This window comes from Sphingorhabdus sp. (genome assembly GCF_046292425.1).
Taxonomy (GTDB): Bacteria; Pseudomonadota; Alphaproteobacteria; order Sphingomonadales; family Sphingomonadaceae; genus Sphingorhabdus_B.
This window is the reverse complement of record NZ_JBKBQV010000005.1, coordinates 1-57413: the sequence shown is the minus strand read 5'-3', so window position 1 is coordinate 57413 and position 57413 is coordinate 1. Positions and strand designations below refer to the sequence as shown.

The window sequence follows — 57413 nt, the reverse complement described above, 5'->3', positions numbered from 1 at the left end:
ATTCCCGCCAGCGCGGGAAAGACGACGTCCGGGAAAGCGGATGCGTTATGCGGATAGGCATTTGCGCACCATCCACTCCCTTCACACGGGACGACGCAGCGCGGGTTACTGGGCTCGCCGCGACTGCGCACCCGGCAGCCGATCTCTTCTTTCACGACCAATGCTTCGTCGAAGCAGGACATTTTGCAGGACCCGACCATGCCCGCTGCGACGCTTTTGTCGACCTCGCCAATGACCCCGGCTTTGACGCCGTCTGGTTTGTGCGCGGCGGCTATGGCGCGTGTCGCATTGCCGAAGACGCTGTTGCTGCGCTGAAATCGGCAGCAGGGGACAAGATCTATATGGGATATAGCGACGCGGGTAACCTGCTTGGCGCCCTGTACGCAGCAAAAGTTGGCCGCGCATGCCACGGACCGATGCCGGCAGATATAAGACGGTGTGGCGGTGAGGCTGCCGTGCTGCGCGCGCTCGATTGGATGCTGAACGCATCGCCCCATGCACTTGAACCGCATGTGCAGGCGGGCGAAAAGCACGCCGCGTTCAACCTTATGACCTTGGCGATGATGGCAGGCACGCCATTAATGCCAGACCTGAAAGACCATGTGCTGATGGTCGAGGAGGTGAGCGAATATCTCTATGGCTATGACCGCGCGTTTTTTCATGTCACCAGCCATTTAAAGTCGGCAGGGCTCGCCGGGTTGCGTCTGGGCCGCGTAAGTGATGTGCCCGACAATGACCGGCCATTTGGCGAAGGTGCCGAGGAAATCGCGCGGCGCTGGTGCACCAAAATCGGCATAAACTATCTCGGTCGCGCGGACATCGGCCATGATGCAGATAACCGCATCGTTCCGTTCGGGCTTGCAACATCCAGCGCCGCGCCATAGGCGATTTTGCACAATCACGGACCGACAGGAGCAAACATGCGCGCATTTATCTTTCCAGGGCAAGGCAGCCAGGCCGTTGGCATGGGCAAAGCGCTTGCCGAAGCCAGCCCTACAGCCCGCGCGGTGTTTGAAGAGATCGACGAAGCCCTTGGCCAGCATCTTTTCCGCCTGATGTGCGAGGGCCCGGAAAGCGAGCTTACCCTCACCGAAAATGCACAACCTGCGATCATGGCCAATGCCATCGCCACCTTGCGCGTGCTGGAAACCGAAGGCGGCGTGCGTTTGTCCGAAAAATGCAATTTTGTCGCTGGCCATTCGCTGGGTGAATATACTGCATTGTGCGCTGCTGGCGCATTACCGCTGTCGGTTACCGCCGCGCTGCTTAAGCTGCGTGGTCGCGCGATGCAGGCGGCCGTCCCGGTCGGCATTGGCGCCATGGCAGCATTGCTCGGCGCGGACATAGAGAAAGCCGAAGCCCTGGCCGCTGCTGCTGCGGAAGGGGAAACCTGCACCGTTGCCAATGACAATGACCCGTCACAGGTGGTTATCTCAGGGCATAAGGCAGCGATTGACCGCGCGATTGCGATGGCCAAGGACCATGGCATCAAGCGCGGTATCCTGTTGCCAGTCTCTGCCCCGTTCCACTGCCCATTGATGCAACCCGCCGCCGATGACATGGCCAGCGCGCTTGCGACAACAACGATCCACGCGCCTCTGGTGCCTCTGTTCGCCAATGTCACGGCAGCGCCTGTGTCCGATCCCGCAACCATTGCTGCGCAATTGGTGCAGCAGGTCACTGGCCGTGTGCGCTGGCGCGAGTCAGCGATTGCCATGGCGGACGCGGGCGTGACTCATTTCGCAGAGTTCGGCGGAAAGGTGCTTTCGCCAATGGTAAAGCGCAGCGCTGGGGAGGACATTGCCACATCCAGCGTCATCAGCATGGATGACATCGAAGCCTTATTGAAAGCGATATAATGACTGACCAGATCCTCCAGACACGCGATGGCGGCATATTGACCATCACGCTGAATATGCCGGAAAAGCGCAACCCGATTTCCGATGTCGCGGTGGTTGATCAGATGTGCGATGCGTTCATGACTGCCGATCAGGATATCTCCGTTCGCTGCGTAATTTTGACAGGAGCCGGATCGGTATTTTCATCGGGCGGTGACCTGAAGCAGATGCGTCCCGACAGCGGCGGCCTGCGGGCAGGACTGCCTGCGGAAACACGGCGAAATTACAAATACGGCATCCAGCGGCTTCCCCTAATGTTTCAGGCGCTTGAAGTTCCGGTCATCGCTGCTGTCAACGGCGCTGCAATTGGCGCAGGGCTTGACCTGACGACAATGTGCGACATCCGCATTGCCGCATCCTCCGCCAAATTCGCAGAGAGCTTCGTGCGATTGGGGATCACACCGGGCGACGGCGGTGCGTGGCTGCTGCCCCGGATAGTCGGCTTTTCCAAAGCCACAGAGCTTGCCTTGACGGGTGAGACCATTGACGCTGCCGAAGCGTTGCGGATCGGGCTTGTTTCGCAAGTGGTGGATGACGCCGACTTGATGGCCGCCGCGCGCAAGGTTGCGGACAAGATCGCTGCGAACCCCACCCATGCCGTTCGTATGACCAAACGGCTTTTGCGGGAAGGCCAGACAGCGGACCTGAAAAATATCCTCGAAATGTCTGCGGCAATGCAAAGCCTGGCGCACGCCACGGCAGACAATGACGAAGCCATCACCGCGTTTCTGGAAAAGCGCGCACCTGAGTTCAAGGGAGAGTAATATGTTCGATCTTACAGGCATGACTGCGCTCGTCACTGGCGCATCGGGCGGGATTGGCAGTGCAATCTGTCAGGCGTTGGCAGCGCAAGGTGCGCGCCTTGCAGTATCGGGTTCCAACGTGCAAAAACTGGAGGCCTTCAGGGCATCTCTGGGCAGCGAACATGTGGCGGTTCCCTGCAACCTGAGCGACAAGGACAGCGTTGAGGCACTTGTTCCAGCCGCGCTCGAACAACTGGGCAAAATCGATATTCTCGTCAACAATGCCGGCGTCACGCGCGATAACCTGACGATGCGCATGAAGGATGAAGAGTGGGACGACGTCATCCGTATCAACCTTGAATCGACGTTCCGCCTGATACGCGCTGCCACTAAGCCAATGATGAAGGCGCGGTTTGGCCGGATCATCACCATCACCAGTGTCGTCGGCACCACCGGCAATCCTGGTCAGGCCAATTACGCAGCATCCAAAGGCGGCCTCACCGCAATGACCAAAGCCATCGCACAGGAACTCGCCAGCCGTAATGTTACGGCCAATTGCGTTGCACCCGGCTTTATCGCGACAGCCATGACCGAAAGCTTGCCCGATGCCCAGAAAGAGGCGCTGAATGCGCGCATCCCGATGGGCCGCATGGGCGAGGGTTCCGACATTGGCGCGGCAGTTGCCTATCTCGCCTCGAAAGAGGCTGGCTATATCACTGGCCAGACAATCCATGTGAACGGCGGGATGGCGATGCTTTGACGTATAAGCGTCGCTTGCCACTTGCCAGCGGGCAATCTGGACATTAGGGCGAGTCCTGAAATTCATCATCCCAACCAATAAGGGGCACAAAAATGAGCGATACCGCGGAACGGGTCAAAAAAATCGTAGTCGAACATCTCGGCGTTGAAGCTGACAAGGTCACCGAGGCGGCAAGCTTCATCGATGATCTAGGTGCAGACAGCCTTGACATCGTAGAGTTGGTTATGGCGTTTGAAGAAGAATTCAACGTCGAAATCCCTGATGATGCGGCTGAAAAGATCGCCACCGTCAAGGACGCGATCGATTTCATCAACAGCAACGGATAAGCCGTTAAGGGCGCTTTGCTGCGCGGTCAGATAGAAATTCAAACGGCTTTCCGGCCAGCGTCAACAGCGCTCCAGTCGGAAAGCCGTTTGCATATTGGCCCCTGTTCACAGTATTGGGCTGTACAGAATAAATTTTGGAGATAACGCAATGCGTCGTGTCGTGGTCACCGGATTAGGTCTGGTTACGCCCTTGGGTGGAAATGTAGAAACCACTTGGACCAACCTCATCGCCGGAAAGTCCGGCGCGGGCATGATCACACATTTTGACGCCAGTGATCAGAAATGCCTGATCGCCTGCGAGGTAAAGCCAAAGGATCATCCATGGGGCTTTGACCCTGACAAGCGCGTGGACCACAAGGTGCAGCGTCAAGTCGATCCATTCATCATTTATGGTATTGATGCTGCGGGCCAGGCGCTAGAAGATGCTGGTCTTTCCGAGTTGACCGAAGAACAAAAGGTTCGTGCGGGCTGCTCAATAGGGTCCGGCATTGGCGGTCTTCCAGGTATTGAAAGCGAAGCTTTGTTGCTCGCTGAAAAAGGACCAGGCCGCGTCAGCCCGCATTTCGTACATGGCCGGTTGATCAATCTCATTTCCGGTCAAGTAAGCATCAAATATGGTCTGAAAGGACCGAACCACGCGGTTGTAACCGCCTGTTCCACTGGCGCGCATTCTATCGGCGATGCCGCGCGTATGATCCGCGATGATGATGCCGACATCATGCTTGCAGGCGGCGCAGAAGGCACCGTTAACCCGCTTGGTATCGCCGGCTTTGCGCAGGCACGCGCGCTGAATATGAGCTATAATGACCGCCCCGAGGCCGCCAGCCGCCCTTATGACAAGGACCGCAACGGCTTTGTCATGGGCGAAGGCGCCGGTGTCGTCGTTCTGGAAGAATATGAACATGCCAAGGCGCGGGGCGCGAAGATTTATGCCGAAGTTGTTGGCTATGGCCTATCGGGCGATGCCTATCACGTAACTGCACCGCACCCGGAAGGTGACGGTGCTTTTCGTTCGATGCAAATGGCGTTGAAAAAGGCCGGAATGACGCCATCTGATATCGATTATATCAACGCCCATGGTACGTCGACCATGGCCGATACCATTGAACTGGGTGCCGTAAAGCGCCTCTTCGGTGATGCGATATCCACAGTCTCGATGAGCTCGACCAAATCCGCCATCGGCCATTTGCTCGGCGGCGCTGGAGCAGTTGAAAGCATTTTCTGCATCCTCGCCCTGCGTGACCAGATTGTGCCCCCAACGCTTAATCTCGACAATCCGGACGAAGGGACCGAAGGCGTTGACCTCGTCCCGCATGTTGCCAAGAAGCGCGAAGTGAAGGCAGTACTTAACAACAGCTTCGGCTTCGGCGGCACCAATGCCAGCCTGATCATGAAGGCGATCTGACATTATGCGCCGCATCGCCAAATGGGCGATCATTGCGGCGGCGCTGCTGCTTGCGGTAATCGCTGGAAATTTTATCTATGGCTGGACCTCGCCCGGCCAGCTGGAGCGCGAAACGACGGTTGTGATCAAACCGGGGTCAAGCATCACCTCAGCGGCCAGACAGCTTGAAAAAAGCGGTATCGTCAAATCGGCTGACGCTTTTGTAAGCCGGGCAAAGGTTTTTGGCGCAAGCAGCACGATTAAGGCTGGTGAATTTATTATTCCGGCAAAGGCTTCGAACTCGGACATTTTGTCGATCCTGACGGGCGGGAAAACCGTGCAGCGCATGGTCACCATCCCTGAGGGTATGCCGTCAATCATGGTCTACGAACGGCTCATGGCCAATGAACAGCTAACCGGCAGCATTTCCGTTCCTGCGGAAGGCTCGGTTCTGCCAGATAGCTATGCCTTTGACAAAAATGAGCCACGCGCCGCTGTGCTCAAGCGCATGCAGGATGCGATGAACAAGGCGATGGCCGAGTTATGGCCAAAGCGAAGCCCGAACGCAATGGTTAAAACTCAGATAGAGGCGCTCACGCTCGCGTCGATTGTCGAAAAAGAAACCGCGCTGAAATCCGAACTGCGGATCGTCGCGGGGGTTTATTCCAATCGCTTGCGCACCGGCATGATGTTGCAGGCGGACCCCACGATCATTTACCCGATCACAAAAGGCAAGCCACTTGGCCGTCGCATTCGGCAGTCCGAAATTGCCGATGTGAACGACTATAATACTTACGCCATGACCGGCCTGCCCAAAGGGCCAATCGCCAACCCGTCACGTGCCGCCATCGCTGCCGTGCTGAACCCGCAAAAGACCACTGCATATTATTTCGTGGCTGACGGTAAGGGGGGACATATTTTTGCAGACACCCTGCAAGAGCACAATGCCAACGTCCAAAAATGGTACGCCATCCGCCGCGAACGCGGGGAAATGTGACTCAGTTACCTTCTTGTAATTCCTGCCGCCACCTGAATGCGGCTACCGCGCAGCAATGGAGCGCGGACCAAAAGTATAAGAGGGATCAAGACCCGAATAAAGTTACTGTCGTTTCTCTTGCAATGTAGGATTTGGCCTGCCAATTTGGCTAGGCACATTGTTAACCGCCCAGAGGCTGCAAGGGCATGCAATCAGCTACTTAGCACGTGCCTTCGGAGTCGTTTTAGGTGAGACCCTAGTGTGACCTTTCGCGATCCCCTTGCTGCGATTGATGGCCACTTCCCTGTTTAGGGCACCGGTTACGGCTCCACAATGTTGAACGCACCCGGAATCGGATCAAGCGCAGCCTGAAGCTTTTCGATTGCCGCCCGGTCGCCCTCGATTTTCAATCCCGCCATCTGCAATTGCGCTGCTGGCATCTTGAGGAACAGCAAACCAAGAAACAACTGGCGCGGGCCTGTCACTGTCACAGCGGGTGCAGCATGCGCCTTGCCCATTTCGCTGAACATCACGGAATTACCGACAGTGATTTTTGCCGTTTCCTTTCGGTCCGAAATCACGAAATTTAATGCGAGCGCTGTGTCACCGATGATCATGGGATCCAACCGGGTGGACACGGAATCCAGTAGCAGGCCGGTCGGGATAGCCGAAATCATGTCAATGCTTTGGGCGTTAACCCCTGCCTTCAAGCCCTCCCGCAGGTCGCGCGCGCCCGACAGGAACATGTTGCGCCAAATGGCGGATTCGGCCTGATAGCCTTGCTGTTCATAGCTGTCCGCCAGTAATGCCCGCCCCTCCGCATGTTTGGGATCAGCAAATACGAGTTGGTTCAACAGGTCCGACGACCAACGATAGTCGCCCGCCTTCATCGCCCTCTTCGCCTCTGCCACCACCTTTTTTGCGCCTCCCATCGCCGCAACCAATTTGGCTGCGCGCACTTCTGGCGGATGCGGGTTGAGATTGGCAGGGACTGCATCATACCAGCCTAGATAATATTGATAAATCGCCTTCGAATTATGGCTATAGGTGCCATAATAGCCCTTGTTGAACCATTGATCGCCAATGGCAGGCGGCGCCTTCAATATCTCTGCAATCTCCGCCTGAGTCATGCCCTTGTTCATCATGCGGACTGTCTGGTCATGCAGATAGCGGTAGTTATCGCGCTGCCCGGATAGCCAACCCTTGACCTCCGACTGACCAAAGCGCGGCCAGCAATGGCTTGAAACGATGATGTCGCTTCGGTCGCCATATAGGTTGACGGCTTCGTTGAGAAACCCGGCCCAACCGAGTGTATCGCGAACCTTCGCACCGCGCGGCGTCAGGATATTGTGCAATGTGCAGGTCGCGATTTCTGCCGCCAGAAATGTCCGTGAAGCAGGCATATAGATGTTCATTTCGGCAGGCGCCTCGGACTGCGGCACCATCTGGAATTCAAGCGTGACACCGTCGACTTCGCGCAATTCGCCTGTCTTGCGGATGTCGATCGTTGGCGGGATGAGCGTGATGTCACCGCCACCGATCCCTTTGCCAATGCCGCTGCCCATTTGCCCCTGCGGGCCGGGCGTCAGGTTGCTGCCAAACTGAAATGTCGCGCGCCTGCCCATGGCTGGACCTGCCATGACATTTTCTGAGGCGGTTTCGGCGAGGAATTGCTCGGGCGCGATGATCGCAACCTTGCCTGCCTTAACGTCGGCTTCATTGACGATTCCCCGCACGCCGCCAAAATGGTCGCCATGGCTGTGGCTATAGATAACAGCCGTGACTGGCCGCGTGCCCAGCTTCTCATTGATCAGCCGTAGCGCCGCCGCAGCGGTATCGCGGCTCGTCAGCGGGTCGATGATAATCCACCCCGTCTGCCCCTGGATGATTGTCATGTTCGACACATCGAAACCGCGGACCTGCCAGACATTGTCAGTTACGGCAAAAAGGCCATGCTTGCGCAGCAACTCCATATGCCGCCAAAGACTCGGGTTGACGGTGTCCGGCGATACGCCATTGTTCATCCAGTCATATGCGCCCAGATTCCAGACAGGCTTGCCATCCTTGTTGGTGATGATGGGGTCAGACAGCGATCCCATAAAGCCGCGGTCGGCAAAATCGAGGTCGCGGCCATCTTCAACGGGAAGCTGCGCCATAACACTGTGCTGAGCTGCTTTTGTAGCGTCAGAGGCCGGCTTTTGGTCCTGTGCCCCTGCGCCCGTCGCTGACGCGGTGCTCAACAAAACCGCCCATAAAATTCTTTGCATCCTGCTTCCCCCAATTGTTTTGTGGGCACGATGCAACAGAATAAGCTGCAGGTAAATCCGCTATATAAGGGGCAAAGTCCAAGTCACAGGAAACTATAGGGGTCGACGTCAACGCCAACCCGAACACCGCGCGGAAAGTTCAAACCGCTGAGCCATTCGCGGATGATAGTCTGAACCTCGACCGAGCGTTGTGCATGGACCAACAGCCGCTGGCGATAACGGCCACGCAGCATGGCAAGCGGGGCTGGCGCCGGTCCATAGACATACATGCCCTCCACTTGCGGAGCAGCGCCCCCGACCGCGCGCGCTGCCTCAATAGCTTCGCGTTCATCCTCGGATGAAATGATGATAGCGGCAAATCGGCCAAAGGGCGGCGCGCCAGCGGATTTGCGTTGCTCGGTTTCGGCATCATAAAACGCGTCGCGGTCGCCAGCGACCAGCGCCGCGATAACCGGGTGGTTAGGATTGCGTGTCTGGATAAAGACCTCGCCCGGCTTTTCCCCACGCCCTGCCCTGCCTGCCGCCTGCGCGATTTGCTGGAACGTGCGCTCTGCCGCGCGCAAATCCCCGCCCTCAAGCCCCAGATCGGCATCGATCACGCCGACCAGTGTCAGTTCGGGAAAGTGATAGCCCTTCGTCACCAATTGCGTTCCGATAATGATGTCAACCGCCTTGTTCTCCACTCGCGACACGAATTCAGCCGCCTTTTCGGGCGACCATAATGTGTCCGACGTCGCCACAATGGTGCGCGCATTGGGCAAAAGCCGGTTAACCTCGTCGCAGATGCGCTCGACCCCGGGACCACAGGCAACCAGAGTGTCGCTTTCGCCGCATTCGGGACATTCCTCCGGCGGAGGCATGACGTGGCCGCAATGGTGGCACGCAAGCCTTCTGACGAGCCGATGTTCGACCATCCAGCTTGTGCAATTAGGACATTGGAACCGGTGACCACATGTGCGGCACAAGGTTAGTGGCGCATATCCGCGTCGGTTCAGGAACAACAGGCTTTGTTCGCCACGCTCGACGCGCTCTTCCAGCGCCTTTAACAATGTGGGCGCAATCCAGTGCTGTGACTCCGGCGCATCGAGTGTCAGGTCAATTGCCTTGATTTCAGGCATCTTGGCCGCGCCAAAGCGCGACGGGATCTCAAGCCCCTTATAGCGGCCAATTGCCACCATATGCCGCGATTCGAGCGCGGGCGTAGCCGAAGCCAGCACGACCGGGAATCCTTCAAAACGTCCGCGCATAACGGCAACGTCGCGGGCATGATACCGCACGCCGTCTTCCTGTTTAAAGCTTGTCTCATGCGCTTCATCAACAATGATCAGACGCAGATGGGCAAACGGCAGGAACAAAGCCGATCGCGCGCCGACAAGCACCTTTGCGCTGCCATCGGCGACTGCGCGCCATACACGGCGACGTTGCGTTGAACGCAGGTTGCTATGCCATACGGCTGGTTCGACGCCGAACCTGTCTTCAAATCGCGCAAGGAACGGAGCTGTGAGCGCGATTTCGGGAAGCAGGACCAAAACCTGCTTGCCCAGCCGTATCGCCTCGGCAATCGCTTCAAAATAGGTTTCGGTCTTCCCTGAACCAGTTACGCCGTCGAGTACGAAGGTATCAAAGCCGCCAGCGCGGACGGCTTCCACCATGCTGGTTGCCGCGACCGTCTGCGCTTCATTCAACGTCGGCACCGCAAAATCGGCGTCCGGCTCCGGCAACGGCGAATCGACGCTGATGGTTACGGGTTCAAAAGCGCCAGCTTTGATAAGCCCGCGAATGACACCGTCGCTCACGCCCGCCTCCGCAGCCAGTTCGCGCACCAGACCCTGCGCGCCCTCCAATGCATCCAGCGCAGCGGCGCGTTGCGGTGTCAGCCGCGCAGGTTCAGAACCCGTGCGTCGATATTCGGTAATGGTTCCGGTCGCTGTAAATGCCGCTGAAGACGACAATACCATCCGTAAAACTGCCGCATGACTGGTCAGGTAATAATCTGCTACCCAGTTAACAAGGCGACGAAGGCCCGGCCCGACCGGCGGGCACTCCACCAACTCCAGCACCGCGCGTAGCTTGCTCGCATCGACCGCTTCGTCACTGAAAACATCATCGTCCCAGATTACACCCGGCAATTTGCGCGGGCCAAGCGGCACCATCACCACACATCCGGGCCCCGCGTCCATTCCCGCCGGTAGCCTGTAATCCAGCGGACCAATCGCTTGCGTCAACAGGACGACACGAACGCGGTTGGTGGGCGGACTCATGACGGGGGTATAGGCAATGATATGGCGAACGTCACCATCTGGTTCCAATAAGCCTGTTATTTCAGCCCATATTTTGCCAAGGGATAATTGACCCGAATCTCCAATCAGGAAAACAACCCATGAAATTTTTTGCCGATACCGCTGACATTGCCGACATCAAGGATCTGGCGGCGACGGGCTTGCTGGACGGTGTCACCACCAACCCTTCATTGATTGCCAAATCGGGTCGGGATTTCATTGAAGTGACCCGCGAAATTTGCGCGCTGACCGATGGTCCTGTGTCCGCAGAAGTTGTTGCTCTCGATCATGCCACAATGATGAAAGAAGCCGAGATCCTGCGCAAGATTGCCGACAATGTCTGCATCAAGGTGCCTTTGACGATTGATGGCTTGAAGACTTGCAAGGCGCTGACATCGGAAGGCACTTTGGTCAACGTGACCCTTTGTTTCTCCGCTAATCAGGCGCTGTTGGCCGCAAAGGCCGGCGCGACATTCGTATCGCCATTCGTTGGTCGTCATGACGACAATGGTTTTGACGGCATGCAGCTAATTAGCGACATTCGTCTCATCTACGACAATTACGCTTTTGGCACTGAAATCCTCGTCGCCAGCGTGCGCCATGGCGTTCACGTACTTGAAGCTGCAAAGATTGGTGCTGACGTAATGACCGCGCCGCCATCGGTCATCAAGGGCCTGTTTAAGCATATCTTGACTGACAAGGGCATTGAGGGCTTTTTGGCCGACTGGGCGAAAACTGGTCAAGCGATTGGCTAGTCTGTTGTGACGGAAATCCATATGAATGATGGCAGAAATGCCATCACTTGTTGCGATGCGGCACCTATGGGCTATTGTCCGTATAGTTTTTAGAGGCGGGCCGACATATCTTTGGGCGTGAAAATGCGGACAGGTCGTCCGCCGGAGCCTAAAGATGAACAAGCCCGAAAAGGTGTTTCCTATCGCGCATATCCATTATCATGACGAAATTGGAGAGAACGGCAAGGTCGTTGTCCCTGACGAAGTCCAAGACGCAATTCGTACGTTAATCCGTTGGTCGGGGGACGATCCAGAGCGCGAAGGCCTTCTGGACACGCCAGCACGCGTGGGGCGCGCATGGCGCGAATATTGCGCTGGCTATGCTGAAAATCCTGCGACCCATTTGTCGCGGACTTTTCAAGAGGTCGGCGGCTATCACGAGCTGGTACTGTTGAAAGACATTCCGTTTCAATCGCATTGCGAACATCATATGGCGCCTATCATTGGCAAGGCGTCGATTGCCTATATGCCAACGGACAAGGTGGTCGGCATCTCAAAGCTAGCCCGCGTTCTGCACGGATTTGCGCAACGGCTTCAGGTGCAGGAGCGCCTGACTGCGGAAGTTGCAAACTGCATCTGGGAAAATTTGAAGCCCGAGGGCGTCGCAGTGGTTATCGAGGCGCAGCATGGCTGCATGACCGGACGCGGCGTGAAAGTACACGGCGTGGGCATGGTCACTTCAAAGCTTATTGGTTGCTTCCTTGACGATCAATCGAGCCGCAAGGAAGTCATGAGCCTGATGGGCTACTGACCTCGGTCAGGCCATATCTTTTGCGTTCGCCCTGTTTTCGGCAATTGCTGCGTTTAACGAACGGACCTATAATCGGGCGGGCTTGCCCGTTCCACAACAATGCCGGATAAAAAGTAATGGCCTTTCATATTCCCCAGTTTGATCTGGCCGCATTTGTTCAGGCCACATTATCCGAAGACCTTGGACCAACCGGTAGAGACGTAACTTCCGAAAGCGTCATTCCAGCAGATGTCCGTTTTGACGGCGTGATGGACAGCCGCGATGCCATAATTTTGGCTGGGCTACCGATTGCCGTTGCCTTTTTCCAAATGCTCGATCCTGTGATGGAAATCGAAATACTGGTAAGCGAGGGGCAACAGGTTCCTGCCGGAACTGATCTCATGCGGTTGAAGGGCAAGGCCCGCGCCTTGCTGACGGCGGAACGGTCGGCGCTGAATACGGTGCAGCATCTGTCGGGCATTGCGACAATGACGCGGCAATATGTCGACGCGATATCGGGAACTGGCTGTATTCTTCTCGACACCCGCAAAACGATCCCCGGACTTCGGCTGCTGGAGAAATATGCAACGCGCATGGGTGGCGCGACGAACCATCGCATGGGCCTTTGGGATGCAGCTATGATCAAGGACAATCATGTCGCGGTCGCAGGCGGTGTGGCAGAGGCCGTGTCCCGGGCCAGAAATGCTGGCGTGGAGCGGATCATCCTTGAGGTCGATAGCATAGCCCAGATTGAGCCCGGGCTTGCCGCGGGCGCAAGCCATTTATTGCTCGACAATATGGATGTCGACACGCTGCGCGCGGCCGTGGCGCTCGTGGCGGGCCGTGTACCGACCGAGGCATCAGGCGGAGTTACCTTGGAAACCATACGCGCGAAGGCTGAAACCGGTGTAACCTACATTTCAGTCGGTCGCCTCACCCAAAGCGCGCCTGCCGTTGATATCGGACTGGACTTTGCGCAGGCTTGAGCTCTTCGCATTATTGGGGTTATTTGCCTGTTCTCTGCCGGAGCCGTTGCTGGCGCAGGCCTGGCAATGCCAACCGCCGAAATTTCTGCCACGCCCTGCCCTAGAAATGCCGCCGGCAGGTCAGACACGCCGCACCGCCATAGATGGTTATGTTCTGGCACTGAATTGGAGCCCGGAATATTGCCGTCGACGAGAGCGCGAGCCGGCCGCGCGATTTCAATGTTCTGGCGAGATCGGCGATTTTGGTTTTATCCTGCACGGGCTATGGCCTGAGGCGAAAGGGCCGAATTATCCACAATATTGCCGCGCAGTCGGCGTTTTGCCCCGTCGGACAGTTTCGGACAATATCTGCCTTGGCCCCTCGCCCCAATTGCTACAGCATCAGTGGGCGAAACATGGCAGTTGTATGGCGCAAAAACCTGAGGCCTATTTCGCGGCGGCCCGTCTGCTGTTCAACGCAATTGAATTTCCAGACATGGCGCGACTTTCACGCGAACCCGAACGCGGTACGCCGCTGACCGCCCAAATGCTTGCAGAAAGCTTTGCCGATCTGAATGAAGGTCTGCCAATCGATGCCATCACTGTAAAGACCAACGCCAAGGGCTGGCTTCAAGAAGTACGGGTCTGTCTTGGTCGGAATTTCAAGCCTCGGTCGTGCCCGGCCTTCACCCGCATGGCACCGCCCAAAACGCAGATAAAAATCTGGCGCGGGCGCTAACCCTCAATAACCCGCGTACCCGGGTGATGCTTGTCGAGATGTTTCTTGATAATACGCAAATTCTTGCTGTTGGAGCGCCAGACAAGGTCAAACGCGTCGCCAACAAACGGAATGGCACCGATGGCCGTATCGACACCGACATTCGCCGTCATTCGGATGAGTTGCCATTTAGACATGCCCAGATTACGCGCCTCCCACACAATATAGGCCCCCATGGCAGCTGTCACGAGGTCTCCAATTACGGGAACGAGGCCAATAACGCTATCAAGCCCGAACGGGATTTTCGTTCCCGGAATAACAAAGGCGCGCTCCAGCATCTTTTCCAGGGCCTCTACACGTGCGCGCACTGCGTGGGGATCGCTGCCCATACCCGGCAAATCCTTGGCAATCTGCGCAAATTGTTCCGGCGAAATAGGCACTGACGTTCTCCTTTACCCCTATGTTGGATCACGCCCGAGATATTGCAACAGGTGCCACCCCCGGCCATTGGCAAAATGCCCCAGAAGTCCGGGTCTTACGACCGACCAGCGCAAGGGATTTGCTATGGGGATAAAAGCAACCGTGGCTTGTAATTCGGCTTCTGCTTGCCCCAATAATATCGCGCGCATCGCCATGTCGTTCGTCAACCGCGCTTCGGCAACAATCTCGTCCGCCCGCGTGCTGCATATCGTGGCAAATTTGCATGACAATTGATCCAGATACCAAGCAGGGCTGGACTGTTCGGCCGTTCGGTCAACGAGCAGCAGGTCATGCGGGCGGTCCATCGTTACTCGCTCAATATCAATACCAATGGTTGCCAGATCGGCCCTGAGGCGCGCAAAGAATATTCGGCTGCCATAGCCACGCGGTAAAGCGACGCGTAGGGGCCGGATAGCGCCATTGCTGCTTTTCCAGTTTGCAACGGTCCTTGCTGCCATCGATCTGCGTTCGTCCATGGCTGGGGCTGCCCAAGAAGGGCGGGCAATATCGGTGCGATTGGGCAGACTTTCGGGTACCAAAGTGACCGTTTCCCGCCATGCGACGATATCGAACGCTGTCAGCAATTTCGGTCGATCAATGGCCATGGCAATCGCCGCGCGATTGGCCGTGTCGGATAGAAACGGGCCATCCTCGATCACCTGCAAACCAAATAACCCCGGAACTGCATCAAACTGGATTTCGCCTGGCCTGATCTTTGCCGCCTCCAACAAGGGGAAACTTTCAAATCTGCCGCCCTCGACAAGATCACTCATCCCAAGCGCGTAACGGGCAAGAACAAGTGATGCATCGCCCCGGCGCAATGTTACAATGGCGTTGCCCAAGATTTGCGCGCCTTCGGCGTCGGTTTCGTTGCGTCGCAATTGCATTGCCTGCCCGAATTTTCTTGCTTGCATTGGGCCTGACCCAGCCCCTTTACTCAACAGCCCGAATTCGGGCAAGGCTAGCAATTCCAACAGATAGGGCATAGGTGCCTTCAGCCTGATTTCCACCACCTTACCGGTCATCGCGACGACACGGTCGATGACGCCGAGTTCGGGGCCCAGGCGCCCCTTACCCAATTCCTTAATGCGCGCGGTTAAAAGGCGCGCGACGTCTTGCGACCCGATTTCGCGTCCATCATTCCACCGGGCTTTATTCAGCCGGAAAATGTAACTCATGCCGTCTTCGGTTATGATCCAACGGTTGGCCAGTCCCGGTGCCACGCGACCCTTTTCGTCGAACGTGACCAGCCCCTGGGCCGTTGCGGCACGCAAATAGGCTGATGCAAGGGGCAAAGGTGTAGCGGAAACATTAAACGGCCGGGGACTTTCTTCGATAACGTCGACCCGCACTCGTTCATTATCGACACCTTCAGCGCATCCGGCAAGGGTTGCCGACAGCAGCAACAGCATTGGCGACAGCAACCGGGTCATAGCACCACCATAAGCAGAATGTCCGGCTGCACAATCCACCATTCAACGGTTAGAGCAAGTGAACAGCAGGACCTCGTTAGGGGTAGACGGTAATTGTGCGGCAATAGCTTTGTTCATATTCTCGACATTCGTCACTTGGACTGGGTCGGTGGTGCAGGTTTTGACATCGTATAACTGTCGCGCCTCACGCGCGGATTGCATAGCTTCCCTACCCAACAAAAAGCGGTCGATGCGGTAGATGTCGGTTTCCGGAGCATAGCTGACAACCGAAATCTGGGCGTCATTATTGGGCACAAAACTGCGGACCCAACGGCCCCCGCTCTCCACATATTGCGTGCGGCCATTTACGCAGCCATCGGGTTGCCACGTAAACTCTACATCAGCTGTTTCCGACATAGTGACTCGGCTCCGCTGCGGCTGCAATACGCAAATTTTGGCCAGGGGCTTGCCTGCATTAGCGTCGGCGTTGGCCACTTCTTTGCGCGGCGCATCAGCGTCAGCCGTTAACGCCGCACGCACACGGTCATCGACTTCATTAAACGATGGACGTGCGGCAAATATACCCACAGCCATTGCAAAAATCACGACGCCAGCGGCCGTTGCGGCTTTAAAGCGGTCTTTTTGACCTCGCTCGGAAAATTGCCAAGCCGCACCACCTGCAACCGCACTTAAAACAAGCAGAAAGCCCGCTAGCGCAAGATGGTTTTCGCGCTCGCCAATGACGGCATGTTCAGCATCGCTGCGAACTTTGCCTTCACGACTGCGCTGCAGTTCGGCCGCAACACGAGCCTCTCGTTCCATCTTTGCCCGCGTTGATGCCTCAAGTTCAGCTTCAGCTCGCGTCAGTTCGGCAACAGAGCGACAGTCCCCTCGAACGGATCGAAAATCAACACCTCGGTTTGCGAGAAAGGAAGATAACTCACGCGCCGAAACGGCAAAATAGAATTCCGCGCCGCCGTCGGTGGGGACGGATCCAAAACTGTTTATTCCAAGCACTCGTCCGCAAGCGTCGACAATGGGTCCACCACTACTGCCCGGCGCAATGGGTGCAGTGTGTAACAGTGATTCCACTGTCTTGGATGTGCGGCCTGAGGATACCGTCCCGCGCGTTTTGACGGGTTGCTGGGGACGCAGTACGTCAGCTTCGCTCTGTTCAAGTGCGACGTCGACGCTCGCAGGATAGCCAATGGCAAAAACATCCTCCCCATCAGATGCGATGCCTGCAAAAATGCTTGCGGGGACGAGGGCCCCCGACTTTAACTGCAGCAATGCCAAATCCTTACCCGGCAGACTGGCGGTGACCACGGCGCGGTAGCTCTGGCTGCCATCGGAGGGCACGATGACAATTTCTGCGCTGTCGTCAGAGCCTGCCATTTCAACTACATGGGCGTTCGTGACGACTTTATCGCGCGCCACAGCAACGCCGGAGCCGATACTGACGATGCTCTGCTGTCCTTCAGCGGAGCTGAACACAACAACCCGCACGACGCTTCGCGATGCAGCGCTGATGTCGCTTGCGTCCGCCAAGGCAAGCGAGCCGAGCATGGGTGAAAAGAACAGAAGAACTGCGGCAATATATCGCATGATTTTATCCATAGCAGTATTCAATACGCATTAGCGCGGTTCCGGCGCGGATCGTTCCGCGGACGGGGCAGGCTGAATGTTGGCTCCGTCGCGGCCAAGCTTAATTTCAAGCGGAACCCCGCCGACGTCAGTGTTCAAAATGACCCCCTGATTTTGGTCAACGCGTACTTCCGATTTGCCAATATCGATGGGCAAATCCTGTAATTCCGGCAGATCCAACGGCTCAATCGGTCCATCAGGATCAGGGACCTGCTGTGTCTTTGGCCGCACAGCAGGCGCAGCGTTGCGTATCGATTGAGACATGAAATCCCGCCAAATCCGCGCTGGCAGTCCGCCGCCATTAATGCCCTTTAACGGGCTATTGTCATCGTTGCCAATCCAGACACCGACCACCAGATCACCGGCGAAACCAACAAACAGGGCGTCGCGATTGTCCTGGCTAGTGCCGGTTTTCCCATAAGCCGGAATGGACAGGCGTGCCGCCCGTCCAGTGCCTTCATTCACCGAAGCGCCTAGTAAATCAAGCAACATCCGGTGTGTGCGGCTACTAAAGGAACGTGGCCCGGAGAATAGCCATTCGACCCAGCCCTGCTCCGCCTGTTTGAAAGCATGGGGTTCAACGGGCCACTGATTTCCTGCAACGCCTGCATAAGCTGCGGTCAACTCGATGAGTGTCACACCTGAACTGCCTAGCGCAAGGCTTTGGTCCAGCGTCAATGGACTACGGATGCCTAAATCTTGCGCCGCCTGCTCGACATCTTTGCCCCCCACTTTTTGGTAAAGTCGCACCGCCGCAACATTGCTTGATTGAGCAAAGGCCTGTTCCAGCGTGATATCGCCGCGATAACGCTGACCCGAATTTTTGGGGCGATAGCTCCCCTCGTTAATTGGCGTATCCGCAATCAGTGACTTTGGTGTCATCCCAGAACGAAGTGCCGCCAGATAAACGAACAGCTTGAAGGTAGAACCAGGCTGTCGGCGTGCTTGCGTGGCGCGGTTAAACGCCGATTCTTTATAGCTTTTTCCGCCCACCATTGCGACCACCTCCCCGCTGGGGCGCATTGCAACGAGCGCAATCTGTGCGCTGCCAATGCCAGAGCGCGCCACAACTTTGCGAGCGATGTTCTGTAAGCGCGCGTCCAAGGTAGTAGTGATACGAACGTCTGAATAACCGCTTTCAGTTAGCAGTCGCGCCTGCGGAATCGCCCAGTCGGCAAAATAGGTTCCGGTCGGAAGAGTTTCCCGCACACGCACGTCAAGCCGCGCTACGGGTGTGGCATTGGCCTTTGCCTGCGTGATAGCCTTATTGGCAACCATCGCCCTGAGAACGAGCTTAGCGCGCTTTGCTGCGCGCTCTGGGTTCTTGGTCGGGGCGAGCCGCGACGGCGCCTGTACAAGGCCAGCCAGCATTACAGCTTGGCTGAGCGTCAATCGCTCCGGCTGGCGGTAGAAATAATGCAGTGAAGCCGCGCGCAACCCATATACATTGTCGCCAAAATAGACGTTGGACAGATATCGGCCCAGAATTTCATCCTTCGTCAGGCGACCTTCAAGCCAGAAAGCAATGAGCATTTCACGTCCCTTGCGGGTCAGGCTTCTTTCAGGAGTGAGAAAGGTAAATTTTGCCAATTGCTGCGTAATTGTACTGCCGCCTTGGGTGATACCGCTGCCAAACGCATTCGACCAGGCGGCGCGCGCAAGGCCACGCGGGTCAATGCCCAAGTGCGTATAGAAGCGGCGGTCCTCTATGGAAAGGAACGCTTGCACCACATGTGGTGGCAATTTGGTGATGTCCACAGGTCTGTCGACAATGGCGCCATTACGCGCAATGGGTGTACCGTCCGATGCCAGCAAGGTGATGCGCGGCGGCGCAATCGGCTGAAGCGACTTTGACAGCGGTGCCGTGACCGCGAGCCAAACCAGTATCAGAATGAATAATGCGAGAATGGCCGCCGTGCCGCGAACCACCCACCACCAGCGCGATTTCCCCAGAAATAGCCGCCTTCCAGCCAGTGGGGTAGCGGAATTCCACGGCTGCGGATCGTCAGGAAAGCGTTGCGCGTAACTCTCATCGAAAGCAGCAAGCCGACTGTCGATATCCGCATGTTTATCAGAAGAAGAGCGCCAGAAGAGCATCGCGGGGCTGTATTATATCGATATAACGGTGAAGGCGAGGGGATATTTACATTTGTCCGGGCACCTTTGCTGAAGGCGGCAATTTATCACGCCCATGTCAGCTTTTAACGACCGCCAGCATCCAGCCACTTGCCATACGCGCTTGCTTCAGTTGGGTGCAAGTGAGCGTAACAATTCCCAATCGCGATTGGTATCCCGCACAAAAATGTTCTGGCTGCCTCCATGCCGCGCCTTCACCCCAAATAGGGCCGGCAGGCCTAACTCATCTGACAGTGCCGTCCCGTGCCAAAGCGTCTGAATACCCCAATTTGCACCCGATGTATCGACAGCGACTGCCTTTACCGACACCTTGCCGGCTAGCGCGACCATTCGCATGTCCCGGTTTGCAGTTTGCGGCGCTGGACAGGTTCATTGAACGAAGCCGGAGATTTTAGGTCGGCCAGTTTGTGGTGCCGGACCGAAAACACAGCTTGATCCGAAGCGAAGCCAGTGCCCCGGACTTACAATCGCGCAGCATATTGCAACCACCATAACCAATTTTGTTTGAAATCAGACAACGGCTTCAATTCGATATTCGATTGGCTTGAATGAGCCGTTGTTCGATTGCAACGCCGAACAAGCCGTAAGGCCGATAATGAGGTCGGTATGTGCCAAAAAGCGGATGCTGTCACCCGCTTTGCTCAACGGCGGATCGACGCTCAAATTGCCAGTTACCCCGTCAACTGCGACGTTCATAAAACAATTGAACGCAACCGGAATCATGTCTTCAGTAATTCCAAAGGGGGAAAGTGCGCCTGCCAGATTGCCAAAGCACCCTTGATGCGGGTCGGTATCCCCGTAAATGATGCGGAATGTATCCTTGCTGCAGGGAGTAAGCAGAAAGTCGTGCCGCCCCACGTCATCCGAAATGATCTCAAGCATTACGTTGCTGCGGTTTGAATAGAGCAGGTCACCGGTTGTCAGAAACAGGCGGCTTGCGTAATCAAGTGTGCGACCTGACGAAATGACTTCGCCGATGTCGCCTTGATTGAAGGCGAGGAGATCGGCCACCTGTTCGCCATTCGGGTCGGTCACGGTCAATATGTCGCCCCGGTTCAGTGTGAACGCGACCCCTGTTCTCGGTTCAATCCGTGATGGCATCAAGAAGCTCCAGATCCGGGTGCGCACCCGCACGTTGGTATGGGCATTTCCAGCCGGTTTCGACTGCCCTACCGCTATATTGGCGTGCTGCGGAAATTTCTCCATGCTTTGCCAACATGGGGTTTACTGTCCCGGCAATTTTCACATCACGGCCGAGAATCGACGTCCGCAGCTTTTCATATTGGTTGGCTTCGCGTAGCAATTCAAATTGGTCGTGCAGGTTGAAAATCATGGTAGGCCTAATAAACCGGCGTGCGGGGCGGCTTGCTTGGGGATGCAATCCCACGATAAAAAAGGCTTCACCACCCAAGCTGATCGAAAATTCAGGATGGTTTGGATCATGCGCCACGCGCGCATCTTGTTCTTGCCCCAGCCAGTCGTCCTTGTCGCTTAACGACTGCAATCGTTCCCACAGATATTGTTCAAATTCCAACTCATCCAAGCCAGAATCATGTTCAAAAATGACCGCGAGGGAACGGAAGGGCGCCCGGTTTTGACGATAGAGGTCAACCAGACCACGAACTTGTTCATGAATATCCAGATCATCCCATGCAGATTTGATGTCGCGAGCGACAACGAAGGTCATCTGTTCCTTGGACAATGCAGCCTTTGCCCCCACGCAAGGGAACAGTGGCTCGCGCACGAACTCCTGAAACGCCGAAATTAGCGGGTGACGGATTGCAGATACTGGTTGGAACATGTCATCATAACCAGTAGCATTCAAAATGGTTTCAACATGTGCCATTTTGTACGCCATTGGTTGAAAAGCCGCTATTGTCCGTCAATGCTATGGTAAACGCTGACCAATTTCAGCCATAGCGGACGACACACCGTGGCTGACGAAAGTTAAGTGTCGGTGTCGCGCAATTTGGATGCCTATGTCCAAACATACCTTCTAGGCTCGGCCGAGGTCGCCCTTGCCCAACGTTCCGCTTGCCATTTCCAACATTCGGTCAAGGCTCTTTTTTGCAGCCAGTCGGACAGTCTCGTCGAGTGTGATCTGAGGCTTGAGATCGCGCAACGCGAGGTACAATTTTTCCATCGTGTTCAGCGCCATATATGGACAGATGTTGCATGCACAATTCCCGTCTGCGCCGGGGGCGCCAATGAAGGTCTTGTTGGGTTCTGCCTTTTCCATCTGGTGGATGATATGTGGTTCGGTAGCCACGATCAGGGTATCACCCTCCATCGTCTGGGCATATTGCAGGATACCACTGGTGCTGCCAACATAATCCGAATGGTCAATGATATGCGGCGGGCATTCGGGATGGGCGGCTACCGGCACACCGGGATGTTGAGCCTTCAGCTTCAATAACTCGGTTTCCGAAAATGCCTCATGCACAATGCAGACACCGGGCCATAACAGCATCTCGCGGTTAAATTTACGGCTAAGATAGCCTCCTAAATGACGGTCGGGCCCAAAAATGATTTTCTGTTCGGGCGGAATCTGGCTCAGGATTGTCTCGGCGCTGCTGCTGGTCACGATGATGTCGGACAAAGCCTTAACTTCGGCGGAGCAGTTGATGTAAGTGAGCGCGATGTGGTCCGGGTGCGCCTCGCGGAATGCCCGGAATTTCCCTGGAGGACACGCGTCCTCCAACGAACAGCCGGCGGCCATGTCCGGCAAGATGACAATCTTTTCAGGGCTTAAGATCTTTGCCGTTTCGGCCATGAATTTCACGCCGCAAAAGGCAATGACGTCAGCATCGGTTTCCGCCGCACGTTTGCTCAGTTCCAAGCTGTCGCCTACGAAATCGGCAATATCCTGAATTTCGGGCTTCTGGTAATAATGCGCCAGAATGATGGCATTACGCTCTTTTTTTAGCTGATTGATCTCTGCGAGCAGGTCAAGGCCCTGCAGGTTTTCGCGGGGGGTGGGAGCGTTCATGCTGTCTTACCTTTACCATGCCGACATGTTTCGGCAGCTGAATTGATAGCCTATGTGGTCGATTTGGCGACGCGAAACAAGGTCAGCTAAGTCCACTTATCGGGTTTTTAGATTGTTCCCGACAATTTCCTCCAGCGGCGTGGATTCATCCCACCGCGTCGACACCTGCCCGCCGATTTCATCGGCAAAATAGGTCTCGACCTTCGCATTCAGACCTACCGCGCGCAATGGTGCCTGAAAGTTCTGAGTAATGGCGCGTTTAAACGCGTCACGCGCCAATTTCATCGGCACTGGTCCTTGGGCTTGCCGTATCAGCTCTGCCTGCCCCTTTGACCGGTTGGCGTCATCGAGCGTGTCATCTACATTGGTGAACGCCCGCAAAAGACCGTTCTCGCCATATTCTTGAATCGAGTTCAAATCGATCTGTGGTGGTGCAATCTCAATTGGCGGAATTCTGACGCGCAACGTTTCTGTGCTTGGATCCCAGCGGACATCATCCTCAGTCAGCTTGGCCATATCCACTTCGTAGCGCACCAGACCTTGCATGATGAGCGTCTTGCGTGCCGACAGGCCAAAGCGTGTCTGTTTACTCGTAACAACAGCAGCATAATTGGCGGCAAAGGCGGACAGGCGGTTCTGTTCCCGAATGCCGGTCAGACTGGCGCTCGCAATGGTTTCGGGCGACGGCCCTTCACGCCATGAACGCATGCTGTCTATCGCCCACCACATGAAAAGGATGAAGATTGCTACCACGCCCAGTGCCACAAGGCGCGCCGACCAATTTTTAGGGGTTTGAAGCGTCATGCCCTTATACATAAGGGCAAATAGCCTTACGGCAAATGCATCCGCAATTATTGAGGCATAATAGGAGCCGGCGGGAACGCTAGCCCGGGAACGCCTGCGCCTGGATGTCCTGTCGTCACGGCTGCATAGATCGCATCGCCCAGTGCAGAAGTCGCAATGAGGTGCGACACCGGAATCACCGCCAGAAACGCGCCTACACCCCAATACCATGCCGGATGTACCCGGCCGAATTTGCGCCAATCGTGAATAATGCCTGCAATGGGAAACACCAGCCCTACAAGTCCCGCAATCTCGAATGCGTAGGGGATGAGCAGCGGCATGGGCAATAAGCGTCCGAATGCGGGGCCGATAATCGCCGTCATCGCGCAGATATGCAGGCGCACATGCCAGTCCGTTTGGCGCCGAAACCGGATCGCCGTCCAGGCAAGCGCAGCAAAAACGACAGCCGATAGCGGGTTAGCAATCAGAAAGTGCTGAGGCTGGAAGAAGAACGGCGCGGTGCCGCGCTGGGTTACGTCTATACTAATGAGACTGCCCAAGATTAGCAGGACGAAAATCCAGCCCGCTCCAATCCAGCCTAGCCGACGGTGTAACGAAACGGACCCCAATGTTGCGAGCCACGCTTGAGTAACAAACAGGCCGACCCAAGCCATGAAGGCAATGCCATGAAAATGCACCAGCGGGCGCGCAACGAAGCTGGAGCGGCCCGCAAGGAACTGGAACGAGAATCCCGCGACGACGGTGAAAGCCATCAATATGGCAAGTAGACGGAAAAAAGTGTCGGTTTCGCTTGAGTGCGGTTGGGCCGATGCCACAGTAGCCATGCGCTATCATCCCTCAAATGAGACTTCGCGACCCGGCCCGATGGATACCACGCCCTTAAGCGGGCATCAAGCTTCTGCTGTCAGATGCCAGCCGTCGTCTTTGACACCAACCCGGCCTTGATTTTGTAAATCGATGAGATGCGCAAGAACCGACCGGCCTGCTGCACCGATCAGGCGTGGATCCAGCCCTTTATACATCGCTGCCACCAAATTGGGTATATGGCCCTCACCCGCCGCAAGCAGTTTCACAATCTGGCTTTCGCGTTGCCGGCGGTGGCCAATCATGCCCCGAACAAGCTGGCGGGGATTTTCTACCGCTGGCCCATGCGCCGGGTAATAGATGCGGTCGTCACGCTCATATAACTTTTGCAAGCTCGCCATATAGGCGCTCATGTCACCATCCGGGGGACTAACAACGCTGGTTGACCATTTCATAACATGGTCGCCTGTAAACAGCGCTCCACTCTCGCGTAATGCGAAACACAGATGGTTGCTGGTGTGCCCGGGCGTCGCCACAGCTTCAAGTGTCCATCCGTCGCCAGAAATCGTCTCTGTGTCCATCAGGATGCGGTCAGGGCAATAATCAGGGTCAAAGGCACTGTCGGCTCGCGGCCCATCATCGCGCAAAACCAATGGCGCGCAGCCAATGATTGGTGCGCCAGTGGCAGCCTTTAATGGCGCCGCAGCCGGAGAATGGTCACGGTGGGTATGCGTGCAGAGAATCGCAGCAATCTTGGCATCGCCTACTGCGCGCAATATGGCCTCCACATGCCCCTCACCCCGAATGTCGGCGGGGTCACCAATACTTTGGCCGCTGCCAACAGGCCCGGGGTCGATGACCGCCACATCGCTTCCCTCCCCTATAATCCAGGTTTGGGTCCCTGTATAGGTATAAGGCGACGCATTGGGTGCCAGCACCCGCCGCACTAATAGTTCGTGCCGCTCGGTTTCGCCTGCTTCGATAGTATCGGGCCATTTCATCATGGAGATATGGCGCATATCAGACAAAAGAAAAAGGGGCGGTTCTCGAAAACCGCCCCGCCGGACCGTCAAAAAGGGGAGCATGCCTCGCCCGGATCAGTTTCCCTGTTACTCTGCTTGAGCACTTTGTGCTTCGAGCCTGCGTATCTCAGAGTTCAACTTGTTTATGACGTCCTTGCGAATACCTTCCGGCATGTCTTTGTCAGAACCGATTTCGCTACGGGCCTCACGCAAGCCTTTGATGGCCTCGACACGAGCGATCCGAGCCTGGCCTTTGCCACACATTACTATTTTAACACGCGATTTGTTATTGCCGTCAAATCCCTGAACGTCGGTGGTAACTGGCTGTCCAGCTTCGCAATTCTTGGTAATTTCCTTTATGTCAATTTCTGGAACATAGGATGATGCCATCCGCATGGCGCGGACGCGATGCGCTTCGGCCATCCCGCGGGCAACTTCGCCCGATGCACGCGCTGCGTCAGCTTCGATCTGAGCGCCATTGGCCTGCGCCAGAGCTTTTGCCGCCTCTCTGCCTGCTTTGTTTGCTTCTACCATGGCGATCACGGCTTCAGCACGGGCGTCTTTTGCGTCTGCTACGATTTTGTCCAACTCCGCGTCGGACAGGGGCTTATCGCCTCGGAATACATACATCGTGCCGTCACGGGAAAGTTTTTGCACAACTTTGCCCGTGGACTTTCCGTCTGTTGTTTTGCCAATTGAAATTTGCACCACTTTGACCGGCTTCGCTGGTGGCGCAGGCTCAACAGGTGCGACCGGGACAGCGGGCTCAGGGGGCGCGGCAGGGATGGGAAGAGCCGCCGGTTTGGCAACATCGACAATGTCCGCCTCTTGAGCACCAATTGCTGGTGCAACCGTCGCCGTGAGCGGCAAAATGATGGCAGCGGCTGTCAAGATGCCTAGCTTACCCAGGAAACGCCTTGTTTTACTGGCGTCATTCATGGTTAGTCTCCTTAATCTTTCTACGACTGTTTTGGGGGAATTGAGCGCAGTCGCGAATGTCGGCATGCCGTCAAAGGCGGTCCGCGCGAGCGCCCGTCCGTAAATTTCCCGTTGGGTAGAATCTCTGCCGGCAAGGACGCGGGCGTCGCATGCAGCTTCCTGGTCAAAGCGAAACGCATTCCAGCTCATCCAAGCAACAGGATTGAACCACTGTAGGCACAAAAGTGAGTAGGCCACCAAGTTGGCAAACAGGTCGCCCGCTTTGTGATGCGCCATTTCATGGGCCAGCGCCAGTTCACGCTCCGCCGGTGAAAATGTCTTGGAGAAATTCTCCGGCACCGCAACGAAACGTTTAAACAGACCGAACGCGAGCGGACCGGCGACTTGATCCGAGGCAACTATTCTTACGCCATCAATGGAGGCGATGTCAGTGGCATCGGACAAAAGATCATCACGCAATGCAGCGTAACGGATCATCTGGATGATGAACAACAACGCCGCGCCGCCAAGCCATAATGTCATGCCAAGCACCGTATAATCAATCGATGGCACCGTGGGTAGCTGGGCCGCTGTGGTAACAACGGTTTCCGGCGTTGACAGGCTGGTCAAGATTGCGTCCCGCACCGTATCTTGGACCGCAAGGTTGCTGTTCACTGGGGATGTAGCTGGCCCATCAAGCGATGGCATGATCACGCGTGCAGCTGGAATGAGCCATAGCGCATAGGCGACAGTTGGACCGAAATGCTTAGCTACCGTCCGCCGCACTAAAAGGACAGCGGCCATCAGTAACGTTGTTACCATAATCGTATCAATCAGCCAGGCGGCCATGATGTCAGTGCTCATGATTTCATCTCCTGAAGCAATCTTTCGATTTCGGATATGTCCGCATCGCTAAGCTTGTCCTGTTCCGCAAGATGGGCGAACAAGGGCATGAACCTGCCGCCAAATAGGCGATCCACCAGTCGTTTCGATTCATGGGCAACATAATCTTCCCGGCCAATGAGCGGTGAGTATAAAAAGCGGCGTCCATCAGCTCGGTGTTCGACCGCTGCCTTGCTGAGCAGTCGCGACAGCAATGTTTTGACCGTGGGTAACGACCATTCGCGATCATCCGGCAGGCGCGCAGCGACGTCAGTCGCTGTCAGCGGCGCGCGCTCCCACAGGATTTCCATAATTGTAAGTTCGGCGTCGCTAATACGTTCTGAGGACATTTCATATTCTCCGACTACATTCGTAATCGATTCGACTACAGTTGTAAACGTCGCTCGTCTGCCTCCGTCGGTTTTTCGTCGACTTATTTTACAATGGTGTGTCTGAAATTTGACCAGAATTCAGTTATCAATTTGAAAAAAATAGATTTTTGTAAACTGGCACAAGCAGTGCATTGGGAATATGGTTCAATACCCACACAGCAGGACGGGTGGGTTGCTGATTGGTCTCGCACCACCCGTCCTTGCTTTTATTTTAACTTCCTAAATAGAAAAAAGGCCGGAATCCTCTCGGATTCCAGCCCTTATCTTGCCATTGCGTTGATATCAGAGGCGGAAGCGTAAGCTTGCACCCATGTAGCGGTCTGCGTCGCGTGGAATGTGCAAACGCTGGCCAGCGCTGGTGTTCAGAAGCACGTAACTTTCATCTGTGATGTTCCGCATGATGAAGGTCAGACGCCAATTGTCTTCGGCGTCGGAATAGCCAATGCTCGCATTCCATAGGCCGTAGCTATCAATTGGTCCACTTTCCCCAAGGTCTGAAAATTGCTTTCCGACATGGTTGAAACTGGTCCGCAGATATACTTTCGCATCGGTGCCAAACATATTAAACGGCGTTTCATAAGCGGCACCTACGTTCCAGCTCCACGATGGAGCCAATGGCAGCTTAGTCCCGTTGCGGGCGTCGGGCGCGTTGGTCAGCGGGTTCGGATTAAACCGGCGTACCTTTGCATCGGCGTACGCAACGCTCCCGAACAGGTCCAGACCTTCAACCGGGTTGGCCAAGGCATCAAGTTCAAAGCCGGTACTGCGAACTTGCCCGGCATTGGTCAGGTTGGTTACAACCGCGCCATTGAGTAGAACAAAATTGTTCGCCTGGAAGCCGTCGTAAGTCACCTGAAATACAGACGCATTCACTTGAACACGATTGTCGGCAAACTGGCTCTTTATACCAGCTTCGAATGAGTCCGACGTTTCTTCGTTAATTGGCACTGAGTTTGTTGGCGCTGTGTGGTTGAAGAACACGTTAAACGCTGGCCCTTTGTAACCGCGCGTGTAGCTTCCGTAGAGCATGACGTCGTCGGTTGGCTTTACGGTTAGCACAGCTTTGCCGGAAAAATTGCTGTTGGTGGAAGATCCAGTCGAAAGCACCGTTCCATTTCCGCCGCTGGCAATCGTACCGCCCGCAGGTGCGCCGGAAATACCAGCGCCGGTCGTCGGCACGCCATTGGTGCGGTTCACGCCCGGCGCGCGGCGGTGAGCATAATCAATGGAGTCGTGAGTCCAGCGCATGCCAACCGTCAAACCAATCCGGTCGGTGAAGTCATAAGTCGCCTGACCGAACACGGCATAATTTTCAATATCGACAAGGCTGCGCGATGTCGCTGTCGGGAACAATGTGTTTACTGTGTCAGTCAGGTTGCATGGACGGGCACCAGTGCGTGGATCAACCGGCAAAGTCGATGTCGAGCACGTGATAACGTTGCGCGTGAAGTCCTGCGTATTTTCGGATTTCCAGTAGAAGGCACCAACCTGGTATTTGAACGCCTTGCTTTGATCTGATGCCAGACGCAATTCAAGCGAGCTTTGATCGGTTTCAACAAAACCGCGGTCATGCAGTTCTGGCGTACCGACAATTGCACGTGGAAGGAAGTCACCTTCACGCAACTCTTCATTGTTCCAGTTACGATAGCCGTAGATCGCACTAAAAGTGTGGTTTGTGAATACATCGAAATCGGCGTTTACGGTAATACCGAACTGGCTATCAAGCGACTGAGTAACCAGGTTATGGTTCACATAGCGCTGGTTTTCACCTTGGGTCACACCCAGTGGCAGGTTCAGTTCCGCATTCAATCCGGAACCGCGCGATACGCCAGTGATTTCGCCACAGCAATCATCATCAGCTTCGTAATAGTCTGCAATAATCTTGATACGCGCGGGACCATTATCGAAATCAAGCAGTCCGCGAAAACCAATATGCTCGTAACCATTGATCTTGTTGTTCTGGCCCCCAAAAACATTGGTGATATTGCCTTTGTAAGTACCGTAAAAGGCGTTTGCCCGGAACGTCAGGCTTTCGGCAACTGGCCCTGATATGGTGGCGCGACCACGATATTCGCCGCCTTCAAAGCCTTCTGCTGTGAATTCACCTTCCAAGGTGTCGGTGCCGCCTTTGGAAACCACGTTGATCAGTCCCGCTGACGCGTTCTTGCCGAACAAGGTGCCTTGCGGGCCACGCAATACTTCAAGTCGTTCAATTTCAACAAGGTCAGCAAATGCCTGGCCTGAACGGCTGAGGACGACGCCGTCAACAACGGTGGAAACACTTGGCTCAGCTGCGATCGAGAAAGAGATTGTTCCAACACCGCGCAATACCACTGCGGAGTTGGCATTGGTCGTGCCCTTGCGGAAAGTTACCGAGGGAACAAGCTGGCTTAAATTTTCAAGGCTAGTCGTTCCTGAGGCTGTAAGTGTATCGCCAGAAACCGCTGTGATAGCGATTGGCACATCCTGCACATTTTCTTCGACTTTCTGGGCGGTAACAACAATTTCTTCGACCTGCGCGAAAGCAGGAGCGGATATGCCGAGCGCAAGTACGCTGCTGCCCAAATATGCTGCGCGGACAAGTTTCGACTTTGTGAGTGTGGAATTTCGCATGTGTGCCTCCCTAAATTACCGCCTGTTTTGGCAATTTCCGCAGGTCCATCTAGCCCTGTTGAACTTTGCAGGTCGGCTTTACTTCGTTGATAACGGTCTTGATGTAACCAAACTGGCTTGATATGTCTAGCGGTGTCATATAGCGACAATATTTAGGCTGGGACTGTTGCAACGATGCCATAGTTGCCACCTTCAGCTGCGAGAGGGACAGGCGTTGCCATTTAAATTCATCATGCAATCAGAAGGCTTTGACCTGCTGCGCGATGATGTATCCGTGCTGTCTCATCGCACAGGAACGCCCGCGATTGCCGTCGGAATCGGGGCGCCTATTCTGGACATGGTTCGCGGCAATTTCCGAATCGACGATGTGGTCGAACGCAGCTTCCAATTGGATTGCTTTGAAGGCACAAATGGTACCATCCGGCTATGGAATGCAGCGTGTCCAGAAGCAGTCGTTACGCTTGATATCGTTCAGGATGCACAACGCCTGGTCGTAAAATTACGCTGCTCTGATCCTTCTTTTAACCGGCTGTGGCTCACAATGCAGTGCGACCCTTTGGAAGCATTCTGGGGTGGAGGCGAGCAGATGTCTTATCTGCGACTTAACGGCCATCGTTTCCCGTTTTGGACGTCGGAACCTGGCGTTGGGCGCGATAAATCAACCAAGTTGACGCAAACCATGGATACAGAAGGATTGGCTGGCGGTGATTACTGGACCACCAACTATCCGCAGCCCACTTGGGTGAGTTCGAGGCGTTACGCTGTTCACCTTGAAACCGGCGCTTATTCGGTACTTGATCTGACCGAGCAGGGCCGCGTTGGCATCGAATGCTGGTCGGCGAATATCGATGTGGAATTATTTGACGCCCCTTCTTTGCCGAAATTGGTAACCAAATTGTCAGACCGTTTTGGCCGACAACCGCCCTTGCCCGACTGGGCAATTTCGGGCGCAATTGTGGGCTTGAAAGACGGTGCGGACACATTTGGTCGCTTCGAGACCATTGCGGCCTCCGGTGCCGCGATCACGGGCCTTTGGTGTGAAGATTGGGTTGGTATCCGGCAAACCAGCTTTGGAAAGCGCTTGTTCTGGGATTGGAAATGGAATGCATCGCGTTATCCCAATTTGCAGCAACGCATTGCTGAACTGGCCGAACGTGGCGTGCGCTTTCTGGGCTATGTGAACCCTTATCTGGCCGTTGATGGCGTGTTGTATCAAGAGGCGCTGGCCAACAATTATCTCGCGCTGCGGCAAAACAGCGACGCGCCTTACGCCGTCGACTTTGGCGAATTTGATGCAGGCGTGGTGGATTTCACGAATCCCGATGCCGCAAATTGGTTTGCCGACCGCATCATTGGCCAAGAAATGCTCGATTTCGGGCTTTCGGGCTGGATGGCGGATTTCGGCGAATATTTGCCAACTGATGTCCGCTTGTTTGACGGCTCTGACCCAATGGAAGCGCATAACCGTTGGCCAGTGCTTTGGGCGAAGGTCAACGCTGATGCCATCGCCTCACGCGGCAAAACGCATGACGCGACCTTCTTCATGCGCGCTGGCTTCTCCGGCGTTCAGGCGCATTGCCCCTTATTATGGGCAGGCGACCAATGTGTGGATTTCACACGCCATGACGGCATCAACACAGTCATCACTGCTGCATTATCATCCGGCCTGCTCGGCAATGCCTATCACCATAGCGACTTGGGCGGCTACACAAGCCTGCACGGTGTCGTACGCACCGCTGAACTGATGCACCGGTGGATCGACCTTGCTGCTTTTACCCCTGTGATGCGGAGCCATGAAGGCAACCGCCCGGCCGACAATTTGCAACTCGACAGCAGCCCGGAGATCCTCGCCCATTTCGCGCGAATGAGCCAGGTTCATGCCCAACTGGCGCCTTATGTTGGCGCACTGTGTAATGAAGCCGTTGCAACGGGCCTGCCACTGCAACGGCCAATGTTCCTGCATTATGAAGAACCCGAATATTACAACATTCAGGACCAATATCTTTATGGTGCCGAGATGATCGTCGCACCTATCGTCGAAGAGGGAAAGGATAGCCGCCCGGTGGTGATACCCGACGGTGATTGGATCCATCTGTGGTCTGGCGAGACCTTTGATAAAGGCACGTACCAAATTGCCGCGCCTTATGGCCAGCCTCCCGTTTTCACGCGCGCCGACAGCGCGCATGCGGCGTTGTTCGCATCCATCCGCAAGGCATTTGGCGCATGAATCCCCGAGCCAATATCCGCGACGTTGCAAAGCTTGCAGGCGTGGCGGTAAAGACTGTCAGCCGCGTACTCAATAACCATCCATATGTGAGCGCGACCACCAAAGCAAAGGTCGACGCCGCAATGTCGGAGCTTGGCTTTAGTCCGAGCATCGCTGCCCGCATTCTGGCTGGCACCAAATCCGGACAGATTGCGCTGATCTACGACAATCACAGCCCTTATTATATGCATCAAATCATGCAAGGATGCTGGGATCGGTGCCATGAAGAGGGCATGCGTTTGATCGCACAGCCTGTGGATGTCGCTGACCCCGATGTCGGCGAGCAAGTACGCGGTATGGTGCGGCAAACCCATGTCGACGGGGCCATATTGTCTTCGCCCGTGACGGACTGCGTTCCCGTGCTAAATGCGCTAGAGGCGCTCAACATTCCGTTCGTACGCATTTCGCCCGGCACCAACCATGCATTGACAAGTTCGGTGTTTATGGATGACATGCAGGCCGCTGATGACATGACGACGAAGCTCATCAACATCGGGCATCGGCGCATTGGCTTCATCAAGGGCCACCCGAACCATATGGCGAGCACCGAGCGTCAGGCTGGCTATGAACGCGCTTTGGGCCGCGTTGGTATTTTAGTGGATGCCGACTTGATTGCTGAGGGGTTGTTTGATTTCGAAAGCGGTGTCGCTGCAACCGACCAATTCCTGTCGCTCAAGCAACCGCCCACTGCGATTTTCGCTTCCAATGACGACATGGCATCGGGCGTGCTCGCCGTCGCGCATCGGCGCGGCATTCAAATCCCCGAGCAGCTTTCGGTCGCTGGCTTTGACGATACCACGCTTGCGCGCGTGGTTTGGCCGCCACTGACCACGGTGCGTCAACCCGTTCGCGATCTCGCATCGACCGCCGCCGACTTGTTGTTTGGCGAGGGCGGCATTGAACATCGTCGTTTGCCGCATGAACTTATCAGCCGCGAATCCGTGGCCCCGCCCTATTTCCCTTCACCAAAAAAGAGCAAAAATACATGACCCTTCCGTCACCCTCGCTTACGCGTCGCTTAGGCAAAAGCGGCATAGAAATTTCCTCCCTAGCCTGGGGCATGTGGCGCTTTGCTGGGCTTGAACTTGCCGCCGCGCGCGCCGCCATCGACGCCGCGTTTGAAGCTGGCATAACCCTGTTCGATACTGCCGACATTTACGGTTTCGGCGAGCAAGGCTTTGGCAAGGCCGAAGAACTGCTTGGCCAGGTTTTTGCAGAGGCGCCTGAATATCGAGAGCGCATGGTGTTGGCGACCAAGGGCGGCATCACCCCGCCAACGCCTTATGACAGCAGCGCAGAATATCTGACCAAAGCGATTGATGACAGCCTGTGCCGGTTGGCCACCGACCGCATCGACCTATGGCAAATTCACCGCCCTGACGTGTTGACGCACCCGCAAGAAATCGCGCGCACAATCGAAGATGCCCACAAAGCTGGCAAAATCCGGGCGTTTGGGGTTTCCAACTTTACCCAAGCGCAAATTACGGCGCTGGCACAATTCAGCGCGGTTCCCATTGTGTCGACTCAGCCGGAACTGTCGCCCTTACGCATCGACACCATCGAAAATGGAGAGCTTGACCAAGCTATGGCCATGGACCTTGCTGTAATGGCATGGTCGCCGTTAGGCGGTGGCCGCATTGGTGAGCCGGCCAACGCGCGTGAACAAAATGTGGCCGCTGCGCTGTCGGGCGTTGCTGCCGCGCATGGTGTATCGCGCACGGCTGCTGCTTACAGCTGGATCATGGCACACCCTGCCCGGCCCATTCCGATTGTTGGTTCGCAAAATCCTGCGCGTATCATCGAAGCAGCAGACGCATTCAAAATCCAATGGACCCGCGCAGATTGGTACAGTGTACTGGTTGCCGCAAGAGGAGTGCCACTGCCATGAACAAGCCTGTCGAAGTTAGCTGGTTTTCCGCCTTGTGCGATGATGATTATGAATTTTTGGGCATGCCCGACCCGATGTTGGCATCGAGCTGGGAGCATTGCCGCAATATCGTGCTTGCAGCCGAAAAGGGCGGGTTTGACAATATCCTGCTGCCGTCTGGCTATGCCCTTGGCCTTGATACCACGGCCTTTGCCAGCGCCATTGCTGCACTGACCACGCGCATCAAGTTGCTGATGGCCGTGCGCATTGGCGAAAGCTGGCCACCCCAGCTTGCGCGGCAGATCGCCACGCTGGACCAGATTTCAGGTGGACGATTAAACGTGAATATCATTTCGTCGGACTTGCCCGGCGACAAGATGGACTCCGAACCACGCTATCGCCGCACTGTCGAGGTAATGCACATACTGAAGACGTTGCTAAACGGCGAGCATCTGTCGATTGATGGCGAGCACTACAAGATTGATCTTGACCCACCGCGCATGAAGACCGTCAGCGGCAAATGCCCGCCGTTGTATTTCGGAGGCTTGTCGCCCGCCGCGAAGGAAGCTGCTGCTGAAGGCTGCGACGTATACCTCATGTGGCCCGAAACTGTGCAAGGTGCCAAGGACTTGGTCGAGGATATGACCGCACGCGCCGCCAAGTTCGGCCGCACGTTGAAATATGGCTTCCGTGCGCATGTCATCGTCCGCGAGACAGAGGCCGAGGCCCGGGCCTTTGCCGACCGCCTGCTGTCCAAGCTGGATGCACAACAAGGTGAAGCTATCCGCAATAAATCGCTCGACACCCAAACCTTTGGCGTCGCGCATCAAGCGGAGCTGCGCGAGCAGGCAGCCGCAAATGACGGTTATCTGGAAGACAATCTGTGGACCGGCATCGGCCGCGCACGATCAGGCTGTGGCGCAGCTATCGTCGGCAACCCCGACCAGGTGCTGGCCAAGATCAATGCCTATCGCGAAGTCGGTATCGAGGCGTTTATCTTGTCTGGCTACCCGCATATCAACGAGTGCGACATGTTCGCGCGTTATGTGTTGCCCCGGTTGGAGCATGGGCGGTTGGAGGTTTAGACGGAACTAGTTCCCCTCCCGCAGGCGGGAGGGGAGAGGCGATTAATCCCCCAGCCCAGCCATGCGCTCGGCCTGATCTTCGGCAACCAGGGCCGCAATCAACTCTCCAAGCCCGCCGCCTTCCAAAATCTCGGGCAATTTGTGCAGCGTCAGATTGATACGGTGATCGGTCACGCGGCCTTGTGGGAAGTTGTAAGTGCGGATGCGTTCAGAACGGTCGCCTGAACCGACCATGGCCTTGCGTGCCTCTGCTTCGGCGCCCTGAGCCTCCTCACGCTCTTTTTCATACATCCGGGCACGCAGGACCTGCATCGCCTGCTCCTTGTTCTTGTGCTGGCTACGGCCGTCCTGACAGGTCACGACGATGCCGGTCGGCAGATGGGTGATGCGCACGGCGGAGTCGGTCGTGTTGACGTGCTGCCCGCCAGCACCACTTGCGCGGTAGACGTCGATTTTCAGGTCGCGTGCCTCGATATGGATGTCGACTTCAGTCGGTTCTGGTAAAACGGCTACGGTGGCTGCGCTGGTGTGGATCCGTCCGCCACTTTCCGTAACCGGCACCCGCTGTACACGGTGGACGCCGCTTTCATATTTCAGCTTGGCGAACACGCCGGTGCCCTTGATCGCGACAACGACTTCCTTGAAACCGCCAACATCGGATGAACTGACCGAAATCGGTTCGATCTTCCAGCCCTGCCCTGCGGCATAACGTTCGTACATGCGGTACAGGTCACCTGCGAACAATGCGGCCTCGTCGCCGCCTGTGCCCGCCCGAATTTCTAACATTGCCGGGCGGTCATCTGCCGAATCGCGGGGCAGCAACGATATCGCAAGCGATGTCTCTGCTTCCGAAAGCTGATGTGTGACGTCGTCCAGTTCCTCGACCGCCATGTCATGCAAATCGGGGTCCGAGGAATCCTGGGCCATGTGCTCAAGCGTTTCGATTTCCTTGCGCAACCGGCGGACCTCTGCGGCAGCTTTGGCCACAGGTTCAAGCTCGGAATATTCTTTGGACGCCGCCACAAAACCATCGCCCTCCAACTGCCCCGAAGCCATGCGTGCCTCAAGCTCGGAAAAGCGCGATTCAATCTGCGCAATGCGGTGCGGGGAAATTTTGCTCATGCCAGAGACTGAAGAAATTGCTTGAGCTGGCCATTATCGACGTCGCTCGAATATCCGTAGTATCCATCCTCGTTCACACGAAGAATGGCGGCAGGATTTTGTTTAACCGCCTTATCATATCGTTTTTTAGGTGAACCCGTTGCAATCATATCCGCCGAAATTCCTGCCATTCGAAGATTCTTCAAAAGCGTAATGGCGTGCTTCATGCCGCTGTCGTTCTCAAGGACAATCATTGCCTCAAGCTGATTTGTAGGCTCATACTCCACCAACATCGCCAATCGCTCAATCCCCGCAGCCCAGCCGACAGCTGGCGTTGCCGGTCCGCCTAGGTTCTCAATCAAGCCATCATAACGCCCGCCGCCCAGCACTGTGCCCTGCGCGCCAAGCCGATCCGTGACGAATTCAAACGCCGTGTGGCGGTAATAATCGAGGCCGCGCACCAACGCAGCGTTGCGGGTCCACGCGACGCCAGCGGCATCAAGGCCAGCAGTCACTGCGCCGAAGAAATCCTGTGCTTCACCCGAAAGATAATCGTCGATGACCGGCGCGGCGTCGGCTACGGGGCGGTCCTTGGGGTCTTTGCTGTCCAAAATGCGCAACGGGTTTTTCTCCAACCGCGCAAGGCTGTCTTCAGACAACACATTCTTATGATCGTTAAAATAGCCAACCAAGGCCGCACGCCATGCATCGCGGCTTGGCGTATCGCCAAGCGTGTTAAGCTGCAACGTCACGCCTTCATTTATACCCAATTCCTTAAGCAACTGATCCGCCATCACCAACAATTCAACATCCGCCGCAGGTTCCGCCGCGCCGATGATTTCGGCATCAATCTGGTGAAACTGCCGATAACGGCCCTTTTGCGGGCGTTCGTAACGGAACAACGGCCCATGCACAGACAGTTTCATCGGCGCGAATTGCTGCCAGCCATTGGTCAGATACGCACGCGCGATGCCAGCAGTAAATTCAGGGCGAAGCGTAATGGAATCACCGCCACGGTCTTCGAAACTGTACATTTCCTTGGAAACAACATCAGTCGCCTCGCCGAGGCTGCGCGAAAAAACGGCGGTCGGTTCAATGACCGGCAGTTGAAGGCCCTTAAAACCATAGAGCCTGCGCACGCGTTCAAACGTTGCAACCACATGCGCGAAGCGTTCCTCGGTTTCTCCGAACATGTCTTGCGTGCCGCGCACGGCTTGGGGGGTCTGTATCTTTGCCATGGACAAGCGCCCTAGCGGCTAATTGTTATTAGTGGAATAGGGCTGGACGCAGCGCAGCGCATTCGCCAGAGTCTGCGGGATGAATTCACGCATATTGACGCGCGCCATTGCCGCATTCGCCCTTTCCACCAGCATCATTTCCGCAGCATCCGCGCAAAACAGCGCGCCGCAGCCCGTGGCAATCGTTTCCACTATCCCGGAGCCGCAGGACCGACCTCTGACGGCGCCGATGATCCTAAAAGTTGACGCGACGGATATCGATCGCGCCATTTTCCAGGTGCAGCAGACCATTCCCGTTGAAACCGGTAAGCCCTTTATCCTGCTCTATCCGCAATGGCTGCCAGGCAAGCATGGCCCGCGCGGTGCCTTGGCCGAAATGACTGGTCTGATGATCCGCGCTGGCGGCAAGGCGTTGCGTTGGACACGTGATCCCGTGCAGGTTTATGCCTTTCATGTTGACGTGCCGACAGGGACTTCATCGGTCGATGTGGAATTCCAGTTCACTGCTCCGGTGCGCGAGAGCGAGGGACGCATAAACGTAACGCCCAACATGATGAACGTGCAATGGGAACAGGTTGCATTATATCCGGCCGGCCATTTCACCCGCGCGATCCAGGTCAAACCTTCGATTACGTTGCCCGCCGGATGGATCGGTGTTGCCGCACTTGATGGTGCAAAGATCTCCGGCAATCGCATCGATTATGACGTGACCAGCTTTGAAACCCTGGTGGACAGCCCAATGTTCGCTGGCCCGCATTACAAAAAATGGGACCTGGGCAATAACGTCACGTTAAACGTCTGGGCAGATGCTCCGAAATTTCTTGAAGCCAAGCCTGAACAGATCGCGGCGCACCGCGCTTTGGTCGATGAATCATTGTTGCTGTTCGGCGCAAAGCATTTCGACCGTTACGAATTTCTTCTCGGTCTGACTGAGCAGCTTGGTGGCATTGGTCTTGAGCATCACCGCAGTTCGGAAAACACGCGCGAAACCGATTATTTCGTCGAATGGGATGACAACATGTCGGAACGCGGCCTATTGCCGCATGAACTGATCCATAGCTGGAATGGCAAGTTTCGTCGTCCTGCCACCATGTGGACGCCCGATTATTCGACCCCGATGCGCGACAATTTGCTGTGGGTTTATGAAGGGCAGACTAGCTATTGGGACTTGGTCCTTGGTGCGCGGTCAGGGCTACAGTCCAAGGAAATGGTGCTCGCCGAATGGGCGAAATATGCTGGATTTTACGCTGAACAACCTGGTCGCGCATGGCGTTCGGTCGAAGACACAACGCACGACCCAATCTTCGGCGCCCGCAAGGCAAAGCCCTTCGCCAGCCAGTCGCGCGGTGAGGATTATTATAACGAAAGCTCGTTGATCTGGCTTGATGCCGATATGACCATTCGCCAATTGTCGAAAGGCACAAAGTCGCTCGACGATTTCGCCAAGGCCTTTTTCGGAATGCGCAACGGTGATTGGGGTGTGCTGACTTATGACTTTGACGAAGTCGTCCGCACATTAAACGCTGTGCAGCCCTATGATTGGGCCAAGTTCCTCGACACCAAATTGCGCCAGCCGGGCCAGCCTGCACCACTCAGCGGTCTCGAAAAAGGTGGTTACAAGCTTGTGTGGAGAGAAGAACCCAATGTCTTTGACAAGGAATTGATGAAGGAAGGTAACAACTTCAACCTCACGCATTCGCTTGGAATGACGTTGAACAAGGATGCGGTCGTCACCTCCGTGTTGTGGAACAGCCCTGCGTTTAAGGCAAACATCGTCAGTGGCGCAAAAATCATCGCGGTAGACGGCTATGCTTATTCAAAGGATGGGCTAACCACCGCGATTAAGGCGGCAAAGGACAAGAAAACCCCGGTCCGACTGCTAATAGAGCGCAACAAACGTTATGTACAAATAGACATCGCCTATTCAGGCGGTTTGCGCTATCCGCACCTCGAAGCTACGGGCCAAGGCGAGACGGCAATCGACCGTTTGCTGACCCCGCGGCGGACCAAATTATAACAACGTGAAAGCATTCTCCCATGCGTATTGACCTTATTCCGGCAGGCGACAATGTGCCTGAAAGCCTCAATGTCCTGATCGAAGTGCCGATTGGCGGCGAACCCGTGAAATATGAATTCGACAAAGCGTCAGGCGCGCTATTTGTTGACCGTTTTCTGCACACGCCGATGCGCTATCCCGCCAATTACGGTTTTGTGCCTCATACCTTGGGCGAAGATGGCGATCCGTTGGATGCGTTGGTTGTTGCACGCTCACCAATCATTGCTGGCGCCGTCGTGAAATGCCGCCCGATTGGCGTGCTGATGATGGAAGACGACAAGGGCGGCGATGAAAAGCTACTTTGCGTGCCCGTGAACGAAACCTTCCCTTATTATTCGGATGTCGTCACGTACAAGGACATGCCGCTTATCGTGCTTCAGCAGATCGAGCATTTTTTCACCCACTATAAAGATCTGGAGCCTGGAAAATGGGCCAAGCTCAATGGCTGGGGTAACGAACAAGACGCTAAGCGTATTATCCTCGAATGCGTTGAACGTGCGAAGGAACAGGGCATATGAAACGGATTGCACTGGTTAGCTTGGCTGCAGTGTCGCTATCTGCTTGTGCTACGCCGGAAACCCGCATTCGTACCGCTCTAATGGATGCGGGTCTTTCCAGACCCATCGCCGCCTGCATGGCGGACCGGATGGTCGACAGGCTTTCTCTTGTTCAGCTAAACAAGCTGAACGGGCTTAAAAAGTTGCGCGGGCAGGACATGCGAACTGTGACAGTCGACGAATTCCTGCGGCGAACACGTTCGTTGCAGGACCCCGAGATTTTGGGCGTTGCGACGTCATCAGGACTGATTTGCGCGGTGAAGGCATAACCGTCACCGCGCTTTGGCGTCAGCTTATCGCCCTGATTAACGTGGCTAGCCAGCTATTGTTCGGTGCCGCCGACGCGGGTGGAGCGAAATCTCCGCATTCCAGACATTTGGCCTGAATACCCTTTACGCCTGTCATCATATCGAGATCGGTGGCAACCCGTTGCACGAAAAGGTTCTGCTGCCAGGCGGCATGGGCAAATATGTCCATCGGCGCGATGGCCTCTGCGCGTTTTGGCATCAATCCCCGAAGCAATGTTCCGGTGAAACTGACAGGTGGCTCGATATAAACGGCATGCCAGCCGTCAGGCTTTAAACCCGCCTGCTTTGCAGCTTCCGCAAGCGCATCGTTCATGTCTCCGGTGCGATCAACAAGGCCAAGTTCCCGCGCTGTGCCGCCTGCCCAAACGCGACCTTGCGCAACTGCATCCACCTGTTCTGGCGTTTTCTTGCGCGCAGCGGCAACGCGGTTTAGAAACTGGCGGTAACCATTTTCGATCGCGCTTTGTGCTACGCGGTCAAACTCAGGGCTAAACCCGTTGAGGATATCGGGTTCACCGGATAGCGGCGTTGTTTTAACGCCATCAGCATTCACGCCGATTTTGGCAAGGCCGGCTTCCGCACTTGGAATGACCCCGAATATTCCGATTGACCCTGTGATCGTTGCTGGATCAGCATAAATCACGTCTGCAGGCAGCGAAATCCAATATCCACCGCTTGCGGCCAGATTTGCCATGGAAACAATAACCGGAATGTTTTTTGCTTTGGCAGCATCAATCGCGAGGCGGATTTTTTCCGATGCTGTGACCGACCCGCCGGGAGAATCTACGCGAACGACGAGTGCCTTCAAATCCTTGTTATCGAGTGCATCATAAATCAATCCGCTGACCGTATCGCCCGCCGCCGAACCCGGACCACCTTCGCCGTCTACGATCGTACCCGCAATTGTCACCACACCAATTTGTTTTCCGGCCGAAGGAGGGCCATAATGCGCCAGCAACGAGTCCATTGGCGTATGAGCAAACCCGCCGGTCGTCTTTTTGTCATCAGCGCCAACTTTTGTCGCGATGAACTTGCCGAAAGCGATACGGTCACCCAGCTTATCGACGAGCTTGGTCGTCAAGGCAAGCTGCCCCAGATTCCCCTTCGCGCCCTCCACTGCGCCGGCTGGGTCTGTCAGCAACTGTTCTAATTGTGCCTGCGGCCTAGCCTTTGCGACATTGGTCTTCCATTGCCCCCACACCTCGTTATACACGCCTTTTATCGCAGCTTTTGACTCAGCTGATTGGTCAGACCGCATAAAAGGCTCGACCGCGCTCTTGTAAGTGCCGACACGGTAAATGTTTGCCTTCACACCCAGTTGGTCAAGCAAACCTTTATAATAAGGTTGCGACCCGCCGGGTCCGGCAAGCAAGGCACCGCCAAGCGGGTCCATCCAAATTTGGGTTGCGTGCGCGGCAAGCTGGTAACTGTCGTCGGTATAGGCGGTGGCAAACGCATAAACGGGCTTGCCTGCCTTTTTAACTGCATCGAGGCCATTGCCGATCGCCGCAAGACTTGCCTGTCCGCCGCCCATGAACCGATCCATATCAACAACCACTGCCTTCACCCGTTTATCGGTTTCGGCAAGTTTCAAAGCGCGGATGATGTCGCGCTGGCGAATTTCACCGACTGGCATAGACGATGATGTCAGCGTGGTTAAAGTATCGATCTCGGCCGGTTGCTCGGATACCACGCCATCTAGTTTGAGCAGCAAGGCACCATCCCGCACCATCGCGGGGTTAGGACTGGCATTAAGCAAGGCGAATATCGCGGCGAAAAACAGCAACATGAACAAAAGGACAAGCAGGTCTTTTAATCCAACCAATATTTTCCAGCTGATGCGCACGAACTGCATGTTATCAATATCCTATATGTCCACCTAGTTGATGTAAGCGCTCCGCGACAATATTCCACCACTGTTCGACAAAAAGCTTTGCAACATACCAGCGACGATCAGCCTGCCGCGTTTGTGGCAGAATCTGGGAACAATCCATTAGCGTTAATGTTCGCAAAGTCCCAGAAGGAGCGATTACAATGAAGAAATATATCTTGGTTACAGCAGCGCCATTGGCACTGCTCGCTGCATGTTCAGGCAATGAAACTGACACAACTGCCGATGACGCAACAGCCAATACCACCACTGAAATGCCTGCCGATACCATGGGCACAACAGACGGTACCACCGCCGGTACGATGGGTGGTACAACGGACACCATGGGCTCGGACAGCACTACCGGGACGACAGGTTCCGCTGGAAGCTCCGGCATGACAGGCTCTGACCAAACCGGCCAGCAGACTGGATCAGGAACAGGCACTAGCGGGTCAGAAACGACAGGGACCGGCACTGGCACGACCGGCAACAGTGGCGGAACAACACCTCCACGCCCATAAGTTCCCTGCACAACCACTGAAAAAGGGCCGCTGGAGTAATCCAGCGGCCCTTATACATGGGTCAGCGGTCGGACGCCCGCTGCCGGAAGTTGCTTTCATGCCGTGACCGGCATCGCCGATTTGCTCAGCGGCCGATCTCCCGAACGGATTTGTCCGACCTCTTAACTGAACCATGAGACATCGGATCACCTCCTTTCGTTGAATGGAAATTGCTTGCTTCAAACATTTATCTGCCCTCCGCAGTTCCCAAGGTGAATCAAACCGCGGTGTTAAACAAGTCTTGTATTAATTTTTTTTTCCGGCAAACATTGAGGTTCTGCGCCGAAACATATCAGGCACTGATTTCAACCCCTGCAATCTTCTACAATGCGCGTTATTTCGGCCCAAGAAGGCAGGATTACAGGCTGCTGCCCCTCGGCTTCGACCAATACGCGGCCCCGGCTAAAGGCCATGGCATCAAGGATCGGATCATTTGGCAGAATTTCAGCAGCTATATTAGCCGTGTTCGCGCTTACAGCGCGGGCTATGAACTCTTTCATAGCGGTAGAGGTGCGAATAACCATTCGCTGTCCGGGCGCTGATGCTTCCCGCGCCAAATAAACCCGACGGCTCTGCGCATCACAACGTAAGCTAACCGTTGCAGTTCGCCCCGGCGCGCCAAACGCACCCATAGAACCCCGGCCATCACGGCTGTAGGTCCAGTTGCCAGGTGTAAACGGCCAATCGTTCCAGTCCCCCGCCAGTCGCGGCTCAGGCGTGGGCGTGACAACCACTGGAGGCGGAGCCGACACCGTTTTCGGCGCGGGTTGAGGAGGAGGAGCAACGCACGCAGCGAGCGCCATTATTGCGATCAAGGTCAGGTGACGGATTTGCATGGCTTTGTCTTATGGCCAAAACCCCCGCCGTCCGCTAGCGCGTTGCGACATGGCGACGAAAAAAACACGACTAGATCAGATCATTGTTGATCGCGGGCTTGCAGAAAGCAAAACCCGCGCCCAGGCGCTGGTGATGGCAGGCCATGTGTATATCGGAGAAACAAAAGCGCAAAAGCCGGGCCAGCAAATCGCCGAGAACGCAGACATTAGCGTTAGAGGCAGCGATCATCCGTGGGTGTCGCGCGGCGGCATCAAGCTTGCGCACGCGCTTCATGTCTTTTCGATTGATGTAGTGGGCACTGTAGCCATTGACGTCGGCTCCTCGACGGGTGGCTTTACCGACGTGTTGCTGGCAAATGGTGCAATGCGCGTCTATGCGGTCGACAGTGGCACTAACCAGCTGGCGTGGAAACTGCGTCAAGACCCGCGCGTTGTCGTTCATGAACAGACCAGCGCTCGCATTTTGACGCAAGCGCATATAACGGAGCCCGTCGACCTGATTGTTTGCGATGCAAGTTTTATTGGCTTGGCAAAAGTGCTCGAACGGCCAATGTCGTTCGCAAAAAGCGGCGCCCACCTGATCGCGCTGATTAAACCTCAATTTGAGGCAGGCCGTGAAGAAGTAGGCAAGGGCGGCGTCGTCAGGGACCCTACCGTCCATGTCCGCGTCTGTGACGAGATCAAGTCATGGTTAGTGGAACAAAAATGGACGGTGCACGGTCTGACCACCAGCCCGATCACAGGGCCGCAAGGCAATATCGAATTCCTGATCTGGGCGCAAAACGCCTAGGACATCAATTTCAGCGGCGAAATGCTCAGTCCTTATACATGCCGTTGACGCGCGCAGCGTAGCGTTCACGGATGATGTGGCGCCGTATTTTCATACTCGGTGTCATTTCACCATTTTCAATCGAAAACGGCTCATCCGCAAATTCAAACTGGCGCACTTTTTCAGTCACGGAAACCTCCGCATTTACGCGGTCAACTGCTGCGCGCACTGCTGATCGGAACTGTGGATTGGCTTGCAGCGCAGCAAAGTCATATTTCATATCCTGCTCACGCGCCCATTCCAGAGCCCATTCTGGGTCCGGCACGATTAGCCCGACGATATATGGGCGCTTATCGCCTGATACCATAGCCTGCAAAATCTCGGGTTGCAGCGTTAACATCCCTTCGATTTTCTGCGGCGCAATATTATCGCCTTTGTCATTGACGATTAAGTCTTTCTTGCGGTCCGTAATGGCGATGCGACCACGATCATCAATATGTCCAATATCACCCGTGTGAAGCCAACCGTCCTTTATGACACGGTCGGTTTCGGCCTTATTACGCCAATACCCCTTCATCACCAACGGTCCGCGCACCAATATCTCCCCGTCGTCAGCAATCCTTACTTCGGTGTTTTTCAGCGGCGGGCCAACCGTATCCATTTTGATGCCTGCGCTTGGCCGGTTGCAGCTTATGACGGGACCTGCCTCAGTCTGACCATAGCCTTGCAACAAAGTAATCCCCAATGACTGAAAAAACACACCGATATCGGGATTCAACGGCGCACCGCCGGATACCATTGCCTTCATTCTTCCGCCAAATTTTGCCTGAATTTTTGGTTTGATCGTGCGCGATAGAATTAGCCGCATCGGCGCGTCGCTTAACCGTTTACGTCCTATATAATCCCGCTCCCCAATGACCAAAGCCTTGTCGAGCAGATAATTTGGCAGCTTGCCCTGCTTTTCAACTGCTTTGATCATTCGCTGACGCAGGACCTCAAACAAGCGCGGGACAACAACCATGACCGTCGGCCGCGTTTCTTCGATGTTGGATGCCAGCTTTTCCAAACCCTCCGCATAATAGATTTGCGCGCCCACGCCGATAGGCAGAAACTGTCCGCCACTATGCTCATATGCATGTGACAGAGGCAGGAAAGACAAAAACACTTCTTCTTCATCAAGGCCAAAATCCTCGCGCAGCACAGCGGCTGCTCCGTCGGCATTATGTAATATGGCACCGTGCTGTTGCATCACGCCGCGCGGCGCGCCCCCAGTGCCGCTGGTATAGATAATGCACGCCAAATCGTCGCGGGTGACAGATGCCATTGCGGCCTCGCTGGCGCGCACGTCGGCGTCGGTGCCTTTTACCATGCTTGACCATTGGTGCATCGACAACTGCCCATGCTGCATGGCGGGCTGCGGCTCCATCGTGATGATAAATTCGGCCTGTGAAGACCGCAAGGCAGCGGGCATCAGCGTCTTTGCAAGTTTTGCCGTGGATACGACCACAGCGCGCGCCGCACTGTTGTCCAAGATATGCTGATGGTCGCGTTCGGTATTGGTGACATAGGTGGGAACGGTCACACACCCAGCCGCCATAATACCTAAGTCGGCAATGCACCATTCAGGCCGGTTTTCGGACACGAGCATCACGCGGTCACCCTTTTCCAAACCAAGCTGCCGCAGCGATTTTGCAAAACCGGCTACCTGCCGCGCAACGTCAGACCAACTGATGGACTGCCATGTGCTGTCATGCTTTGCCCACAAAAACGGCGCATCGCCGCGATAACGCGCACGTGCAAAAAACATGGTTACAAGGTTGGGGAAGCTGTCAAAGTCGTCAAACTGTTCGGCAGCCATAATGCTCTCCTATGAATACCTTTTCAGGCTGTTACCTGTTTTTATTGTCATTTTTACGCTAGCGCTACCCACTACATGGCGCAATGCCAGTTCTAACCGACACTGGGTAAAGGCACATCCGCAGCGGCGGGCGGGCGGTTCGTAACGACCTTACCCTTCGCATCTATAGTGGCCGACGTCCCTTCGCTGCGAGGGTCTGCCGCTCCGCTCCATGCACCGTTCAGCAGCTGCGCACCATTCACTTTCGACCCAAGATCGGACACAACTGCCTTTTGCCCGAACGCAGAAATCTGGTTTGCGATTGCTGCAAGTGGCGTGTCTTGCTCCAGCTGCAACTGCCCGTCGCCAAAATAGATGTTGGGCAGCGCAATAGCCTGATCCAGCGGCAAGCCGAAATCAATCACACCAATCAATGTCTTGGTCACATGCATTATGATCCTCTTTCCACCTGCCGATCCAAGTGCAAGAACCGCTCGTCCGTCACGGTCAAACACAATTGTTGGTGACATTGACGACAAGGGTCGCTTTCCGCCTGCAACGCGGTTGGCAACTGGCGCACCTTCCTTTTCCGGGGCGAAGGTGAAGTCGGTCAGTTCATTGTTCAAAAAGAACCCCCCTGCCACCAGTTGGCTGCCAAAGGGCCCCTCAATCGTGGAGGTCATGTTTGCGATATTGCCGTTTCTGTCGACCGCTGTGAAATGGGTCGTGCCAGCAACTTCGCTCGAAATCGCAGCGGTACGCGGCGAAGCGCCCGGCGGTATACCGGCCGGATAGTCAGAGCGCGCCTTGTCTGGATCAATCAGCGCTGAGCGTTGCTTTATATAGTCCGGGTTCAACAGCCCAGCAACCGGCACGTCAACGAATGCATCATCGGCAAGATATTTTTCACGATCGGCATAAGCAAGCTGCATAGCCTGACCAATTAGATACCAGCTTTTGGGGTTGTCCTTGCCCGTTTTACCCAAATCAAAGCGCTCGAGCGTCCCCAAAATCTGCAATACCGTTGTCGCGCCTGATGAAGGCGGCGCCATGCCGCACACTACGTAGACGCGATATGGGGCGCAGACAGCTTTCTGTTCCTTGGCCCGATACTGGGCCAAATCCGTCATGGTAATATCGCCGGGACTAAGCTTGCTGGTGGTAACCGCGTTAACGATCTGGCCTGCAATTGGTCCTTTATAAAAAGCATCCGGCCCCTTTTTCGCCAGAAGTTTCAATGTGGCAGCCAGCTTCGGATTCTTCATTCGCATCCCGGCCTGAACAGGCTTGCCATTGCGCCAGTAGATCGCACGGGCCTCGTCAAAATTCGGCCAAAGCCGTTGGATTCCCTGCAGCCGCGACTCAAGCGTCTTGTTCACTACAAAGCCTTTGTCTGAAAGGCGGATGGCCGGTTTAAAAACTGTAGACCAGGGCAACTTGCCCCATTTGCGGTGGGTTTCTGCCATAAGCTGGATATTGCCGGGCACGCCAACTGAAAGACCACCCTGAAACGCGGCAAGAAACCCAAGGGGCTTTCCGTCTGGCCCCATGAACCGATCGGCGGTCGCTGCCGCCGGTGCCGTTTCACGACCATTGATTGTCGTCAATATGCCCTTGGCACTGTCGTGATACAGCAAGAAACCCCCGCCGCCGATGCCGCTCGACTGTGGTTCGACAACCGTCAACGCAAGCATCATGGCCATGGCAGCATCAGCCGCAGAGCCGCCTTGCCGTAGCATTTCCATTCCCGCCTCGGTGACGCGTGGATCGGCAGACGAAGTAACCCCGACATTTTCGGCTACCGCAGCTTGAGAAAAAAGGATGGCAGACGCCGTTATCGCGAACAATGATTTTTTCATATCGACAACCTAGCCGCCAATCATGGACAAAGCCAAGCGCGGATTTACCCGTCCACACCAACCGCTTGGGTTATGTTGATAAAACCATCGGCCTGTAAAAGGTGTTGTAGATCTCTGTTGATCTTGCGCGCGAGGCCAGGACCTTGGTAAACGAGCGCACTATATATCTGCACCAAGGACGCGCCGGCACGAATGCGGGCATATGCGTCATGTGCCGACGCAATGCCGCCAACGCCGATAAGCGGCATCTGCCCGCCGCTGGCCTTGCGGAATTCCAGCAGTCGCTGCTGGGCCATATCGCGTAACGGGGCACCGGAAAGCCCCCCTGCCTCCCCTGCATGCCGGGATTTCAAAACCGGTCGCGATATGGTGGTGTTCGAAACAATCAACGCCGCGATACCGCGCGTCATCGCAACAGCGACTATATCGTCAATATCAGAAGGCTGGAGGTCAGGCGCGACTTTCAAAAAGACTGGGGTGTCTTGTGTACGTGCCTCCATAACCTTGGCCAACAAATCGTCGAGCGCAGCCTTGTCCTGCAACGCACGCAGCCCGGGCGTGTTGGGCGAGCTGATGTTGACGGTGAGATAATCGGCCAGCGACTCCATATTTTGGACGCCGGTGACATAGTCCGCAACACGGTCCGCGCTGTCCTTGTTGGCGCCGATGTTTATGCCAAGTGGGCCTATCAGGGCATTTTCCGGAATGTTGCGCAGCCTTGCAATTGCCGCGGCCTGCCCTTCATTGTTAAATCCCATTCGGTTGATGACGGCCGCGTCTTCCACCAACCGGAAAAGGCGGGGCCTTGGATTGCCCTGCTGGGGCAACGGGGTCAGGGTTCCGACCTCTGCGAAGCCAAAGCCGAGTCGCAGAATTTCACTCGGAACCTCTCCATTTTTGTCATATCCGGGCGCAAGGCCGACGGGGTTTGCAAATACCAAACCTGCAAATGTCTGTGAAAGTGCCGCGCTATCCATCCGTAGTGACGGTATCGGCGCGAATTTTAGCGCTTCAATTGACAAATTATGTGCGGTTTCAGCGTCCAGCTGAAACAACAAGGGGCGGGCGATCTGGTAAAACATTTACGCCCTATTCACGAGTCTTTTAAAAGGCGCAACGGTCCGTCGAGCCACCAACCAGGTCTCTTCCCGACACTTTGGCCGAAAATGTCAAACCCAATGGGGCGCAATGACGATTCCATGCAATCGCGAAACGATGAATTTTTGCATATGGCTGGCGCGACCCGAGGACTTTGCTGTCGAAAGACACAAGTTCTTTTCCTTGTAAGACCCGTCTCATGGCGGGTCTTTTTTTGCCCACTTGCCACTTCGCATAGCGTGATTCAGGATTTAGAACTTGGTTCGTTTGCCAGATGCGGATTTAGGTCCTGGTCCAGGTCCTTTGATTGCGGCTTCGCCTTGCGCCTGCGCAAGTTGGATCGTAGCGCTTCTCGCAGCCGCTCTGCCTTGATCCGTTCTTTGTCTGCTGCATCTTTTGCCAAGTATGGACTCCTAGTGCCTGACGGCCGCACGCTCGCCAGATGCCAAATAGCTACCACTGATGCAAGCCGCTTGACATTAAGCCCCAGCCTTCGCATAGGGCCGCACCTTCGGTATTGCTGCTGTAGCTCAGTGGTAGAGCGCGTCATTGGTAATGACGAGGTCGGGAGTTCAATCCTCCCCAGCAGCACCAGGAAGTCCTTTATCTCTCCAACGATTTCAGACCATCGGCTCACCGCGATAATTGTCGCGTAACTTCGGTCACTTGCGCGGGGTAGCTTTGAGAATGCGGCACCAGAGACACTTTGTAATGGTTCGATCTCACCAAAAAGCCCCGAATATCTCCGGGGCCCTATTTCGTGGCACCACTTTTGTTTGGGGCAGCGCTAGTCAAACCCGAGAAAGTGACGCTGCTGCTTCCACTCCAACGGGATTTCGGCACAGCGCAACACGTGACGCGCGGTGAGTTGCAGGGGCTGCCGTCCATCGAGGATGGCCGTGATGATGTCGGGTGCCAACCAGGATATTCGCGCTAGCCTATTCAAGTGGCGCCTGTCGTATTCAGAGATCATCGAGATCTGTTTGCCAGTGAGAAGATGCTCGCGTGCAGCGAACCCCTGAACCACTAACCGGACCAGCGCGGGGTCGATGTTGCCATTCGCTGATGCGCTATCCGACGGCAGGGCGATGCGAAGTTCATTGCCGCGACGCATAAGTCTCGCTGGGTTGGTGATGGTGGTTGGATCATTGCCGATCGTAATGTCGACATGGTCTTCGGCGACATTTACCTTTACGCGATGGTCGATCAGTATGGCGCGAAGTTCACTGGTTGTGATCGTGTAAAGGCTATCGGCAAGTGCAGATCCCGTTGCCGTGTTGCTCTGCCACGCAACTCTACATGTGGATTCATCCGCATGGGAAGGCTTTCTAAGATAGGATGCAAATGCGTCCGTTACGATCCGGTCCAGAGCGCCCGCTGGCAGCCTGCAAATCGTCGAACGGTCTTCATCCGGTTTGAACCGGGTGACATAATAGCAATATTGCTTCACTCCCTTCTGTCCGCGTGACGGCGACATCGGCCTGCCGTCAGGGTCAGTGATGAGACCAGAGAGAAGACTAGGCGACTTTGCATGCTTCGATATCAGCTTGTCGCGATTGTTGCTCGCGAGCATGGCCTGGACGCGACCAAAGGTGTCCTCATCGATTATTGGTTCATGCTCACCATCATAAACGGCATCCTTATGTTTGATCTTGCCGATGAACACAGGGTTCTTGAGCAGGAACCCCAGTGGTCCTTTACCAAAACTGACATTGCCGATGGTTCGACCTACCTTCAGCGTGCGGGTTCGGGTGCGCATACCCCTCCGCGCGAGATGGTCCGCAAGTGCCGGAACGGATTTGAGTTCCAGATAGCGGTTAAAGATATAGCGCACCTCTTCAGCTTCCTTTGGCTCAATAAGAAGTTTACGGTCTTCCACACGATAGCCATGTGGTACCGTGCCTCCCATCCACATGCCTTTGCGCTTGGAGGCAGCTATCTTGTCACGGATACGTTCGCCTGTGACCTCGCGTTCGAACTGGGCGAATGACAGCAATACATTGAGCGTCAACCGACCCATGCTGTTGGTGGTGTTGAAAGCCTGTGTGACGCTCACGAACGACGCGCCTTTGGCATCAAGGATCTCGACGATCTTGGCAAAGTCGGCAAGCGACCGCGTCAGCCGGTCAACCTTGTAGACGACAACAATATCCACCTTGCCTGCCTGTATGTCGTCCAGCAGTTGTTTGAGAGCCGGACGGTCCATCGAGCCGCCCGACCAGCCGCCATCATCATAGAGTTCACCGACCTGCTCCCAGCCCTCGCCTGCCTGGCTTAATATATAGGCCGCACATGCTTCGCGCTGGGCATCGAGGCTGTTGAAGTCCATCTCCAGCCCCTCCTCGGTCGATTTACGCGTGTAGATGGCACAGCGCTTGCGGTTAGGCGACGTCATGGCCCTACTGCCCTTCTCCGCTGCCTGGTGACTAGGCCAAAGAACCGCGGTCCGGACCAATGTACCCCAGTAATATCGCTCGCGATCTGGGTGAGCGATGCATAGCGTCTGCCATCGAATTCGAAGCCGTCATCAAAAACGAGTATCTGATGCATCTTGCCACGCCATGAGCGCACCAGACGGGTCCCAGGCTTTAGGGATGGAGCAACCACCGCTGCTCGATCATCCTTACCCAATCGTTTCAAGTGACGATCGATCTCGCGGCGAGTGGAGCTGGTCAGGCTTCCCTGCCCACGTTCCTGCAGCCGGTAGGCGATGCCACGCCGCAGCAGATCAGGACCGATGTCCGGTGCCATGCTACGATAGACCTCGCGCCATCGTGAGCGCAGTTCAGCGGGTTTCAAGGTAACAAGGCCGGCCAGCTCCAAGCTTAGACTGTTTGTCATAACCACCACCCTATGCCTCGGGCGACGATGATATACGGTAGCGACGACCGCCATCCACCTTGTCGCTATCGATGATGTGCCCCTTCTTCTTAAAGCCGGTCAGATATGCCCGCGTGGAATGCGGCAGCCAGTTTGCAAGTGTCGCGATTTCTAGGAGTGTAGCACCGCAATCCCGGTTTAACAGATCTAAGATTTGTTGAGTTTTTGAGGGCAATATGATTGTTTCGATACCCTCGGGCTTTTTGGTCTTTGTCATAGGTGGTTCTCCTTAATCGAGGCAGCATCATGCTGCCCCACCACCCAAAGCCCAGCTGATCGCTCTGCCGGGTATAACGCCGCTTTGTGTCGGGGCGCTTGAATATAAGCAGCAATGCTCGACTGCGCGCAGAAGTCGAATGGATTGTGCGCTTGATAGGCAGAAATTTAGGTTATTTAAGTACCGCGGATCGTCGCAACTAAGTCGGCAGAACAAAGCCTCATCCGAGGCGAGGCTTTGTTCCGGCATTGAAATGAACGGCAGCTTTGCGTCCATTGAGACATGTGAGCCCATTACCCCGGGCTTAAAAGCTGCTGCCTGAAAACATTGCTTTTAGCTAAAAGCAGTCTGACCACGATTTTGTTATTTATTCTTCCCGCCGAAAGATATTTCGTCGGCTTGGATGAAAAACCAAGCAGCCATCGTTTCCGTTTTGCAATGCAAATTTAGGGAGACAAAAAATGCTCAAAATTACCAAAACGCTCTGTTTCGCTTTCGCAGCGATTTCAGCTGTTCTAGGTAATGCGGCGCTATTTGCGGATGGCCCCGAAGATACCCCGGCAATTCGCAGCGCGCCGATCGCGGGGATCTACAACAATCCTTGGTACGCATATCTCGCTGATGTCCGCGAAGCAGAGCAAGAGCTTGGTAGTGATCTACGCCGCGCTACCGATGCCGAAGACCAACGCGACGCCTGGGAAGAATATCATCATGAGCTGGTCGATGCCGACAAGGACTATGTAAAAGAGATGCGTGAACGCGGCTATCGTGCCGGTCGCGTAACGGTTGGCTAACCTTCCTTACCCTCAATAACGGCCAACCATTCTGGCGGGAGTTTCGGCTCCCGCCATTTCTTTAACGTGGTCAGGCCGGACGGCGGCCAAATGGAACTATCTCCACCCCCGTTTCATGACGGCTGCCTCACCTGCAGCATCAAGTGGCTCATGTGACATCATCGTTGCAGCAGCCTCAGCCAATGCGCCAGCAGAAGCTTGGCGATACTCTGATGCGGCATCGCCTGACAGGGTTTGACGCAGCTTCCAATCATTTCCTTCTGTACAAGCAATTCCGTCCAATACTGCGCTTCCAAATGTACGGCAGTATCCGCCATCCTTTGCAGCAAAGCTGGTACCGATCCGAATGACAGGATTGCTGCCTTGGGTAGACGCTAATTGCGTATTTAACGCATCCGCTAATTCCCCCGATGCCACAATCTGCCCCCCCTGATCGCGCACATATCCTGGGTCGCGGGTCATCGCTGTTCCACCGAGCTTTATACCAACTACGAGGGATGCGGCCATCGCAGCCCATTGAATGGCTGACGGCCGCAACCAACGGGACGTTCGAGCCGATCGGCGGTAGTTCAAACTTTCTGCATTGTCCGATAACAAAGTGGTGAGCCGGTCCGGCACCCGTTCATCAAGTATTGGGTCAAAATGCCTGGTCAGCCGAGCGCGCAGGGCGCGCTCTTGCTCGATGGCCTTTGCAAGTTCACGATCGCTGCCGATAGCATTCTCGATACGCTTGGCTTCAACGAGGTTGAGTTCACCATCAACATAAGCGGCAATGGTCGATCGATCGTAAGTCACGCCGCTTCTCCCAACTCGCGCACCAGCGCTTCGCGTCCGCGAACCAGCCGCGATGTTAGCGTTCCTTGCGGTACGCCCAATATCTCAGCAGCTTCCTTATACGCATAGCCTTCAACAAGGACGAGCATTACAGCCTCGCGCTGTTCGTCAGGCAAACGCGCCATCGCCTTGTCCACGTCGTTTAACTCCATGGATGCTTCCATACGTGCATGGCTGTCATCTGCTATCTGCGTTACGCCATCGTCTATCTCAGTGTGAACGCCACGGCGTCCTGCCGCTCGGCGGTTGTCGATCCAGATATTGCGGGTAATCTTATACATCCAGCTATCCAATCTCGTTCCTGCTTGCCATTGCTCTCGTGACTTCAGGGCACGTTCAATCGCTGCCTGACACAGGTCGTCAGCATCAGCCACGTTCTGAGTTAAACCGTGCGCAAAGCGACGTAGTCGAGGCAAAAGAGCCAACAGTTCTTGTTCAAACGCCATTCAAATCTTTCGTGGCTATATGGATGAAACGACAGCTATCCATCGTTTCATCCATGACCATTAAAATATAATGATGCAGCTTGCATCGCAGAACCAAGAAAGCAAGAACTGCGGGATATGAAAACAGGACGGATTTTTTTGGCGTTCGGAGCAACCCTATTTTCTGTCACTGCGATGGCACAATTGGCCTTGCCCTCGGGCGGGCTCCCCCGTTTTAACTTACCAGAGCTTCCAATTAATCTGACTGACATCGATAAAGTGTCGCAAGAGACAATTGGCAGCGTTTTGGAGCAAGCGCGGATCGACCGGCTTACCCGCTTTGTTCGTCTGAACCGGGAAGCCGTCGATGTTGACGAAAATCGCTATCCTGCTTTGCGGGGGCAACTGATCGCAATTGGCGTCAGCGAACAAATGGTCGCGCGAGCGCAGCAGAGGGGCTTTCGTCTTCTTTCGCGCGATCGGATAGAAGGCTTAGACCTGTCTTACGTGCGCTTTGCGACACCAGCAAAGATGTCGCTGAGCGATGCAGAGAGAGAACTTCAGCAGATTATCCCAGATGCCAATGTAGATGTAGACCATATCTATTTTCAAAGCGGCGCAGTCTCATTACCCGCCGTCGGTAGCAAAGCCCCCACGATAACGGGTCAAACAGCCGCTCTTGGCATTATTGATGGAGGAGTTGCTGATCATCCATCGGTGCGTGGCCGGGTAGAGCAAAATGGCTTTGCAAAAGGCGCACCTTCGGCAAGCAGCCACGGTACCGCTGTCGCTGCGCTTATGATCGGCGACGGGGAAGTAAATGGCGCGCGATCTGGTGCCAATCTTTTGGCTGCTGATGTCTACGGATCTGATAAGGCAGGTGGAAATGCCAGCGCGATAGCGCGAGCCCTTGGGTGGCTTGCAGGTCGTGGCGTATCCGTCGTGACAATCAGCCTCGTGGGGCCACCAAACGCTCTTTTGAAGAACGCCATTGCGGCTGCCCAGCGACGTGGCGTAATCATCGTCGCTGCTGTTGGGAATGACGGTCCGGCCGCACCACCTACTTATCCTGCCTCATATGCAGGCGTGATTGGTGTAACAGGGGTGGATAGCCGAAATCGCGTACTGCCCGAAGCTGGCCGAGCTACGCGTACTGATTTTGCAGCTCCAGGTGCAGATATAATGAGTGCGCTGGGTGCAAATAAACGAGATAAGGTGCGCGGCACATCCTTTGCCGCGCCTTTGGTGGCTGCGCGCTTATCCACTTTCTACCCGCGTCAATCCCCAGGCGCGGTTGAACCTGCCGTTCGTCAATTGATGGCGGAAGCCGTTGACTTAGGTAAAAAGGGATTTGATCCCGTCTACGGTCACGGCCTTGTTTGTGGAAACTGTGGACGATAGGTCACGCTGTGGCGATCAACATACAAAAATTTTTGGATTCACGGGATGAAACCCTTAAACGCCATCGTTGTCCCTTCATGCAGGCAATTTTGCCAAGGCAAAGAAGGAGAACGAAAATGAAGAAGGGTTTCAAGTATTCGGTCATTCCGGCGATTGCGCTGGCATTCGCAGTATCCGTGCCTGCGTCAGCGCAGCTTCTTGGAGGCGGCGGTGGTCTGGGTGGCGGCCTTGGCGGCGGTCTGGGTGGTGATCTGACCGGATCAATTCAGCGGACCACAGGCAGCGTGACCAGCAGGTCGACTGGTTCGATGCAAGGCGAAAAGCAGGTTGATCGTAAGTCAGGGCGCGTGCGCGGCAGCGGTTCGACCCAAGGCAGCAGCAATGGCTCAATTACTGGAGGAAGCACTGTGCTAGATCGTCCTGTTTCCGGAGGCGCCAATGGTGGGGCCAATGCTTCGAAAAACGGGAGCGTAGATGCCCAACTGGTTGGTACCGATACCGTTCGCAGTCTCGGTCAAGACGGCGTCGGACGCGCACGAGGTGCAGTTGATACTATGCGCGGCACAGCTGGATCCACAGTGGGGTCAGCACGCTCGACTGCTGAAAATGCGGTTGGCACCGCGCCGGGTTTAGGTTCTATTACCGGATCAGCCGCTGGAAGTGGTAGTGCAACAGGTCACGGTATGGCCTCTGGAGGCTTAGGTCAGTTGGCTGCTGCCGGTTCCGCAGCTGCAAACGGCGCCGGCATGTTTGCGATCGAACCTGGAATGCCCATTCAAGACCCCAAAGGTCGCGTCATGGGCTATGTGCAGCAGGTTCGACAGACCAAGCAGGGAGTCGTTCAAGCTGTCACCGTTGAAGTAGGCAACCGTATTGCGACAATTCCCGCAGCAAACTTCTCAGGCTCGGGCGAGGCGCTGGTTACCGGCATGACCAAAGGCGAGTTGAAGTCTGCTGCCAAAGATCAGGATGCTAAGCCGCGGAATGCTGACAATGCTAATGGGGGCGATAATAGCACCAAAGCGAGCGAGACGCGTCGGCGGGAGGAAAATTCGCAGGAGCGCTAAGAAAGTTAAAATCTTACATGTGGCAGACCATGCGAGGTCTGCCACATTCTCGTTGGCGCTACGAATGATTGTTCCGAATTTGTTAAGTACGCACTGCGGCTCAGCCCATGTGAGCTAAGTCGATTTCCTACTGGCAGTCTGAAACTTATAAGCGGAAAGCTAACACTCGTTGTGGTAACGAAGCAGCTTTAGCCCGTTGATCTGCCACTACCGTCGCAGACTAATTCATGTGGCGGGTTATTTGGTAACCGCCCTGCTGCTGTAAGGGCCGAGGACACACCTGACGGTTATCCTGTTGCCGCGAGAATTACTGCGACCGTTTCGTGGGGCATATCCCAAGTGGGAAAATGGCCGCTATGTTCAAACCAATGCAAATCTGCCGACGGGAACGCTGCCTTTGCGCGTTCCGCTTGTCGCGGCAGGCAGAGCCGGTCTTTTCTGCCCCAACCGATTATGATGCGCCAGGCGGCGCTCGCAGCTGGTCCTTTTTGTTCTGGACCCTCGGCAAGATCGGCCACCAAATCGTCAAAAGTATTTGTTTTGCTTAGGCCG

The 57413-nt window shown here is 55.5% G+C and carries 52 protein-coding genes and 1 tRNA gene; 24 read left to right on the top strand and 29 right to left on the bottom strand.

Features of this window, described 5'->3' with window-relative positions:
* Positions 1–47: 47 nt before the first annotated feature.
* The 7 genes from ACK4S7_RS02215 to mltG all read left to right on the top strand — a co-directional run bounded on the left by ACK4S7_RS02215 (position 48) and on the right by mltG (position 6108).
* A complete protein-coding gene (locus ACK4S7_RS02215; RefSeq protein ID WP_409644119.1) occupies positions 48–884 on the top strand; it encodes an LD-carboxypeptidase in 837 nt (278 codons plus the stop codon).
* Between the two features lie 36 nt (positions 885–920).
* Positions 921–1859, top strand: coding sequence for an ACP S-malonyltransferase (gene fabD / locus ACK4S7_RS02210; RefSeq protein WP_409644081.1), 939 nt, complete (start codon positions 921–923; stop codon positions 1857–1859).
* A complete protein-coding gene (locus ACK4S7_RS02205) occupies positions 1859–2662 on the top strand; it encodes a crotonase/enoyl-CoA hydratase family protein (protein ID WP_409644079.1) in 804 nt (267 codons plus the stop codon). Before fabD ends, ACK4S7_RS02205 begins: the two co-directional genes overlap by 1 nt.
* Before the next feature lies 1 nt (position 2663).
* Positions 2664–3401: a 3-oxoacyl-[acyl-carrier-protein] reductase gene (fabG, locus tag ACK4S7_RS02200; protein WP_409644077.1), complete on the top strand. Its 738-nt coding sequence runs from the start codon at positions 2664–2666 to the stop codon at positions 3399–3401.
* 92 nt (positions 3402–3493) lie between these two features.
* Positions 3494–3727 carry an acyl carrier protein gene (locus ACK4S7_RS02195; protein ID WP_125229739.1) on the top strand — a complete coding sequence of 78 codons (234 nt, stop codon included), beginning with the start codon at positions 3494–3496 and terminating at the stop codon, positions 3725–3727.
* 148 nt (positions 3728–3875) lie between these two features.
* Entirely contained in the window at positions 3876–5132 is a 1257-nt protein-coding gene (gene fabF, locus ACK4S7_RS02190) for a beta-ketoacyl-ACP synthase II (RefSeq protein WP_409644074.1), read from the top strand.
* Between the two features lie 4 nt (positions 5133–5136).
* Positions 5137–6108, top strand: a complete 972-nt coding sequence (mltG, locus tag ACK4S7_RS02185) for an endolytic transglycosylase MltG (RefSeq protein ID WP_409644072.1) — start codon at positions 5137–5139, stop codon at positions 6106–6108.
* 299 nt (positions 6109–6407) lie between these two features.
* Here the strand turns inward: mltG and ACK4S7_RS02180 are convergent, their stop codons facing one another.
* Positions 6408–8354 (bottom strand): alkyl/aryl-sulfatase, encoded by a 1947-nt coding sequence (locus ACK4S7_RS02180; protein WP_409644070.1) that lies wholly within the window; start codon positions 8352–8354, stop codon positions 6408–6410.
* Positions 8355–8437: 83 nt separating this feature from the next.
* Positions 8438–10615, bottom strand: coding sequence for a primosomal protein N' (locus ACK4S7_RS02175; RefSeq protein WP_409644117.1), 2178 nt, complete (start codon positions 10613–10615; stop codon positions 8438–8440).
* Positions 10616–10734: 119 nt separating this feature from the next.
* On the opposite strand from ACK4S7_RS02175, the gene fsa reads away from it, so the two are divergent.
* The 4 genes from fsa to ACK4S7_RS02155 all read left to right on the top strand — a co-directional run bounded on the left by fsa (position 10735) and on the right by ACK4S7_RS02155 (position 13861).
* Complete coding sequence (gene fsa / locus ACK4S7_RS02170; protein WP_409644068.1) at positions 10735–11388, top strand: fructose-6-phosphate aldolase; 654 nt, start codon at positions 10735–10737, stop codon at positions 11386–11388.
* A gap of 154 nt (positions 11389–11542) precedes the next feature.
* On the top strand, positions 11543–12178 hold the full coding sequence (folE, locus tag ACK4S7_RS02165; RefSeq protein WP_409644066.1) for a GTP cyclohydrolase I FolE: 636 nt from the start codon (positions 11543–11545) through the stop codon (positions 12176–12178).
* Positions 12179–12294: 116 nt separating this feature from the next.
* Positions 12295–13143 (top strand): carboxylating nicotinate-nucleotide diphosphorylase, encoded by an 849-nt coding sequence (gene nadC, locus ACK4S7_RS02160; protein WP_409644064.1) that lies wholly within the window; start codon positions 12295–12297, stop codon positions 13141–13143.
* Positions 13144–13249: 106 nt separating this feature from the next.
* Complete coding sequence (locus ACK4S7_RS02155; protein WP_409644062.1) at positions 13250–13861, top strand: ribonuclease T2 family protein; 612 nt, start codon at positions 13250–13252, stop codon at positions 13859–13861.
* Here the strand turns inward: ACK4S7_RS02155 and ACK4S7_RS02150 are convergent.
* The 14 genes from ACK4S7_RS02150 to ACK4S7_RS02085 all read right to left on the bottom strand — a co-directional run bounded on the left by ACK4S7_RS02150 (position 13858) and on the right by ACK4S7_RS02085 (position 29936).
* Entirely contained in the window at positions 13858–14280 is a 423-nt protein-coding gene (locus ACK4S7_RS02150; RefSeq protein ID WP_409644060.1) for a DUF4112 domain-containing protein, read from the bottom strand. The genes ACK4S7_RS02155 and ACK4S7_RS02150 overlap by 4 nt on opposite strands.
* 18 nt (positions 14281–14298) lie before the next feature.
* Positions 14299–15753 (bottom strand): ABC transporter substrate-binding protein, encoded by a 1455-nt coding sequence (locus ACK4S7_RS02145; RefSeq protein ID WP_409644058.1) that lies wholly within the window; start codon positions 15751–15753, stop codon positions 14299–14301.
* 42 nt (positions 15754–15795) lie between these two features.
* On the bottom strand, positions 15796–17337 hold the full coding sequence (locus tag ACK4S7_RS02140) for a S1C family serine protease (protein ID WP_409644056.1): 1542 nt from the start codon (positions 17335–17337) through the stop codon (positions 15796–15798).
* 30 nt (positions 17338–17367) lie between these two features.
* On the bottom strand, positions 17368–19473 hold the full coding sequence (locus ACK4S7_RS02135) for a transglycosylase domain-containing protein (protein WP_409644054.1): 2106 nt from the start codon (positions 19471–19473) through the stop codon (positions 17368–17370).
* 147 nt (positions 19474–19620) lie between these two features.
* Positions 19621–19842, bottom strand: a complete 222-nt coding sequence (locus tag ACK4S7_RS02130) for a hypothetical protein (RefSeq protein ID WP_409644052.1) — start codon at positions 19840–19842, stop codon at positions 19621–19623.
* A 180-nt stretch (positions 19843–20022) separates the two neighbouring features.
* On the bottom strand, positions 20023–20613 hold the full coding sequence (locus ACK4S7_RS02125; protein WP_409644050.1) for a DUF1989 domain-containing protein: 591 nt from the start codon (positions 20611–20613) through the stop codon (positions 20023–20025).
* The gene (gntA, locus tag ACK4S7_RS02120; protein ID WP_409644048.1) at positions 20597–21358 is read right to left on the bottom strand and encodes a guanitoxin biosynthesis heme-dependent pre-guanitoxin N-hydroxylase GntA; all 762 of its coding nucleotides are present in this window, start codon (positions 21356–21358) and stop codon (positions 20597–20599) included. The genes ACK4S7_RS02125 and gntA overlap by 17 nt, the downstream gene beginning before the upstream one ends.
* Positions 21359–21508: 150 nt before the next feature.
* Positions 21509–22501: a quinolinate synthase NadA gene (nadA, locus tag ACK4S7_RS02115; protein WP_409644046.1), complete on the bottom strand. Its 993-nt coding sequence runs from the start codon at positions 22499–22501 to the stop codon at positions 21509–21511.
* A 96-nt stretch (positions 22502–22597) separates the two neighbouring features.
* Positions 22598–23305, bottom strand: a complete 708-nt coding sequence (locus ACK4S7_RS02110; protein ID WP_409644044.1) for a DUF4230 domain-containing protein — start codon at positions 23303–23305, stop codon at positions 22598–22600.
* Positions 23306–23352: 47 nt separating this feature from the next.
* Entirely contained in the window at positions 23353–24057 is a 705-nt protein-coding gene (locus ACK4S7_RS02105) for a hypothetical protein (RefSeq protein WP_409644042.1), read from the bottom strand.
* Positions 24058–24195: 138 nt separating this feature from the next.
* Complete coding sequence (locus ACK4S7_RS02100; RefSeq protein WP_409644115.1) at positions 24196–25110, bottom strand: MBL fold metallo-hydrolase; 915 nt, start codon at positions 25108–25110, stop codon at positions 24196–24198.
* Between the two features lie 108 nt (positions 25111–25218).
* The gene (locus tag ACK4S7_RS02095) at positions 25219–26913 is read right to left on the bottom strand and encodes a M56 family metallopeptidase (RefSeq protein ID WP_409644040.1); all 1695 of its coding nucleotides are present in this window, start codon (positions 26911–26913) and stop codon (positions 25219–25221) included.
* Positions 26910–27281 carry a BlaI/MecI/CopY family transcriptional regulator gene (locus ACK4S7_RS02090; RefSeq protein ID WP_409644037.1) on the bottom strand — a complete coding sequence of 124 codons (372 nt, stop codon included), beginning with the start codon at positions 27279–27281 and terminating at the stop codon, positions 26910–26912. The genes ACK4S7_RS02095 and ACK4S7_RS02090 overlap by 4 nt, the downstream gene beginning before the upstream one ends.
* 324 nt (positions 27282–27605) lie before the next feature.
* Positions 27606–29936, bottom strand: a complete 2331-nt coding sequence (locus ACK4S7_RS02085) for a TonB-dependent receptor (protein WP_409644034.1) — start codon at positions 29934–29936, stop codon at positions 27606–27608.
* A gap of 214 nt (positions 29937–30150) precedes the next feature.
* Between ACK4S7_RS02085 and ACK4S7_RS02080 the strand changes: the two genes are divergently transcribed.
* Genes ACK4S7_RS02080 through ACK4S7_RS02065 form a run of 4 tightly spaced genes read left to right on the top strand, consistent with a single transcriptional unit; the run spans position 30151 to position 35154 of the window.
* The gene (locus ACK4S7_RS02080; protein ID WP_409644031.1) at positions 30151–32163 is read left to right on the top strand and encodes an alpha-glucosidase; all 2013 of its coding nucleotides are present in this window, start codon (positions 30151–30153) and stop codon (positions 32161–32163) included.
* Positions 32160–33191, top strand: a complete 1032-nt coding sequence (locus ACK4S7_RS02075) for a LacI family DNA-binding transcriptional regulator (protein WP_409644028.1) — start codon at positions 32160–32162, stop codon at positions 33189–33191. Before ACK4S7_RS02080 ends, ACK4S7_RS02075 begins: the two co-directional genes overlap by 4 nt.
* Positions 33188–34090: an aldo/keto reductase family oxidoreductase gene (locus ACK4S7_RS02070; RefSeq protein ID WP_409644025.1), complete on the top strand. Its 903-nt coding sequence runs from the start codon at positions 33188–33190 to the stop codon at positions 34088–34090. Before ACK4S7_RS02075 ends, ACK4S7_RS02070 begins: the two co-directional genes overlap by 4 nt.
* Entirely contained in the window at positions 34087–35154 is a 1068-nt protein-coding gene (locus tag ACK4S7_RS02065) for an LLM class flavin-dependent oxidoreductase (protein ID WP_409644022.1), read from the top strand. The genes ACK4S7_RS02070 and ACK4S7_RS02065 overlap by 4 nt, the downstream gene beginning before the upstream one ends.
* Positions 35155–35196: 42 nt before the next feature.
* Here the strand turns inward: ACK4S7_RS02065 and prfA are convergent, their stop codons facing one another.
* Both prfA and hisS read right to left on the bottom strand, forming a co-directional pair.
* The gene (gene prfA / locus ACK4S7_RS02060) at positions 35197–36276 is read right to left on the bottom strand and encodes a peptide chain release factor 1 (RefSeq protein ID WP_409644019.1); all 1080 of its coding nucleotides are present in this window, start codon (positions 36274–36276) and stop codon (positions 35197–35199) included.
* Positions 36273–37493 (bottom strand): histidine--tRNA ligase, encoded by a 1221-nt coding sequence (gene hisS / locus ACK4S7_RS02055; protein ID WP_409644017.1) that lies wholly within the window; start codon positions 37491–37493, stop codon positions 36273–36275. The genes prfA and hisS overlap by 4 nt, the downstream gene beginning before the upstream one ends.
* 79 nt (positions 37494–37572) lie before the next feature.
* Between hisS and ACK4S7_RS02050 the strand changes: the two genes are divergently transcribed.
* Genes ACK4S7_RS02050 through ACK4S7_RS02040 form a run of 3 tightly spaced genes read left to right on the top strand, consistent with a single transcriptional unit; the run spans position 37573 to position 40375 of the window.
* On the top strand, positions 37573–39510 hold the full coding sequence (locus tag ACK4S7_RS02050; RefSeq protein ID WP_409644015.1) for a M61 family metallopeptidase: 1938 nt from the start codon (positions 37573–37575) through the stop codon (positions 39508–39510).
* A gap of 20 nt (positions 39511–39530) precedes the next feature.
* Entirely contained in the window at positions 39531–40067 is a 537-nt protein-coding gene (gene ppa, locus ACK4S7_RS02045; protein WP_409644013.1) for an inorganic diphosphatase, read from the top strand.
* Positions 40064–40375 (top strand): hypothetical protein, encoded by a 312-nt coding sequence (locus tag ACK4S7_RS02040; protein WP_409644011.1) that lies wholly within the window; start codon positions 40064–40066, stop codon positions 40373–40375. The genes ppa and ACK4S7_RS02040 overlap by 4 nt, the downstream gene beginning before the upstream one ends.
* 19 nt (positions 40376–40394) lie before the next feature.
* On the opposite strand, the gene sppA is transcribed toward ACK4S7_RS02040, so the two are convergent.
* A complete protein-coding gene (sppA, locus tag ACK4S7_RS02035) occupies positions 40395–42269 on the bottom strand; it encodes a signal peptide peptidase SppA (RefSeq protein ID WP_409644009.1) in 1875 nt (624 codons plus the stop codon).
* 179 nt (positions 42270–42448) lie between these two features.
* Between sppA and ACK4S7_RS02030 the strand changes: the two genes are divergently transcribed.
* Entirely contained in the window at positions 42449–42805 is a 357-nt protein-coding gene (locus ACK4S7_RS02030) for a hypothetical protein (RefSeq protein ID WP_409644007.1), read from the top strand.
* A 344-nt stretch (positions 42806–43149) separates the two neighbouring features.
* Here the strand turns inward: ACK4S7_RS02030 and ACK4S7_RS02025 are convergent, their stop codons facing one another.
* Complete coding sequence (locus ACK4S7_RS02025; protein WP_409644005.1) at positions 43150–43680, bottom strand: hypothetical protein; 531 nt, start codon at positions 43678–43680, stop codon at positions 43150–43152.
* 49 nt (positions 43681–43729) lie between these two features.
* Here ACK4S7_RS02025 and ACK4S7_RS02020 point away from each other — a divergent pair, with 49 nt between their 5' ends.
* Positions 43730–44470 (top strand): TlyA family RNA methyltransferase, encoded by a 741-nt coding sequence (locus ACK4S7_RS02020; RefSeq protein WP_409644003.1) that lies wholly within the window; start codon positions 43730–43732, stop codon positions 44468–44470.
* 25 nt (positions 44471–44495) lie between these two features.
* Here ACK4S7_RS02020 and ACK4S7_RS02015 read toward each other — a convergent pair whose 3' ends face one another.
* The 3 genes from ACK4S7_RS02015 to ACK4S7_RS02005 all read right to left on the bottom strand — a co-directional run bounded on the left by ACK4S7_RS02015 (position 44496) and on the right by ACK4S7_RS02005 (position 49227).
* A complete protein-coding gene (locus ACK4S7_RS02015; RefSeq protein ID WP_409644001.1) occupies positions 44496–46307 on the bottom strand; it encodes an AMP-dependent synthetase/ligase in 1812 nt (603 codons plus the stop codon).
* A gap of 92 nt (positions 46308–46399) precedes the next feature.
* The gene (gene ggt / locus ACK4S7_RS02010) at positions 46400–48145 is read right to left on the bottom strand and encodes a gamma-glutamyltransferase (protein WP_409644000.1); all 1746 of its coding nucleotides are present in this window, start codon (positions 48143–48145) and stop codon (positions 46400–46402) included.
* A 44-nt stretch (positions 48146–48189) separates the two neighbouring features.
* Positions 48190–49227, bottom strand: a complete 1038-nt coding sequence (locus ACK4S7_RS02005; protein ID WP_409643998.1) for a quinone-dependent dihydroorotate dehydrogenase — start codon at positions 49225–49227, stop codon at positions 48190–48192.
* Positions 49228–49762: 535 nt separating this feature from the next.
* Between ACK4S7_RS02005 and ACK4S7_RS02000 the strand changes: the two genes are divergently transcribed.
* Positions 49763–49837 (top strand) — tRNA-Thr (locus ACK4S7_RS02000).
* Between the two features lie 193 nt (positions 49838–50030).
* On the opposite strand, the gene ACK4S7_RS01995 is transcribed toward ACK4S7_RS02000, so the two are convergent.
* Genes ACK4S7_RS01995 through ACK4S7_RS01985 form a run of 3 tightly spaced genes read right to left on the bottom strand, consistent with a single transcriptional unit; the run spans position 50031 to position 52340 of the window.
* Entirely contained in the window at positions 50031–51638 is a 1608-nt protein-coding gene (locus tag ACK4S7_RS01995) for a recombinase family protein (RefSeq protein ID WP_409643996.1), read from the bottom strand.
* Positions 51635–52084 carry a DUF2924 domain-containing protein gene (locus ACK4S7_RS01990; protein WP_409643994.1) on the bottom strand — a complete coding sequence of 150 codons (450 nt, stop codon included), beginning with the start codon at positions 52082–52084 and terminating at the stop codon, positions 51635–51637. The genes ACK4S7_RS01995 and ACK4S7_RS01990 overlap by 4 nt, the downstream gene beginning before the upstream one ends.
* Positions 52085–52094: 10 nt before the next feature.
* Positions 52095–52340, bottom strand: a complete 246-nt coding sequence (locus tag ACK4S7_RS01985) for a DUF3489 domain-containing protein (RefSeq protein ID WP_409643992.1) — start codon at positions 52338–52340, stop codon at positions 52095–52097.
* Positions 52341–52801: 461 nt separating this feature from the next.
* Between ACK4S7_RS01985 and ACK4S7_RS01980 the strand changes: the two genes are divergently transcribed.
* Complete coding sequence (locus ACK4S7_RS01980) at positions 52802–53134, top strand: hypothetical protein (protein WP_409643990.1); 333 nt, start codon at positions 52802–52804, stop codon at positions 53132–53134.
* Positions 53135–53230: 96 nt separating this feature from the next.
* On the opposite strand, the gene ACK4S7_RS01975 is transcribed toward ACK4S7_RS01980, so the two are convergent.
* Positions 53231–53929, bottom strand: coding sequence for an anti-sigma factor family protein (locus ACK4S7_RS01975; protein ID WP_409643988.1), 699 nt, complete (start codon positions 53927–53929; stop codon positions 53231–53233).
* Complete coding sequence (locus ACK4S7_RS01970) at positions 53926–54414, bottom strand: RNA polymerase sigma factor (RefSeq protein WP_409643986.1); 489 nt, start codon at positions 54412–54414, stop codon at positions 53926–53928. Before ACK4S7_RS01970 ends, ACK4S7_RS01975 begins: the two co-directional genes overlap by 4 nt.
* Before the next feature lie 174 nt (positions 54415–54588).
* On the opposite strand from ACK4S7_RS01970, the gene ACK4S7_RS01965 reads away from it, so the two are divergent.
* Positions 54589–55794 (top strand): S8 family serine peptidase, encoded by a 1206-nt coding sequence (locus tag ACK4S7_RS01965; protein WP_409643984.1) that lies wholly within the window; start codon positions 54589–54591, stop codon positions 55792–55794.
* Positions 55795–55910: 116 nt separating this feature from the next.
* Complete coding sequence (locus ACK4S7_RS01960; RefSeq protein WP_409643982.1) at positions 55911–56861, top strand: hypothetical protein; 951 nt, start codon at positions 55911–55913, stop codon at positions 56859–56861.
* Between the two features lie 287 nt (positions 56862–57148).
* Here the strand turns inward: ACK4S7_RS01960 and ACK4S7_RS01955 are convergent.
* Positions 57149–57413, bottom strand: a 265-nt coding sequence (locus ACK4S7_RS01955; protein ID WP_409643980.1) for an alpha/beta fold hydrolase, incomplete at its 5' end; no start/stop codon positions are given.

Excerpts from the sequence above, each read along its gene's own strand:
- ACK4S7_RS02215 (WP_409644119.1), top strand. The coding sequence starts at position 48 with ATGCGGATAGGCATTTGCGCACCATCCACTCCCTTCACACGGGACGAC.
- fabD (WP_409644081.1), top strand. The coding sequence starts at position 921 with ATGCGCGCATTTATCTTTCCAGGGCAAGGCAGCCAGGCCGTTGGCATG.
- ACK4S7_RS02205 (WP_409644079.1), top strand. The coding sequence starts at position 1,859 with ATGACTGACCAGATCCTCCAGACACGCGATGGCGGCATATTGACCATC.
- fabG (WP_409644077.1), top strand. The coding sequence starts at position 2,664 with ATGTTCGATCTTACAGGCATGACTGCGCTCGTCACTGGCGCATCGGGC.
- ACK4S7_RS02195 (WP_125229739.1), top strand. The coding sequence starts at position 3,494 with ATGAGCGATACCGCGGAACGGGTCAAAAAAATCGTAGTCGAACATCTC.
- fabF (WP_409644074.1), top strand. The coding sequence starts at position 3,876 with ATGCGTCGTGTCGTGGTCACCGGATTAGGTCTGGTTACGCCCTTGGGT.
- mltG (WP_409644072.1), top strand. The coding sequence starts at position 5,137 with ATGCGCCGCATCGCCAAATGGGCGATCATTGCGGCGGCGCTGCTGCTT.
- ACK4S7_RS02180 (WP_409644070.1), bottom strand. The coding sequence starts at position 8,354 with ATGCAAAGAATTTTATGGGCGGTTTTGTTGAGCACCGCGTCAGCGACG.
- ACK4S7_RS02175 (WP_409644117.1), bottom strand. The coding sequence starts at position 10,615 with ATGAGTCCGCCCACCAACCGCGTTCGTGTCGTCCTGTTGACGCAAGCG.
- fsa (WP_409644068.1), top strand. The coding sequence starts at position 10,735 with ATGAAATTTTTTGCCGATACCGCTGACATTGCCGACATCAAGGATCTG.
- folE (WP_409644066.1), top strand. The coding sequence starts at position 11,543 with ATGAACAAGCCCGAAAAGGTGTTTCCTATCGCGCATATCCATTATCAT.
- nadC (WP_409644064.1), top strand. The coding sequence starts at position 12,295 with ATGGCCTTTCATATTCCCCAGTTTGATCTGGCCGCATTTGTTCAGGCC.
- ACK4S7_RS02155 (WP_409644062.1), top strand. The coding sequence starts at position 13,250 with ATGCCGCCGGCAGGTCAGACACGCCGCACCGCCATAGATGGTTATGTT.
- ACK4S7_RS02145 (WP_409644058.1), bottom strand. The coding sequence starts at position 15,753 with ATGACCCGGTTGCTGTCGCCAATGCTGTTGCTGCTGTCGGCAACCCTT.
- ACK4S7_RS02140 (WP_409644056.1), bottom strand. The coding sequence starts at position 17,337 with ATGCGATATATTGCCGCAGTTCTTCTGTTCTTTTCACCCATGCTCGGC.
- ACK4S7_RS02135 (WP_409644054.1), bottom strand. The coding sequence starts at position 19,473 with ATGCTCTTCTGGCGCTCTTCTTCTGATAAACATGCGGATATCGACAGT.
- ACK4S7_RS02130 (WP_409644052.1), bottom strand. The coding sequence starts at position 19,842 with ATGGTCGCGCTAGCCGGCAAGGTGTCGGTAAAGGCAGTCGCTGTCGAT.
- ACK4S7_RS02125 (WP_409644050.1), bottom strand. The coding sequence starts at position 20,613 with ATGCCATCACGGATTGAACCGAGAACAGGGGTCGCGTTCACACTGAAC.
- gntA (WP_409644048.1), bottom strand. The coding sequence starts at position 21,358 with ATGGCACATGTTGAAACCATTTTGAATGCTACTGGTTATGATGACATG.
- nadA (WP_409644046.1), bottom strand. The coding sequence starts at position 22,501 with ATGAACGCTCCCACCCCCCGCGAAAACCTGCAGGGCCTTGACCTGCTC.
- ACK4S7_RS02110 (WP_409644044.1), bottom strand. The coding sequence starts at position 23,305 with ATGACGCTTCAAACCCCTAAAAATTGGTCGGCGCGCCTTGTGGCACTG.
- ACK4S7_RS02105 (WP_409644042.1), bottom strand. The coding sequence starts at position 24,057 with ATGGCTTTCACCGTCGTCGCGGGATTCTCGTTCCAGTTCCTTGCGGGC.
- ACK4S7_RS02100 (WP_409644115.1), bottom strand. The coding sequence starts at position 25,110 with ATGAAATGGCCCGATACTATCGAAGCAGGCGAAACCGAGCGGCACGAA.
- ACK4S7_RS02095 (WP_409644040.1), bottom strand. The coding sequence starts at position 26,913 with ATGAGCACTGACATCATGGCCGCCTGGCTGATTGATACGATTATGGTA.
- ACK4S7_RS02090 (WP_409644037.1), bottom strand. The coding sequence starts at position 27,281 with ATGTCCTCAGAACGTATTAGCGACGCCGAACTTACAATTATGGAAATC.
- ACK4S7_RS02085 (WP_409644034.1), bottom strand. The coding sequence starts at position 29,936 with ATGCGAAATTCCACACTCACAAAGTCGAAACTTGTCCGCGCAGCATAT.
- ACK4S7_RS02075 (WP_409644028.1), top strand. The coding sequence starts at position 32,160 with ATGAATCCCCGAGCCAATATCCGCGACGTTGCAAAGCTTGCAGGCGTG.
- ACK4S7_RS02070 (WP_409644025.1), top strand. The coding sequence starts at position 33,188 with ATGACCCTTCCGTCACCCTCGCTTACGCGTCGCTTAGGCAAAAGCGGC.
- ACK4S7_RS02065 (WP_409644022.1), top strand. The coding sequence starts at position 34,087 with ATGAACAAGCCTGTCGAAGTTAGCTGGTTTTCCGCCTTGTGCGATGAT.
- prfA (WP_409644019.1), bottom strand. The coding sequence starts at position 36,276 with ATGAGCAAAATTTCCCCGCACCGCATTGCGCAGATTGAATCGCGCTTT.
- hisS (WP_409644017.1), bottom strand. The coding sequence starts at position 37,493 with ATGGCAAAGATACAGACCCCCCAAGCCGTGCGCGGCACGCAAGACATG.
- ACK4S7_RS02050 (WP_409644015.1), top strand. The coding sequence starts at position 37,573 with ATGAATTCACGCATATTGACGCGCGCCATTGCCGCATTCGCCCTTTCC.
- ppa (WP_409644013.1), top strand. The coding sequence starts at position 39,531 with ATGCGTATTGACCTTATTCCGGCAGGCGACAATGTGCCTGAAAGCCTC.
- ACK4S7_RS02040 (WP_409644011.1), top strand. The coding sequence starts at position 40,064 with ATGAAACGGATTGCACTGGTTAGCTTGGCTGCAGTGTCGCTATCTGCT.
- sppA (WP_409644009.1), bottom strand. The coding sequence starts at position 42,269 with ATGCAGTTCGTGCGCATCAGCTGGAAAATATTGGTTGGATTAAAAGAC.
- ACK4S7_RS02030 (WP_409644007.1), top strand. The coding sequence starts at position 42,449 with ATGAAGAAATATATCTTGGTTACAGCAGCGCCATTGGCACTGCTCGCT.
- ACK4S7_RS02025 (WP_409644005.1), bottom strand. The coding sequence starts at position 43,680 with ATGCAAATCCGTCACCTGACCTTGATCGCAATAATGGCGCTCGCTGCG.
- ACK4S7_RS02020 (WP_409644003.1), top strand. The coding sequence starts at position 43,730 with ATGGCGACGAAAAAAACACGACTAGATCAGATCATTGTTGATCGCGGG.
- ACK4S7_RS02015 (WP_409644001.1), bottom strand. The coding sequence starts at position 46,307 with ATGGCTGCCGAACAGTTTGACGACTTTGACAGCTTCCCCAACCTTGTA.
- ggt (WP_409644000.1), bottom strand. The coding sequence starts at position 48,145 with ATGAAAAAATCATTGTTCGCGATAACGGCGTCTGCCATCCTTTTTTCT.
- ACK4S7_RS02005 (WP_409643998.1), bottom strand. The coding sequence starts at position 49,227 with ATGTTTTACCAGATCGCCCGCCCCTTGTTGTTTCAGCTGGACGCTGAA.
- ACK4S7_RS01995 (WP_409643996.1), bottom strand. The coding sequence starts at position 51,638 with ATGACGTCGCCTAACCGCAAGCGCTGTGCCATCTACACGCGTAAATCG.
- ACK4S7_RS01990 (WP_409643994.1), bottom strand. The coding sequence starts at position 52,084 with ATGACAAACAGTCTAAGCTTGGAGCTGGCCGGCCTTGTTACCTTGAAA.
- ACK4S7_RS01985 (WP_409643992.1), bottom strand. The coding sequence starts at position 52,340 with ATGACAAAGACCAAAAAGCCCGAGGGTATCGAAACAATCATATTGCCC.
- ACK4S7_RS01980 (WP_409643990.1), top strand. The coding sequence starts at position 52,802 with ATGCTCAAAATTACCAAAACGCTCTGTTTCGCTTTCGCAGCGATTTCA.
- ACK4S7_RS01970 (WP_409643986.1), bottom strand. The coding sequence starts at position 54,414 with ATGGCGTTTGAACAAGAACTGTTGGCTCTTTTGCCTCGACTACGTCGC.
- ACK4S7_RS01965 (WP_409643984.1), top strand. The coding sequence starts at position 54,589 with ATGGCACAATTGGCCTTGCCCTCGGGCGGGCTCCCCCGTTTTAACTTA.
- ACK4S7_RS01960 (WP_409643982.1), top strand. The coding sequence starts at position 55,911 with ATGAAGAAGGGTTTCAAGTATTCGGTCATTCCGGCGATTGCGCTGGCA.